Source organism: Dechloromonas sp. HYN0024 (assembly GCF_003441615.1).
In the GTDB taxonomy this organism is placed as follows: Bacteria; Pseudomonadota; Gammaproteobacteria; order Burkholderiales; family Rhodocyclaceae; genus Azonexus.
In genome coordinates this window covers 931,892-988,656 of sequence record NZ_CP031842.1, presented here as the reverse complement: position 1 = coordinate 988,656, position 56,765 = coordinate 931,892, and the positions used below count along the sequence as shown (strand labels likewise).

Annotated in this window: 60 protein-coding genes (2 of these 60 running past the window's edge); 34 read left to right on the top strand and 26 right to left on the bottom strand. The window is 58.0% G+C overall.

What is annotated here, in order from left to right; translation table 11 throughout:
• Positions 1-825 carry the 3' portion of a tRNA epoxyqueuosine(34) reductase QueG gene (gene queG, locus HYN24_RS04815; RefSeq protein ID WP_117610206.1) on the top strand. 222 nt of this gene lie to the left of the window's left edge, so the window shows 825 of its 1,047 coding nt (coding positions 223-1,047); the start codon falls outside the window, past its left edge; the stop codon is at positions 823-825.
• On the opposite strand, the gene HYN24_RS04810 is transcribed toward queG, so the two are convergent.
• The 5 genes from HYN24_RS04810 to HYN24_RS04790 form a co-directional block, all read right to left on the bottom strand.
• Positions 806-1,066: a hypothetical protein gene (locus HYN24_RS04810; protein WP_117608202.1), complete on the bottom strand. Its 261-nt coding sequence runs from the start codon at positions 1,064-1,066 to the stop codon at positions 806-808. The genes queG and HYN24_RS04810 overlap by 20 nt on opposite strands.
• 15 nt (positions 1,067-1,081) lie before the next feature.
• Positions 1,082-1,921 carry a sulfurtransferase gene (locus HYN24_RS04805; RefSeq protein ID WP_117608201.1) on the bottom strand — a complete coding sequence of 280 codons (840 nt, stop codon included), beginning with the start codon at positions 1,919-1,921 and terminating at the stop codon, positions 1,082-1,084.
• A 6-nt stretch (positions 1,922-1,927) separates the two neighbouring features.
• Positions 1,928-2,269, bottom strand: coding sequence for an STAS/SEC14 domain-containing protein (locus HYN24_RS04800; protein ID WP_117608200.1), 342 nt, complete (start codon positions 2,267-2,269; stop codon positions 1,928-1,930).
• 111 nt (positions 2,270-2,380) lie between these two features.
• Complete coding sequence (locus HYN24_RS04795; RefSeq protein ID WP_117608199.1) at positions 2,381-3,232, bottom strand: DMT family transporter; 852 nt, start codon at positions 3,230-3,232, stop codon at positions 2,381-2,383.
• A 103-nt stretch (positions 3,233-3,335) separates the two neighbouring features.
• Positions 3,336-4,469, bottom strand: a complete 1,134-nt coding sequence (locus HYN24_RS04790) for an aromatic ring-hydroxylating dioxygenase subunit alpha (RefSeq protein WP_117608198.1) — start codon at positions 4,467-4,469, stop codon at positions 3,336-3,338.
• A 107-nt stretch (positions 4,470-4,576) separates the two neighbouring features.
• Here HYN24_RS04790 and xseB point away from each other — a divergent pair, with 107 nt between their 5' ends.
• From xseB to folE2, 4 genes are read left to right on the top strand one after another with little or no spacing between them, the layout of a single operon-like run.
• On the top strand, positions 4,577-4,816 hold the full coding sequence (gene xseB / locus HYN24_RS04785; RefSeq protein WP_117608197.1) for an exodeoxyribonuclease VII small subunit: 240 nt from the start codon (positions 4,577-4,579) through the stop codon (positions 4,814-4,816).
• Entirely contained in the window at positions 4,813-5,706 is an 894-nt protein-coding gene (locus HYN24_RS04780) for a polyprenyl synthetase family protein (RefSeq protein WP_240327734.1), read from the top strand. Before xseB ends, HYN24_RS04780 begins: the two co-directional genes overlap by 4 nt.
• Positions 5,706-7,559, top strand: a complete 1,854-nt coding sequence (gene dxs, locus HYN24_RS04775; protein WP_117608196.1) for a 1-deoxy-D-xylulose-5-phosphate synthase — start codon at positions 5,706-5,708, stop codon at positions 7,557-7,559. Before HYN24_RS04780 ends, dxs begins: the two co-directional genes overlap by 1 nt.
• 21 nt (positions 7,560-7,580) lie before the next feature.
• Positions 7,581-8,393 (top strand): GTP cyclohydrolase FolE2, encoded by an 813-nt coding sequence (folE2, locus tag HYN24_RS04770; RefSeq protein WP_117608195.1) that lies wholly within the window; start codon positions 7,581-7,583, stop codon positions 8,391-8,393.
• A 64-nt stretch (positions 8,394-8,457) separates the two neighbouring features.
• Here the strand turns inward: folE2 and HYN24_RS16345 are convergent, their stop codons facing one another.
• From HYN24_RS16345 to rpsP, 7 genes are all read right to left on the bottom strand, one after another.
• Positions 8,458-8,703 (bottom strand): hypothetical protein, encoded by a 246-nt coding sequence (locus HYN24_RS16345; protein WP_371413243.1) that lies wholly within the window; start codon positions 8,701-8,703, stop codon positions 8,458-8,460.
• 30 nt (positions 8,704-8,733) lie between these two features.
• Positions 8,734-9,030 carry a hypothetical protein gene (locus HYN24_RS16090; RefSeq protein ID WP_240327733.1) on the bottom strand — a complete coding sequence of 99 codons (297 nt, stop codon included), beginning with the start codon at positions 9,028-9,030 and terminating at the stop codon, positions 8,734-8,736.
• Between the two features lie 107 nt (positions 9,031-9,137).
• A protein-coding gene (locus HYN24_RS04760; protein ID WP_371413228.1) for an IS3 family transposase occupies positions 9,138-10,372 on the bottom strand; the annotation gives its coding sequence in 2 pieces (ribosomal slippage) (positions 9,138-10,027 and positions 10,027-10,372; 1,236 coding nt in all).
• A gap of 107 nt (positions 10,373-10,479) precedes the next feature.
• On the bottom strand, positions 10,480-10,860 hold the full coding sequence (gene rplS / locus HYN24_RS04755) for a 50S ribosomal protein L19 (RefSeq protein ID WP_117608193.1): 381 nt from the start codon (positions 10,858-10,860) through the stop codon (positions 10,480-10,482).
• A 26-nt stretch (positions 10,861-10,886) separates the two neighbouring features.
• Positions 10,887-11,651, bottom strand: coding sequence for a tRNA (guanosine(37)-N1)-methyltransferase TrmD (trmD, locus tag HYN24_RS04750; RefSeq protein ID WP_205421439.1), 765 nt, complete (start codon positions 11,649-11,651; stop codon positions 10,887-10,889).
• Positions 11,648-12,160, bottom strand: coding sequence for a ribosome maturation factor RimM (gene rimM, locus HYN24_RS04745; RefSeq protein ID WP_117608192.1), 513 nt, complete (start codon positions 12,158-12,160; stop codon positions 11,648-11,650). Before rimM ends, trmD begins: the two co-directional genes overlap by 4 nt.
• Positions 12,161-12,169: 9 nt before the next feature.
• Positions 12,170-12,424, bottom strand: a complete 255-nt coding sequence (gene rpsP, locus HYN24_RS04740) for a 30S ribosomal protein S16 (RefSeq protein ID WP_117608191.1) — start codon at positions 12,422-12,424, stop codon at positions 12,170-12,172.
• Positions 12,425-12,586: 162 nt separating this feature from the next.
• On the opposite strand from rpsP, the gene HYN24_RS04735 reads away from it, so the two are divergent.
• On the top strand, positions 12,587-14,098 hold the full coding sequence (locus HYN24_RS04735) for a hypothetical protein (protein WP_117608190.1): 1,512 nt from the start codon (positions 12,587-12,589) through the stop codon (positions 14,096-14,098).
• Here the strand turns inward: HYN24_RS04735 and HYN24_RS04730 are convergent.
• Complete coding sequence (locus HYN24_RS04730) at positions 14,076-14,909, bottom strand: YhjD/YihY/BrkB family envelope integrity protein (RefSeq protein WP_117608189.1); 834 nt, start codon at positions 14,907-14,909, stop codon at positions 14,076-14,078. The genes HYN24_RS04735 and HYN24_RS04730 overlap by 23 nt on opposite strands.
• Before the next feature lie 21 nt (positions 14,910-14,930).
• On the opposite strand from HYN24_RS04730, the gene wrbA reads away from it, so the two are divergent.
• Together wrbA and HYN24_RS04720 are read left to right on the top strand one after the other, a co-directional pair.
• Positions 14,931-15,527: an NAD(P)H:quinone oxidoreductase gene (gene wrbA, locus HYN24_RS04725; protein ID WP_117608188.1), complete on the top strand. Its 597-nt coding sequence runs from the start codon at positions 14,931-14,933 to the stop codon at positions 15,525-15,527.
• A complete protein-coding gene (locus tag HYN24_RS04720; protein WP_117608187.1) occupies positions 15,524-15,889 on the top strand; it encodes a DUF2069 domain-containing protein in 366 nt (121 codons plus the stop codon). Before wrbA ends, HYN24_RS04720 begins: the two co-directional genes overlap by 4 nt.
• 38 nt (positions 15,890-15,927) lie before the next feature.
• Here the strand turns inward: HYN24_RS04720 and HYN24_RS04715 are convergent, their stop codons facing one another.
• The 5 genes from HYN24_RS04715 to ilvB all read right to left on the bottom strand — a co-directional run bounded on the left by HYN24_RS04715 (position 15,928) and on the right by ilvB (position 21,664).
• The gene (locus tag HYN24_RS04715) at positions 15,928-17,469 is read right to left on the bottom strand and encodes a 2-isopropylmalate synthase (protein ID WP_117608186.1); all 1,542 of its coding nucleotides are present in this window, start codon (positions 17,467-17,469) and stop codon (positions 15,928-15,930) included.
• 12 nt (positions 17,470-17,481) lie between these two features.
• Positions 17,482-18,234: a CDP-diacylglycerol--serine O-phosphatidyltransferase gene (gene pssA, locus HYN24_RS04710; protein ID WP_117608185.1), complete on the bottom strand. Its 753-nt coding sequence runs from the start codon at positions 18,232-18,234 to the stop codon at positions 17,482-17,484.
• A gap of 175 nt (positions 18,235-18,409) precedes the next feature.
• Positions 18,410-19,426, bottom strand: a complete 1,017-nt coding sequence (ilvC, locus tag HYN24_RS04705) for a ketol-acid reductoisomerase (protein WP_117608184.1) — start codon at positions 19,424-19,426, stop codon at positions 18,410-18,412.
• 24 nt (positions 19,427-19,450) lie between these two features.
• Positions 19,451-19,945 (bottom strand): acetolactate synthase small subunit, encoded by a 495-nt coding sequence (gene ilvN, locus HYN24_RS04700; RefSeq protein ID WP_117608183.1) that lies wholly within the window; start codon positions 19,943-19,945, stop codon positions 19,451-19,453.
• 18 nt (positions 19,946-19,963) lie between these two features.
• Complete coding sequence (ilvB, locus tag HYN24_RS04695; protein WP_117608182.1) at positions 19,964-21,664, bottom strand: biosynthetic-type acetolactate synthase large subunit; 1,701 nt, start codon at positions 21,662-21,664, stop codon at positions 19,964-19,966.
• A 54-nt stretch (positions 21,665-21,718) separates the two neighbouring features.
• On the opposite strand from ilvB, the gene HYN24_RS04690 reads away from it, so the two are divergent.
• From HYN24_RS04690 to HYN24_RS04675, 4 genes are read left to right on the top strand one after another with little or no spacing between them, the layout of a single operon-like run.
• The gene (locus HYN24_RS04690; protein ID WP_240327767.1) at positions 21,719-22,345 is read left to right on the top strand and encodes an RNA polymerase sigma factor; all 627 of its coding nucleotides are present in this window, start codon (positions 21,719-21,721) and stop codon (positions 22,343-22,345) included.
• Entirely contained in the window at positions 22,342-22,725 is a 384-nt protein-coding gene (locus tag HYN24_RS04685) for a DUF3619 family protein (protein ID WP_117608180.1), read from the top strand. Before HYN24_RS04690 ends, HYN24_RS04685 begins: the two co-directional genes overlap by 4 nt.
• Positions 22,695-23,240: a DUF3106 domain-containing protein gene (locus HYN24_RS04680; protein WP_117608179.1), complete on the top strand. Its 546-nt coding sequence runs from the start codon at positions 22,695-22,697 to the stop codon at positions 23,238-23,240. Before HYN24_RS04685 ends, HYN24_RS04680 begins: the two co-directional genes overlap by 31 nt.
• Positions 23,240-23,656, top strand: a complete 417-nt coding sequence (locus tag HYN24_RS04675; RefSeq protein ID WP_117608178.1) for an RDD family protein — start codon at positions 23,240-23,242, stop codon at positions 23,654-23,656. The genes HYN24_RS04680 and HYN24_RS04675 overlap by 1 nt, the downstream gene beginning before the upstream one ends.
• Here the strand turns inward: HYN24_RS04675 and lptG are convergent.
• Together lptG and lptF are read right to left on the bottom strand one after the other, a co-directional pair.
• On the bottom strand, positions 23,653-24,738 hold the full coding sequence (gene lptG / locus HYN24_RS04670; RefSeq protein WP_256372104.1) for an LPS export ABC transporter permease LptG: 1,086 nt from the start codon (positions 24,736-24,738) through the stop codon (positions 23,653-23,655). The two genes, HYN24_RS04675 and lptG, sit on opposite strands and share 4 nt — an antisense overlap.
• Positions 24,731-25,816, bottom strand: a complete 1,086-nt coding sequence (gene lptF / locus HYN24_RS04665) for an LPS export ABC transporter permease LptF (protein WP_117608177.1) — start codon at positions 25,814-25,816, stop codon at positions 24,731-24,733. The genes lptG and lptF overlap by 8 nt, the downstream gene beginning before the upstream one ends.
• A gap of 71 nt (positions 25,817-25,887) precedes the next feature.
• Here lptF and HYN24_RS04660 point away from each other — a divergent pair, with 71 nt between their 5' ends.
• The 6 genes from HYN24_RS04660 to HYN24_RS04635 all read left to right on the top strand — a co-directional run bounded on the left by HYN24_RS04660 (position 25,888) and on the right by HYN24_RS04635 (position 33,231).
• Positions 25,888-27,384: a leucyl aminopeptidase gene (locus tag HYN24_RS04660; protein ID WP_117608176.1), complete on the top strand. Its 1,497-nt coding sequence runs from the start codon at positions 25,888-25,890 to the stop codon at positions 27,382-27,384.
• Positions 27,381-27,803, top strand: a complete 423-nt coding sequence (locus tag HYN24_RS04655; protein WP_117608175.1) for a DNA polymerase III subunit chi — start codon at positions 27,381-27,383, stop codon at positions 27,801-27,803. Before HYN24_RS04660 ends, HYN24_RS04655 begins: the two co-directional genes overlap by 4 nt.
• Before the next feature lie 9 nt (positions 27,804-27,812).
• On the top strand, positions 27,813-28,259 hold the full coding sequence (locus tag HYN24_RS04650) for a hypothetical protein (RefSeq protein WP_117608174.1): 447 nt from the start codon (positions 27,813-27,815) through the stop codon (positions 28,257-28,259).
• Between the two features lie 43 nt (positions 28,260-28,302).
• Entirely contained in the window at positions 28,303-29,844 is a 1,542-nt protein-coding gene (locus HYN24_RS04645; protein ID WP_117608173.1) for a glycosyltransferase family 39 protein, read from the top strand.
• 63 nt (positions 29,845-29,907) lie between these two features.
• A complete protein-coding gene (locus HYN24_RS04640; protein ID WP_117608172.1) occupies positions 29,908-32,742 on the top strand; it encodes a valine--tRNA ligase in 2,835 nt (944 codons plus the stop codon).
• A gap of 9 nt (positions 32,743-32,751) precedes the next feature.
• A complete protein-coding gene (locus HYN24_RS04635) occupies positions 32,752-33,231 on the top strand; it encodes a hypothetical protein (protein ID WP_117608171.1) in 480 nt (159 codons plus the stop codon).
• 18 nt (positions 33,232-33,249) lie between these two features.
• On the opposite strand, the gene pabB is transcribed toward HYN24_RS04635, so the two are convergent.
• The 4 genes from pabB to HYN24_RS04620 form a co-directional block, all read right to left on the bottom strand.
• Complete coding sequence (pabB, locus tag HYN24_RS04630) at positions 33,250-34,878, bottom strand: aminodeoxychorismate synthase component I (protein ID WP_240327732.1); 1,629 nt, start codon at positions 34,876-34,878, stop codon at positions 33,250-33,252.
• Positions 34,879-35,000: 122 nt separating this feature from the next.
• Complete coding sequence (locus HYN24_RS04625) at positions 35,001-35,228, bottom strand: sulfurtransferase TusA family protein (protein WP_117608169.1); 228 nt, start codon at positions 35,226-35,228, stop codon at positions 35,001-35,003.
• Between the two features lie 38 nt (positions 35,229-35,266).
• Positions 35,267-35,650: a hypothetical protein gene (locus tag HYN24_RS15995; RefSeq protein ID WP_205421438.1), complete on the bottom strand. Its 384-nt coding sequence runs from the start codon at positions 35,648-35,650 to the stop codon at positions 35,267-35,269.
• On the bottom strand, positions 35,647-36,717 hold the full coding sequence (locus HYN24_RS04620; RefSeq protein WP_205421437.1) for a M48 family metalloprotease: 1,071 nt from the start codon (positions 36,715-36,717) through the stop codon (positions 35,647-35,649). Before HYN24_RS04620 ends, HYN24_RS15995 begins: the two co-directional genes overlap by 4 nt.
• A 64-nt stretch (positions 36,718-36,781) precedes the next feature.
• Between HYN24_RS04620 and moaC the strand changes: the two genes are divergently transcribed.
• From moaC to soxZ, 3 genes are read left to right on the top strand one after another with little or no spacing between them, the layout of a single operon-like run.
• Positions 36,782-37,264, top strand: coding sequence for a cyclic pyranopterin monophosphate synthase MoaC (moaC, locus tag HYN24_RS04615; protein WP_162888591.1), 483 nt, complete (start codon positions 36,782-36,784; stop codon positions 37,262-37,264).
• Between the two features lie 16 nt (positions 37,265-37,280).
• Positions 37,281-37,754 (top strand): thiosulfate oxidation carrier protein SoxY, encoded by a 474-nt coding sequence (gene soxY, locus HYN24_RS04610; RefSeq protein ID WP_117608168.1) that lies wholly within the window; start codon positions 37,281-37,283, stop codon positions 37,752-37,754.
• A gap of 2 nt (positions 37,755-37,756) precedes the next feature.
• A complete protein-coding gene (soxZ, locus tag HYN24_RS04605) occupies positions 37,757-38,068 on the top strand; it encodes a thiosulfate oxidation carrier complex protein SoxZ (RefSeq protein WP_117608167.1) in 312 nt (103 codons plus the stop codon).
• A gap of 69 nt (positions 38,069-38,137) precedes the next feature.
• On the opposite strand, the gene HYN24_RS04600 is transcribed toward soxZ, so the two are convergent.
• On the bottom strand, positions 38,138-38,341 hold the full coding sequence (locus HYN24_RS04600; RefSeq protein ID WP_117608166.1) for a cold-shock protein: 204 nt from the start codon (positions 38,339-38,341) through the stop codon (positions 38,138-38,140).
• A 272-nt stretch (positions 38,342-38,613) separates the two neighbouring features.
• On the opposite strand from HYN24_RS04600, the gene clpS reads away from it, so the two are divergent.
• From clpS to aceA, 4 genes are all read left to right on the top strand, one after another.
• A complete protein-coding gene (clpS, locus tag HYN24_RS04595) occupies positions 38,614-38,922 on the top strand; it encodes an ATP-dependent Clp protease adapter ClpS (protein WP_117608165.1) in 309 nt (102 codons plus the stop codon).
• Positions 38,922-41,183: an ATP-dependent Clp protease ATP-binding subunit ClpA gene (clpA, locus tag HYN24_RS04590; protein WP_117608164.1), complete on the top strand. Its 2,262-nt coding sequence runs from the start codon at positions 38,922-38,924 to the stop codon at positions 41,181-41,183. The genes clpS and clpA overlap by 1 nt, the downstream gene beginning before the upstream one ends.
• Positions 41,184-41,248: 65 nt before the next feature.
• Positions 41,249-41,740: a ribonuclease E activity regulator RraA gene (gene rraA / locus HYN24_RS04585; RefSeq protein ID WP_117608163.1), complete on the top strand. Its 492-nt coding sequence runs from the start codon at positions 41,249-41,251 to the stop codon at positions 41,738-41,740.
• A gap of 217 nt (positions 41,741-41,957) precedes the next feature.
• A complete protein-coding gene (aceA, locus tag HYN24_RS04580; RefSeq protein ID WP_117608162.1) occupies positions 41,958-43,256 on the top strand; it encodes an isocitrate lyase in 1,299 nt (432 codons plus the stop codon).
• Between the two features lie 286 nt (positions 43,257-43,542).
• Here aceA and HYN24_RS04575 read toward each other — a convergent pair whose 3' ends face one another.
• On the bottom strand, positions 43,543-46,491 hold the full coding sequence (locus HYN24_RS04575; protein ID WP_117608161.1) for a response regulator: 2,949 nt from the start codon (positions 46,489-46,491) through the stop codon (positions 43,543-43,545).
• 559 nt (positions 46,492-47,050) lie between these two features.
• Here HYN24_RS04575 and HYN24_RS04570 point away from each other — a divergent pair.
• The 9 genes from HYN24_RS04570 to HYN24_RS04530 form a co-directional block, all read left to right on the top strand.
• Positions 47,051-47,416 carry a response regulator gene (locus HYN24_RS04570; RefSeq protein WP_117608160.1) on the top strand — a complete coding sequence of 122 codons (366 nt, stop codon included), beginning with the start codon at positions 47,051-47,053 and terminating at the stop codon, positions 47,414-47,416.
• Between the two features lie 34 nt (positions 47,417-47,450).
• Positions 47,451-48,677 carry a methyl-accepting chemotaxis protein gene (locus HYN24_RS04565; protein ID WP_240327731.1) on the top strand — a complete coding sequence of 409 codons (1,227 nt, stop codon included), beginning with the start codon at positions 47,451-47,453 and terminating at the stop codon, positions 48,675-48,677.
• Positions 48,678-48,688: 11 nt separating this feature from the next.
• Positions 48,689-48,994 (top strand): lipid asymmetry maintenance protein MlaB, encoded by a 306-nt coding sequence (locus HYN24_RS04560; protein ID WP_117608158.1) that lies wholly within the window; start codon positions 48,689-48,691, stop codon positions 48,992-48,994.
• A gap of 17 nt (positions 48,995-49,011) precedes the next feature.
• Positions 49,012-51,213 carry a chemotaxis protein CheA gene (locus HYN24_RS04555; RefSeq protein ID WP_117608157.1) on the top strand — a complete coding sequence of 734 codons (2,202 nt, stop codon included), beginning with the start codon at positions 49,012-49,014 and terminating at the stop codon, positions 51,211-51,213.
• 65 nt (positions 51,214-51,278) lie between these two features.
• The gene (locus HYN24_RS04550; RefSeq protein ID WP_117610200.1) at positions 51,279-52,916 is read left to right on the top strand and encodes a methyl-accepting chemotaxis protein; all 1,638 of its coding nucleotides are present in this window, start codon (positions 51,279-51,281) and stop codon (positions 52,914-52,916) included.
• A 9-nt stretch (positions 52,917-52,925) separates the two neighbouring features.
• Entirely contained in the window at positions 52,926-53,462 is a 537-nt protein-coding gene (locus tag HYN24_RS04545) for a chemotaxis protein CheW (protein WP_117608156.1), read from the top strand.
• 38 nt (positions 53,463-53,500) lie between these two features.
• Entirely contained in the window at positions 53,501-55,126 is a 1,626-nt protein-coding gene (locus tag HYN24_RS04540; RefSeq protein ID WP_117608155.1) for a methyl-accepting chemotaxis protein, read from the top strand.
• Between the two features lie 9 nt (positions 55,127-55,135).
• Positions 55,136-55,687, top strand: a complete 552-nt coding sequence (locus tag HYN24_RS04535) for a chemotaxis protein CheW (RefSeq protein ID WP_117608154.1) — start codon at positions 55,136-55,138, stop codon at positions 55,685-55,687.
• A 28-nt stretch (positions 55,688-55,715) separates the two neighbouring features.
• Positions 55,716-56,765, top strand: partial view of a methyl-accepting chemotaxis protein gene (locus HYN24_RS04530; RefSeq protein ID WP_117608153.1) — the 5' portion only. The gene runs 477 nt beyond the window's last position; the window shows 1,050 of its 1,527 coding nt (coding positions 1-1,050); it begins with the start codon at positions 55,716-55,718; the stop codon falls past the right edge of the window.

Below are 56,765 nucleotides of genomic sequence, written 5' to 3'. Positions count from 1 at the left end.
ACGATCACGGTGATCAGTGCCGCCATCGACTATCTGCCCCACCTCGGAACGACGGATGAACCAGGACAAGCCGCGATTTCACGCTACGCCCAAGGGCGCGACTACCACAAGCTGATCCGCTCCCGCCTGCAAAAACTGGCCGATGCGATCAGCGAATTGACGGGGCCATTCGGCTACCGGGTCTTTTCCGACTCGGCCCCGGTCATGGAAGTCGAATTCGCCCGGCAAGCCGGCCTTGGCTGGCGGGGCAAGCACACGCTGCTGCTCTCGAAGCAAGGCTCCTGGCGCTTTCTCGGCGACATCTACACCGACCTGCCACTTCCCCCCGACGAGCCCATAGATGAACATTGCGGCAGTTGCACCGCCTGTCTCGATGCCTGCCCGACCCGGGCCATTGTCGCTCCGTACAAAGTCGATGCCCGACGCTGCATCAGTTACCTGACCATCGAACTCGCCGGTCCCATTCCCGAAGAATTCCGCCCCCTGATCGGCAACCGTATCTATGGCTGCGACGACTGCCAGCTGTGCTGCCCCTGGAACCGCTTTGCCCAGCTTGGAGACCCGGAATTTTCACCGCGCCACGGGCTCGATACAGCGAGTTTGATCAACCTGTTCGCCTGGACGGCGCCGGAATTCGATTACCGACTGGCCGGTAACCCGATTCGTCGCATTGGCCACGAGCGATGGCTCCGAAACATCGCCGTGGCGCTCGGCAATGGTCCCGCTTCGACCGAGGCGAGAAATGCGCTCACCGCAAAATTGGATAATCCATCGCCCCTGGTGCGCGAGCACGTTGCCTGGGCCCTTACTCGCCTTGCCCCTTGAGCCGCGCCGGCACTTTGTCCTGATCGGCCGACGTCGACGTTTCGACTGTCTTTTCGCTGGCTGTAGCGAGTGGAACTTGCGCACTGCCGTTGGCCTCAGCCGGCGTAGCCAGTCCGGGTCTTTCGGCGGGCAACTGTTGCGGCCGAAGTGTCCAGCCAAGAAACGCGCCGACTAGCGTGGTCAGGCCAACCAGCGCGAGCAGAAAAATACCGGCACGAGGACTTTCAGGGGTTGGTTTCACGACATCTGGAGAGGATTACCGGGTAACCGGACGCCCGGGATCGGCGCACCACTCGCTCCATGAGCCGGCGTACAGGCGTGACCCGGTCAGCCCGGCGATCTCCATCGCCACCATGTTGAGGCAGGCCGATACGCCAGAACCACATTGATGGACAACCACATCAGGCGGCGAACCGGCAAGGATGGCCAGCCATTCAGCACGCAACTCGGCAGCCGGCTTAAAACGGCCGTCCGGCAACAGGTTGTCCTTGAAGAAGCGGTTAACCGCACCAGGAATATGACCGCCGACCGGATCTATGGTCTCGTTTTCGCCACGGAAACGATCCGGCCCACGGGCATCGACCAGATGCATGTGGGACGTTTCGATGCGCTCGAGGACAAAAGCCGCATCGACCAGCATCTCGCGCGGCCGGGCCACAAAGACTTGCGCCGCCAAGGTCGGCAACACGTCGGTCAGCGCGCCACCCGCCGCCACCCAGACTTGCAGACCGCCATCGAGCAGCGCCACCCGATCATGGCCAAGCCAGCGCAGCAACCACCACAGACGACCGGCAATCATGCCCTGCGCATCATCGTAGACCACCACCTGCGTCGTCGCGCCGATGCCAATTTCACCCAGCCGCTGAGCCAAGTTTTGCTGATCGGGCAGCGGGTGACGGCCATTGCAGCCGGTCATTGCACCGGACAGGTCGCGATCGCAGTGCAGAAAAGCGGCACCGGGAACGTGGCCTTCGCCATACACCCGCTCACCGTAGGCCGTATCCGCCAACTGGTGGCGAACATCAATCACCAGCCAGTCAGGGTCATGAAGATGCGACCGCACAGTGGCCGCATCAACCAGCGTCGTATAGCTCATGCCGGTTCAGGCCAGCCAGGCCTTGGCTTCGTCGGCGTTGGCGAAGACTTCAACATCGGCATTGACGAATGTCTGCGACAACCACGCACTCCACGTTACCCACTGGCTGTCGGTGACCACCGCGACACGCTTGAAATCATTGGCATGGGCCCGCGAAAACTTGATTTCCTCCCAGGCCACATCCAGAGTCAGGCCAGCCATCTGGCTGAGATCGAAACAGAGGTCAACGGGGCCTTCGAACTTGACCTTGAAATTGACGACTTCTTCGAACTCCTTGTAATCGGCCAAAGTGAACTCCCCGAACACGGCAACGCTGACTCGGTTCGGTTGGTGGTCGATGACGATCATGGTTTGCTCCCGATAGTTAGTTATTGGTTGTTAGTCACCAGACACTGGCAATACGCTCAAAAGGTCCGCCCTGACTGGCTAACAGCTACCGACTAACAACTAGCGACTAGTCTAATCCTGTTCGACCGGGCTGGCGCGGGAAAAGTGCGTAGCCGCGATGCCGGATAGGATGATCAGGGCAATCGCTGCCCAGGCCGAGGCATCCAGAACCTCGCCCCAGAAGGCCATGCCGAAGAGGCTGGAAAAAATCACCGTACTGTAGGCCAGCGCCGCCGACATCAGGGTTTTGCCACGGGTATAGGCGCGCGTCATGGCCAGTTGGGCGACCGTGGCGAAGCAGGCAACGCCCAGTAAGAGCAGGCCGCTTTTGAGGTCGACCGTATGTACCTCACTGAACAGCAACCAGCTACCGGCGCCCATCGACGACACCAGCGAAAAATAGAAAACCGTGCGCATTTCGGGTTCACCACGCGCCCCCAGTTCGCGCACGCTGAAATAGGCCATACCGGCCATCACCCCGGAGCCGAGGCCGATCAGGCCCCCGACCAGTTGATCGGCATGCAGGGTGGGCTTGAGGAGCATGACGACACCGACCAGCCCTAGCACCAGCGCCCCCATCATGCCTTTGCGCAGTTGCATACCGGCAAAGCCAAGATAAAGAGCGAGAAAAATGGCCGAGGTGTAGTTGAGCGTCACCGCCGTCGCCAGCGGCAACAGGGTGATGGCGTAAAAATAGGCGAACAGCGCCATGAAGCCGACGGCACCCCGGGTGATCTGCCAGCGCAGATGCGGTGTCGCCAGCGGCACGCCGCGCAGGCGAACGAGGCCGTACATCAGGATCAAGGAGATGAAGCTGCGGTAGAAAGTGATCTCCACCGCCGAATGGGTCTGCGCGGCAAATTTGACGCAGACGCCCATGCAGGCGAAGAGAAAACTGGCGGCGATCATCCACAGGGATTGCATCTACAGCTTTACCAAAACGAGTTAAACGCGGAGACGGTTAATCGCAGAGACGAAGAGAAAATCAAATACTGCCGAACGCTACTTCTCTGCGTCAAAAAACGAATCACCGCGTTTCGATCGCCGACTGCATGATCCGCCGGTAGAACTCGTGGAAATGCTGCATGCCATCTTCCATCGGGCTCTGGTACGGCCCGACCTCGTTGCGCCCTTCCTTCATCAACGCGTAGCGGCCGCGGTCCATGCGTTCGCCGATGTCGTCGTCCTCGATGGCGGTTTCCATGTAGGCGGCGCGTTCGGCTTCGATGAAATCGCGCTCGAAATCGACGATGTCTTCCGGGTAGTAGAACTCGACAACGTTGAGCGTCTTGTTCACACCTTGCGGAATCAGGGTCGACACGACCAGCACATGCGGATACCACTCGACCATGATGTTGGGAAAGTAGGTCAGCCAGATGGCACCATGTTCCGGCGTCTTGCCTTCGGCCCCGTAGATGTCGCGGACCGCCTTCTGCCAGCGTTCATACGCCTTGGAGCCGGATTTCTGCAATGAAGTAATGCCGACGCGCTGCACCGAATACCAGTCACCGAACTGCCAGGTCAGGTCGTCGCAGGTGACAAAATTGCCGAGGCCGGGGTGGTAGGGTGCGACGTGGTAATCCTCAAGATAGACCTCAATGAAAGTCTTCCAGTTGTAGTTGCACTTGTGCATCTCGACGTGATCGAGCTTGTAGCCGGTGAAATCGAGTTCCGGCGCGACCTTCATGCCGGCCAGGTCGGCATTGGCCGAACGCGGACCCTTGAAGAGCAGACCGTTCCAGTTTTCCAGCTTGGCCTTGTTCAGGTTGAGGCAGGGATTCTGGGGAAAATGCGGGGCGCCGATCAACTCGCCACCGGTATCGTAGGTCCACCGATGGATGGGGCAGACAATCGGCCCGTTGAGCGTACCCGAGCCCTGCAACATGATGGCCTGACGGTGACGACAGACGTTCGACATCTGCCAGTTACCGGCATTCGGCCCCTCGCTGCCGCCATTGAGCAGCATCTGGCCGTGGTCTTTCCATTCGAGCGAACGATAATCTCCCGCTGCGGGCACCATCAACTGGTGGCCAACATAGCTCGGACCGGCATCGAAGATGAGCTTTTTCTCCAGCTCAAAAATATTTTCGTCGAAATACCAGTCCACCGGCAGTTGGGAAACTGCGGGGGCCAACCGGGACAGAGTCGCCATGTCGGACATTCCAAAGCTCCAGCGGGGGGTTAAAAAAGGGGTTGTATTTTACCCCGATATTTGACCTCGCGCCCCTTGATGGGGTATTTTCGCGTGTTTCCTTGATCGCCCCAGACATGGCTCAAACACCCATTGCCGACATGAAATTCGAGACGGCACTCGCCGAACTCGAAAACATCGTCTCCAGCATGGAAGGCGGCAAGCTCGAACTTGAAGCCTCGATCGCCGCGTACCGGCGCGGCATGGAACTCATGAAACACTGTCAGGCCCAGCTCACCGATGCCGAGGAACAGATCCGCGTGCTCGAAAACGGCGAGTTCCGGGATGTCGACCAAAAGACATTGGGTACCTTGTGAGCACCGCCCCCTTTTCTGCCTGGATGGCCGCAACCCAGGACCGCGCCGAAGCAGCCCTTGCCCGATTTCTACCGGGTAGTGACAGCATTCCCGCCCGCCTGCACGAAGCCATGCGCTATGCCACGCTCGGTGGCGGCAAGCGTGTCCGCCCCCTGCTCGCCCATGCCGCAGGCGAACTGACCGGCGCAGCTCCTGACCAGCTTGATATCGTTGCCAGTGCGGTGGAAATGATCCATGCCTACTCGCTGGTCCACGATGATCTGCCGTGCATGGACGACGACGTGCTGCGCCGTGGCCGGCCGACCTGTCACGTCGAATTTGACGAGCCGACCGCCCTGCTTGTTGGCGACAGCCTGCAAACACTGGCTTTTGAACTGCTGGCCAGCCAATCCATCGGTGAGCCGAAACAGCAACTCGAAATGATCGCCCTGCTTGCCCACGCTAGCGGTTCGCGCGGCATGGCTGGCGGCCAGGCCATTGATCTTGCTTCGGTTGGCAAACCATTGAACCAGCCCGAACTGGAACTGATGCACGCCCTCAAGACCGGGGCGCTGATCCGTGCCGCAGTCATGCTCGGCGCCCTCGCCGGCCGGCCACTGTCGGCTGAAGAACGCAGCCATCTCGACCGCTTCGCCAAGCGCGCCGGCCTCCTCTTTCAGGTCGTCGACGACATTCTCGACTGCACGGCGAGCACCGCCACGCTCGGCAAGACGGCCGGCAAGGACGAAGCGGCTGACAAGCCGACCTACGTCAGCCTGCTTGGCCTCGATGCCGCCCGCGCCTACGCCGACGAACTGCGCAGTGACGCGCTCGACGCCCTCTCAATTTTCGGCGAGCGGGCAGCCCGCCTGACCCAACTGGCCGATTTCATCTGCCATCGGCAATTCTAATGACCGCATCCCGTCTGCTTGAAAGCATCAACAGTCCGGCCGATTTGCGCCGACTGGACCGCAAGCAATTGCCGCAGCTGGCGACCGAACTGCGCGCCTTCCTCATCGACTCGGTGTCGAAAACGGGCGGCCATCTGTCGTCAAACCTCGGCACGGTCGAGCTGACCATTGCCCTGCATGCAGTCTTCAACACCCCGGACGACCGCCTGGTCTGGGACGTCGGCCACCAGTGCTACGCCCACAAGGTGCTCACTGGCCGCCGTGAGGGCATGGACCGACTGCGCATGCACGGCGGCGTTTCCGGCTTTCCGAAACGCAGTGAAAGCCCCTACGACACCTTCGGCGTCGGCCATTCGTCTACCTCGATCTCGGCTGCCCTCGGCATGGCACTGGCTGCCAAACACAAGGGCGAGGACCGCAAGGCCATCGCCATCATCGGCGACGGCGCGATGTCGGCCGGCATGGCCTTCGAGGCGATGAACAACGCCGGCGTCGCCGATGCAGACATGCTGGTCATCCTCAACGACAACGAAATGTCGATCTCGCCGCCGGTCGGCGCGCTCAACAACATCCTCACCCGCCTGACATCAAGCAAGACCTTCAACGTCGCCCGCGAAGCCGGCCGCCACATGCTCGGCTTTGCCCCGCCCCTGCTCGAACTGGCGCGCCGGGCCGAGGAACACGTCAAGGGCATGATTGCGCCGGGCACCCTGTTCGAAGAATTCGGCTTTCATTACTACGGCCCGATCGACGGCCATGACCTCGACGCCCTGATCCCGACGCTGGAAAACCTCAAGAAACTCAAGGGACCGAAGTTTCTCCACGTCATCACCAAGAAGGGGCAGGGCTACAAGCTGGCCGAGAACGATCCCATCCTCTATCACGGCGTTGGCAAGTTTGCCGCCTGCGATGGCATCCAGTCGGCCAAGGGCACGGCCAAACTGACGTATACGCAGGTCTTCGGCGACTGGCTGTGCGACATGGCCAAGGCTGACTCCCGCCTCGTCGGCATTACCCCGGCCATGCGTGAAGGTTCAGGCATGGTGCGCTTCTCGGCCGAGCATGCCGACCGTTATTTCGATGTCGGCATCGCCGAGCAGCACGCCGTGACGTTTGCCGCCGGCCTCGCCTGCGAAGGGCTGAAACCGGTTGTCGCCATCTATTCGACCTTCCTGCAACGCGGCTACGACCAGTTGGTGCACGACGTCGCCCTTCAGAACCTGCCGGTCATTTTCGCAGTCGACCGCGGCGGTCTGGTGGGTGCCGATGGCCCGACCCATCACGGCACCTTCGACCTGTCCTTCGTCACCTGCATCCCCAACATGGTGGTCATGGCACCGGCCGACGAAGCAGAATGTCGCCAGATGTTGTCCACCGCCTACGCCCTGGACTGCCCGAGCATGGTGCGCTACCCGCGCGGCAGCGGCACGGGCAAGGTACCCACGGCCGATCTCGAGACTCTGCCCGTCGGCAAGGGTGAAATTCGCCGGAGGGGCAAGGATGTCGCACTGCTCGCCTTCGGCAGTCTGGTCCCCGCTGCGCTGGCCGCTGGCGAGGAAATCGACGCCACTGTGGTCAATATGCGCTTCATCAAGCCGCTCGACATCGAACTGATTGTCGAACTAGCCGGGAACCATTCCTTGCTCGTCAGCGTCGAAGAAAACGCTGTGATCGGCGGTGCTGGCTCGGAAATCGAGCGCGTGCTGGCGGAACGGGGTTTGTCGGTGCCGGTTTTGCGCCTCGGCCTGCCCGACCGCTTCATCGACCACGGCGAACAAGGCCAGTTACTGGCCGAACTTGGCCTCGACAAGGACGGTATTGTGCGCAGCGTGCGTCGCCGGACCAACCCATAATAATTTACTGAAGAACAGCTCATGAACACCCCGAACAGCCCTATCGCCGACGTCCAGAACACCGTCGACACCCGCCACATCGCCATCAACAAGGTTGGTATCAAGTCGATCCGCCACCCGATCAAGGTTCAGGATAAATCGACCGGCGTCCAGCACACCATCGCCATGTTCAACATGTATGTCGGCCTGCCGCACAATTTCAAGGGCACCCACATGTCGCGCTTCGTGGAGATTCTCAACAGCCACGAACGCGAGATTTCGGTCGAAAATTTCCCGGTCATGCTGCGCGACATGGTCGCCAAGCTCGAAGCCGAAACCGGCCATATCGAGATGAATTTCCCCTACTTCATCAACAAGACGGCACCGATTTCGGGCGTCCAGAGCCTGATGGACTACGATGTCACCTTCATCGGCGACATCTGCCACGGCGAAATCGCCACCTCGGTCAAGGTCGTCGTACCGGTCACCAGCCTGTGCCCCTGCTCCAAGAAAATTTCCGAATACGGCGCGCACAATCAGCGCTCGCATGTCACCGTCACCGCGCGCACCAATGATTTCGTGTGGATCGAGGAAATCGTCCAGCTCGTCGAACAGGAAGCCTCCTGCGAACTGTTCGGCCTGTTGAAGCGCCCGGACGAGAAATATGTCACCGAGCGCGCCTACGACAATCCCAAGTTCGTCGAAGACATGGTCCGCGACGTCGCTGCCCGCCTCAACGCCGAAACCCGCATCGACGCCTATGTCGTCGAGTCGGAGAACTTCGAGTCGATCCACAATCACTCGGCCTACGCCCTGATCGAAAACGACAAGACGCGCCCGCCGGCTCACCCGTAAATCGAGGCCACTGGCAAATCAAGAATGGGGATTTGATCGCCCATTCTTGCTGTCGCCAACCGTATTAGTGACCTAAGTCGGCCAGTGAGATTGGCTTGATCGATTTCCGCCAAATTAAGAAATGTGCTTGTTTTTCAGACTCGACTGAAAGACGGAGACCCACTGTCTTTAACAGAGCTAGCAAGGTTTTCAGGGTTAGATTGCCCGTGGGCAATAGCGTTCGATAGAGGACTTCCCGGCTAATGCCTGCTGCGGCAGCTACGGCAGCTAGGCCGCCATAGGCTTCTGCAACTTTCCGTAACGCAAGCAGACCAGCGGAGCGGTTATCCGGATTGTCTAGCTACTCCATGGCTGCCTTGAGATATTCAACAGCTAGATGGCGATCAGCACGCAGTTCAGAAACCTCCCCCTCGCCCGAGACAAACGTCATAATTCGACCGTCAGCCAGATGAATAATGCCCAGCCCACCATCGCTGCTGACGACCGACTCACCTTCGTAGATGGCATCTCCAGCATTGAGGCTACCTAACATGCCATCAGCGTTACTGGCGTAGACTTTACCGAAAATATTAGAAACCGTTGCAACGACCTTATTGCTGGCAATTTTAATGCTAATGACATGAATAATAAAAACCAAATCATATCTTTGGCGAACACATATGCATATTGCACAAAGGTACAGTTTCCAAATTCAAGTGACCCGTCCTGATCCAGGTTGACACCTGTTTCGACGGATAGGCCAGCCTAATTACTGGCCTGCAAAGATGCCCGATGAACCTCATCGGGCGTTTTTAATTGTAGCGACAAATGCGGCCTCTCCTGGTTGTAGATGGCGATGGATTGACTGACCATGTGCCGTGCTTGATTTAGGTCGCTGGGCTGCTGAAGTAGGAACTCGTGCTTCAAAATGCCATTGACCCTTTCCGCGAGAGCATTCTGATAACAGTCGTAGCCGTCCGTCATTGAGCAAATCAGGCCGTTTTTGCGATGAATGGCCTGATACTCATTCGAGCAGTATTGAATACCCCTGTCCGAATGATGGATCAGCGCCTGATTTCCCCTGCGTCCTTTCAGTGCCATCTTCAAGGCCTGGCTTACCTCGGCTGTGTGCAGGCTGTCATGGACGTGGTAACCGACGATCTTGCGGGAATAGGCATCGGTGATCAGGCTCAAATAGGCGCAGCGTTCTCGGGTGGGCAGATAGGTAATGTCGGCGACCCAAACCTGCTCACTCGCTTCGGGACAAATTTGCTCCGGACCGGCTTTGAGCAAGTTGGGATGTCGCCGGAAACGATGGTGGCTGTCGGTCGTCTTGTGATATGCCCGCTTGGTTGGCACCAACAGGCGATTCCAACGCAACAGATCGAACAAGGCATCGCGCCCAAGGCCACGGCCTTCCGCCGCCAGCGTCGGGCCAAGTAAGTGATGCAGCTTGCGCGTTCCCAAACGGGGCTGACGCAAGCGCTTGGTCTTCACCTGTTCCAGAACTCGTTCGTACTTGACCTCATCTTGCGCCCGACGGTGCTGCCACTGGTAATGCGCCTGCCGACTGATTCCCATATAGCGGCAAGCCCTCGATACACTCAGCCCTTCAACGGACTTTTGCGTGAGGACTTGCCCACAGGCTTTTTTACGACGCGGACTCCGTAGTCTTTCTTCAAAACGTCGATAACCGCCTCGAAGAATTGGGATTTCTCCCGCGCTTCCTTGAGCTGGACTTCCAGTTCCTTGATCCGCTGTTCCGGAGTCAGGCTCGTCACTGATTGGGTTGGGTCACTCATGCGACCGTAGTGTGCCATCGCATCCCAGTTCTGGCGACCGTGTTTTCGCAACCAGGCCAAGACCGTCGATTTCCCTTGAATGCCATAGCGATCTTGCGCCTGTCTGCAGCTAAGTTCGCCTTTTTCTACCTGCTCAACTACCGCCCGTTTAAAAGTCAGCGTGTAGTCTCGCTGCGTCCGCTTAATCCCTGATTCCATCTGACTTCCCCTTTTCTACAAAAAAAGGTGTCAACTTCATTCAGGACGGGTCATGTAAAATAAAAAAGGCAGCCGAGGCTGCCTTTTTTTGGGTCCGGAAAAATCGCTTATGCAGCGGCGACCGGCTTTTCCTTGCGGACCAGCTTTTCCTTGATACGTGCCGACTTGCCAGAACGCTCGCGCAGGTAGTACAGCTTGGCGCGGCGGACATCACCACGACGCTTCACTTCGATGGAAGCGACCAGCGGCGAATAGGACTGGAAAGTACGCTCGACGCCTTCACCGGAAGAGATCTTGCGAACGGTGAAAGCAGAGTTCAGGCCGCGGTTACGCTTGGCGATAACGACGCCTTCGTAAGCCTGCAGACGCTCGCGGTTACCTTCCTTGACCTTGACCTGAACGACAACGGTGTCGCCCGGTGCGAAGTCGGGAATGGTCTTGCCCAGACGGGCGATTTCTTCTTGTTCCAGCTGTTGAATCAGGTTCATGTGAGATCCTTAAATTTTATAAACACTTACTCACCGCATTGCTCCTCTCCGACGATTTCCGTGAGGAGTTGCGCTTCTTCCGCAGTCAGACTGCGGTGCGCCAGTAAATCCGGCCGGCGCTTCCGGGTTCGGGCCAGCGACTGTTTGAGCCGCCAGCGACGAATTCTTTTGTGGTCGCCCGACATTAAAACTTCCGGCACTGCCGCGCCCTCGTAAACTTCCGGGCGGGTGTAGTGGGGACAATCGAGCAAACCACCGACAAACGAATCTTCCACCGCCGAAGCGGCATCTCCAAGTACCCCCGGCAACTGGCGGACAACGGCGTCAATCAACGCCATGGCCGGCAACTCGCCACCGGAAAGCACAAAATCTCCGATCGAAATTTCTTCATCAACACAGCGTTCGATCAGACGCTCGTCAATTCCTTCATAGCGGCCACAAAGAAGGATCAGCCCTTCATCGCCAGTCGCCAGTTGCATCACCCTTTCATGGGTGAGCGGTGCGCCCTGCGGCGAAAGGTAGATGACCCGGCTTTTGGCCAGCCCTGCCTCGCGCTGCTGCGCCTTGGCTGCAGCAATCGCCTTTTCGAGCGGCCCTGGCTGCATGAGCATGCCTGGCCCACCACCAAAAGGGCGATCATCGATCCGCCGCCAGGTGTTCTCGGCGAAATCACGAGGATTCCAGCCTTGCCACCCCCAGCGCTGTTCTTCCAGCGCCCGACGGGTAATGCCACTCTCCGTTACTGCCGCAAACATCTCCGGAAAGAGGGTGATGCAATCGAACCGGATCACCAGTCGCTGCCCCACTCCACTCGAATCTGCCCGGCTTCCTTCTCTACCGCCAGCACCACGGCCGAAACAAACGGCAGCAGACGCTCGACCTGGTCATCGCCGAGCACGCGCAACACGGCATTGGCACCGGTTTCGATCAAACCGACCACCTTGCCGAGCCGCTCATCAGCCGAATTGACAACCTCCAGACCTATCAGATCAGTCCAGTAAAACTCATTCTTGTCGGTCGTCGGCAACGCTTCACGCGGCGCCCCGACCAGAACACCCTTCATCGATTCGGCGGTGGAACGATCGGCGACACCATCCAACAGCACGACCAGACCGTTGCCGTGGGCTTTCAGGCTTTTCAGCCTGCATTCGCGCCACGGCTCGCCTTCTCGGGAAATCCACCAGACAGGCATTTCTGCCCAGGCCAGCGGATCGTCACCAAAGGGGTACAACCAAAGCCTGCCCTGAATCCCGTAGGGGTCGGCCAGCCGACCCAATACGACGATATCGTTGCCGGTCAAAACAATAACTTAGGCAGCTTGTTGAGCGGCGTGCTGCTTGACCAGACGGGCAACGGTCGGCGACAGCTGGGCGCCATTGCTCTGCCAGTAGGCCAGACGGTCGACGGCAACACGCAGGGATTCTGCATTGCCGGAAGCAACCGGGTTGTAGAAGCCGATACGCTCAACGAAACGGCCATCACGACGATTGCGGGAATCGGTAACAACCATGTTGTAGAACGGGCGCTTCTTGGCGCCACCACGGGCAAGACGGATAACAACCATTGGAATACTTTCGTTAGCTGGAAAAAAGACCCGGAATTATAGCGCTTTATCAAGGAAAAACAAGCCACTTAGGAATCGGGAAATCCACGTGCGGCACAAAACTACCCGAGATGCATGCGCTGGACCAATGGCGAAAGTGTAAATTTTTGTTATTCTGCGTGGATGACGATTAGCGCATCCGAGCACAACTCCCCTTCCGCTGCCGAAGCCAGCGTCAAGCGCATTCTTGAATGGCTAGCCTTGACGCATGGCCGAACCGGCTCCGGCGATGCCGATCAACTGCATCGTCAGCTTCTGCTGTTGCGCGACACGCCTATTCCCAATTTCCAGCGTCTCAAACTACTTGATCTGCTTTTTGGTCAGGCAGAACGTATCGCCAATGCCGAATTGCCGCGCCTGCAAGAAATTTCCTTACCGATTTCGCGCAAGCAGCGTCAGCATGTCCGCATCCTGCTCGACGTTCTGGAAACACTCACTCAGGATTATTTCAACACGCTGGCTGAGCTTTTCGACCCGGAAATCGAAGTATCGCCGCGCACCCCCCATACCTCTTTGCGTCGCGCCATGGACACCATCGCGTGGCAAGTACGCATCTCCCATTTAATCGCCGCGCCGCCGCCCTCTGGTCTCTGGCAACAGTTGCACTCGGCATTTTCAACAGCCCGCCGACTCGGCCTTGAAGACACACCCGGACCGCAAGACTCGGGGAGCATCCGACAAATCTACACGGCCATCCTGCTGGCTGCGACCGCGCAACCGGCCGCCTTCTCGGCCATGGAGCTGGAGTTTATCGGTAGCTTCATAGAGTGCACCACCCCCGACATTGCCTTTCTGGAAGCCCCGCCACTCAACCGCGACGGGATTTTCTGGATTGATCCGGACCGGGACTTTCCTGCCAATGCCTTGATCCGGCGCACGCCGCCCCCCGATGCCAAGGTGCTCTATTTTGCCTGCGACAGCATCGCCGAAGCCGCACTCAAGCTACGTACCGAGCTCCTCCAGGGGGTTCCGGCGGAAACACTCGGCCTGCCACCATTCGCCGACACGCCCATTGGTCCGAGTACTTTGCTGCGCCTCAATCGTCTCTGGGGCCACCCGAGCAAACGGCGTTTCTCGCGGCGCCGCCAGTCCTATCGCGCTAACCTCTGCTCCGGCCTGGGCAATCTCTGGCATCTGATGAAATCGCTGGAGACGCCAAAGGAACTCAGCGAATGGATGGTCATCAACGAAAGCCCTGACGGCTACTCGATGATGCATATGTCAGGCAACACCAGCCACCTCCGGGTGGGTGACATCGTTGCACTGCAAGCACTGGGGGACCACGCCGAAGCAACGCCGACCTGGCATGTCTGCATCATTCGCTGGGCCGTCTCGGAAAATCCTGAGCACATTGAACTGGGCTTGCAAATACTCGCCCCCAAGGCCATGGCCGTTGAGGTCGCGCATGCTTACGCCCTCGATTCAGGCAACGTCGCCGCCCTGATGCTGCCCTCGGCCCCCCCCCTTCGCCCAACCCAATCGCTGGTATTACCGGCCGGTCTGCTGCGGGAAAACACACGGCGCATCGTTGTCGTGATTGAGGCCGATAACCTGGAAATCCGAGAGGTTCAATCAACCAGTCTGGACGAACAAACCAGCGCCATCGAAATCTTCAACGTTTTGCCGGACGCTTGATACTGGCGGCAATCAGCCCGCCAAACAAGACTACCGCCCACGACAGGTGAAGCCAGACGAGAAATACCGGAAAGGCGGCAAAGGCACCATAGATGCTTTTGAGCATGGCCGAGCTAACCAGAAAACTCTCGAAAAACTTCTGCATGAGCGAAAATGCCAGCGTTGCGAAAACACCACCGGCCAGCGCTGCACGCCGCGTCACCTGGGCATTCGGTACGGCGTAATAGAGAAACGAGAAGAACAGACCTAGGATCAGCACGGCCACGGCTTTCAGGGCAAAGCGACGAAACCAGATCGGCTCGTCGAACCAGCCCAGCGAGGTCGTCACGGCAAAGGACATGGCACCGGCCACCGCCCCCAGCACAAATGGCCAGACAGCCATAACAAATGCATAGAGACGCAGGCGATCGAGCAAGGGACGCGGCTCGACATGCCAGAGGTGGTTAAAGGCCCGCTCGATGGTATGCATGAGCAAGAATGCCGTGACGCTGAGCACGGCGATACCGGCCAGCGTCAGGTTCTGCGCCTTATGAGAGAATTTTCCGATGTTGCCGGCAATAGCCCCGGCGGCACCTGGCGGCAGCAAGGCCTCGCGAATCAACAGATCGAGGCGGGCAACCAGCAGATCGAGATAGGGCACCGCACCCGCCACTGACAACACAACGGCGACCAGAGGCACCAGTGCCATCAGGGTCGTGAACGCCAGCGCAGCACTGGTCTGCATCATGTTCTCGCTGAGAAAGCGGCGAAAGATACCGACGGTCCGTGGCTGCGGCGCATGGCCGCGACGAGTTCGGGAGGGGTTTGGCATGGGGCAGTATAATAGCCGACCATGCAAGATATACTCGTCCTCTATTACAGCCACCGTGGCTCGGTTCGCGCCCTGGCCGAACGGATTGCCGCCGGCATCGAGTCAGTCCCCGGCATGCAGGCCCGCCTGCGCACCGTTCCCCGTGTCTCGACCACCTGCGAAGCCACCACCCCGGAAGTGCCGGAGTCTGGTGCGCCCTATGTCGAACTGGCCGACCTTGATGAATGCGTCGGTCTGGCCCTGGGCAGCCCGGTTCGCTTCGGTAACATGGCGGCACCGATGAAATATTTCTGGGATGGCACCATTGCCGACTGGCAGAACGGCACGCTGGTCGACAAGCCGGCCTGTGTCTTTACCTCCAGCGGTAGCCAGCACGGCGGCAATGAAAGCACCCTGCTGTCGATGATGCTTCCGCTCCTGCACCACGGCATGGTGATCACCGGCCTGCCCTTTACCGAAGCCGAACTTTCTTCGACCAGCGCTGGCGGCACGCCCTATGGGCCGAGCCATGTAGCCGGACCAACCGGAAGCCCGGCCTTGACCGAAGCAGAGAGTCGCCTGGCTTTTGTCCAGGGCCAGCGGCTAGCCAACCTCGCCAAAAAACTGAGCCAACCTTGACATCCGCCACCCGCTACCAGATTTCCGCCAGTGCCTGCCTGATCGCGCTGATTTTCCTCTGCCTGGCCTGGGAAGGCTGGCTGGCACCGCTCCGGCCGGGCGGCTCGTGGATGGTATTGAAAGGGGCGTTTCTGCTTGTCCCGCTGTTCGGCATCCTGCGCGGCAAGCGCTACACCTACAAGTGGCTGTCACTATTCATCCAGTTTTACCTGATGGAAGGTTTGCTCCGCGCCACCAGCGACCAAGGATTGAGCCAGCAACTGGCCATCGGTGAAACCATCCTCGCGACGCTCCTCTTCGTCCTGACCATCCTCTTCGTCCGCGCCACCCGCGGCAGCCCCCCCAAAGAAAAAGCCGCCTAGCAAAACTGAGGCGGCTTTTGGCGGGAGTGCCGACAGGATCAGACGTCGCCCTGTGCCTTCACCTTATCGAGGGCCGAATGCAGCTTGTTCAGGGCATTCAGATAGGAACGCGCGGAAGCGATGACGATATCCGTATCCGCTCCATTGCCGTTGACCACACGCTCGCCCTTGGTCAGACGGGTCGTCACCTCACCCTGAGCATCGGTGCCGGTAGTAATCGCGTTGACTGAATACAGCATCAGCTGCGCGCCACTATTGACGATGCTTTCGATGGCCTTGAAGGTAGCATCAACTGGCCCGCCGCCCCCCGCTTCACCCTTTTGTTCAACACCGCCGACACTCAGGATGACCTTGGCGTGGGGCATCTCCCCGGTTTCCGAACAGACATGCGAATAGAGGAGCTTGTAGTGCTCCTGGTCTGGCGTGACGACCTCATCGGAGACCAGCGCATGCAAGTCTTCATCAAAAATCTCGTGTTTGCGGTCAGCCAGTTCCTTGAAGCGGGCAAAGGCGGCATTGACGGCCTCGTCGCTTTCCAGCTCGATACCCAGTTCCTGCAGGCGACTCTTGAAGGCGTTGCGGCCGGAATGCTTGCCGAGCACCAGCTTGTTCTGCGACCAGCCGACATCCTGAGCGCGCATGATTTCGTAGGTTTCGCGATGCTTGAGCACGCCGTCCTGGTGGATGCCCGACTCGTGCGCGAAGGCATTGGCGCCGACCACGGCCTTGTTGGGCTGCACCGGGTAGCCGGTAATCTGCGAAATCAGCTTGGAAGCGGGAACGATCTGCGTTGTATCGATACGGGTTTCGAGCGAAAAAACATCGGGGCGGGTACGCACCGCCATGACGATTTCCTCGAGGGCAGCATTGCCAGCCCGTTCACCCAGCCCATTGATCGTGCATTCGACCTGCCGAGCGCCGGCCAGCACGGCGGCGAGCGAATTGGAGACAGCCAGCCCGAGATCGTTATGGCAATGCACCGACCACACCACCTTGTCCGCATTCGGCACACGCTCGATCAGCTGGCGGATGGTGTCGGCGTACTGGAAGGGAATGGCATAGCCCACGGTATCCGGCACATTGATGGTGGTCGCCCCGGCTTTGATCACAGCCTCGAAAATTCGGCAGAGGAAATCGATTTCCGAACGACCGGCATCCTCGGCCGAAAACTCGATATCGTCGGTGTACTGGCGAGCCCAGCCAATCGACTTGACGGCCTGCTCCACCACCTGGTCGGGCGACATGCGCAGCTTCTTCTCCATGTGAATCGGCGACGTGGCGATGAAGGTATGGATACGCCCCGACTTGGCCGGCTTGATGGCCTCGCCGGCGCGCAGGATGTCGTTTTCGTTGGCGCGGGCCAGCGAGCAGATGGTCGAATCCTTGATGGCATGGGCGATCGCCTGGATCGATTCAAAATCACCGGGGGATGCGGCGGCAAAACCGGCCTCGATGACATCGACGCGCATTTTTTCGAGCTGACGGGCAACGCGAATCTTCTCTTCCCGCGTCATCGAGGCGCCGGGACTTTGCTCGCCGTCACGCAGGGTGGTGTCGAAAATAACCAGATGCTGTTTCATAAATACTCCGAACTACGAGGCTTTGCGCTTGAGCAAGCCAATCGCGGCCTGAACATAACCCGACAGACCATAAATGACGAAGAAGCCGAACATGGCAATTTCCGGACTATAGGCGACCAGGGCAAAACCCAGGGCAATGGCGGCAATCACGAAGAAAGGCACGCTCTTTTTAAGATTGACGTCCTTGAAACTGTAAAAGCGAATATTCGAAACCATGGTCAGGCCGGCAAACAAGGTCAGCCCGCAGGCAAACCAGCGCACATCATTACCAGCCACGCCAGTCTCGATCATCACCCAGACCAGCCCGGCCACCAGCGCGGCTGCCGCCGGCGACGGCAGACCCTGAAAATAGCGCTTGTCCATGACTTCCAGGGTCGTGTTGAAGCGGGCCAGACGCAACGCTGCGCAGGCACAATAGATGAAGGCAGCGATCCAGCCCAGGCGCCCCATGTCGCGCAAGGCCCATTCATACATGACAAGCGCCGGTGCGGCACCGAAACTGACCATGTCCGACAGCGAATCGTATTCGGCCCCGAAAGCCGACTGGGTATTGGTCAGGCGGGCCACACGACCATCGAGTCCGTCAAGGACCATGGCCACGAAAATAGCCATCGCGGCCCGGGCAAAGTCACCCTGCATCGCCTGCACGATGGCGAAGAAGCCGGCAAACAGGGCTGCCGTGGTGAACAGGTTGGGCAGCACGTAAATACCGCGCCGCTTGATTTCCGGATTGAACAGCGATTTACGGGGTTTGAGTTCGGTCATTGGCTTATAGAGTCATCCAGAATGGTGCAAGGATACACCTATCCCTCAAACAACTTGGGCGGTGAGGGATAAACCCACACCGCCCAAAGCGAAGGTAGCGCTAGGCGCGCATGCGCAGACAGTACGTTAGTACGGAAAGCGTAAGCAACGACGCGCTACCGAGCCCGCGACAACCTTAGTTCTTGGTTTGGTCGACGAGCTTGTTCTTCTTGATCCACGGCATCATGTCGCGCAGCTTCGAACCGACGGTCTCGATCGGATGCTCGGCATTGAGGCGACGGCGAGCCGTCATGGCCGGGTAGTTGGTACGGCCTTCGAGGATGAACATCTTGGCGTAGTCACCGTTCTGGATGCGCTTCAGGGCATTGCGCATGGCAGCACGCGACTGCTCGTTGATGACTTCCGTACCGGTCACGTACTCGCCGAACTCCGCGTTGTTGGAGATCGAGTAGTTCATGTTGGCGATGCCGCCTTCGTACATCAGGTCGACGATCAGCTTGAGTTCGTGCAGGCACTCGAAGTAGGCCATTTCCGGCGCGTAGCCGGCTTCAGTCAGGGTTTCGAAGCCCATCTTGACGAGTTCGACGGCGCCGCCGCACAGAACAGCCTGTTCGCCGAAGAGGTCGGTCTCGGTTTCTTCGCGGAAGTTGGTTTCAATGACGCCACCCTTGGTGCCGCCGTTGGCAGCAGCGTAGGACAGGGCGATGTCCTTGGCCTTCTTGGTGACGTCCTGGTACACCGCGATCAGGGACGGCACGCCGCCACCCTTGAGGTACTCGGAACGCACGGTGTGGCCAGGGCCCTTGGGGGCGACCATGATGACGTCCACATCGGCGCGCGGCACGACCTGGTTGTAATGCACGTTGAAACCGTGTGCGAAGGCCAAGGCAGCGCCCTTCTTGAGGTTCGGGGCGACTTCTTCGTTGTACACCTGCGGAATGTTTTCGTCCGGCAGGAGGATCATGACCACGTCGGCGCCCTTGACGGCCTTGGCGATTTCTTCAACCTTGAGACCGGCCGCTTCGGCCTTCTTCCAGGAAGCGCCATCCTTGCGCAGGCCAACCGTGACCTTGACGCCGGAATCCTTGAGGTTCTGGGCGTGAGCATGGCCCTGCGAGCCGTAACCAACGATGGTGACCTTCTTGCCCTTGATGAGGGAGAGATCGGCGTCCTTGTCGTAATAAACTTTCATGAAATCCTCTTTATGTACAGATAGTTAAACTTTTAGAATACGATCGCCGCGACCGATGCCACAGACACCAGTACGGACGGTTTCGAGAATCAGGCCGGCATCAAGCGCGGCGATGAAGGAGTCGAGCTTGGAGCTTGCGCCGGTCAACTCGATGACATAGGTCGATTCCGTGACGTCGATGATACGACCACGGAAAATATCGGCCATCCGCTTCATCTCTTCACGGTCCTTGCCGGTGGCGCGAACCTTGATCAGCATCAGTTCACGCTCGACATGAGCAGCTTCGGAGAGATCGACCACCTTGACCACGTCGATCAGCTTGTTGAGCTGTTTCGTGATCTGTTCAAGCACCTCGTCGGAGCCGGAAGTCAGGATGGTCATCCGGGACAGCGAGGGATCTTCCGTCGGTGCCACGGTGAGCGATTCAATGTTGTAGCCACGCGCCGAGAAGAGCCCGGCCACGCGGGAAAGTGCACCCGATTCGTTTTCGATCAGGATGGAAATGATGTGTCGCTGCATAGTTTTTCCTCTCCCCGCTTACAGATCTTCAGCGAGGATCATTTCGGTCAATCCCTTGCCGGCCGCCACCATCGGGAAGACGTTGGCACCCGGATCAATGATGAAGTCCATGAACACCAGATCATCCTTGTGCTCGGTGAAGGCCTTGCGCAAGGCGGGTTCGACGTCTTCCGGCTTTTCGATCTTCATGCCGACGTGACCGTAGGCTTCGGCCAGCTTGACGAAATCGGGCAGCGAGGTCACGTAGGACTGCGAGTAGCGCTTGGAATAGAACATTTCCTGCCACTGGCGGACCATGCCGAGCATGCCGTTGTTGAGGTTGATGATCTTGATCGGGAAGCCGTACTGCTTGCAGGTCGACAGTTCCTGGATACACATCTGGATCGAGCCTTCGCCGGTGACGCAGGCAACCTGCGCATCCGGATTGGCCATGAGCACGCCCATGCCGTACGGCAGGCCGACACCCATGGTGCCCAGACCACCGGAATTGATCCAGCGACGGGGCTTGTCGAACTTGTAGTACTGGGCAGCGAACATCTGGTGCTGGCCGACGTCCGAAGTCACGAAGGCATTGCCGCCGGTGACTTCGTAGAGCTTTTCCATGACGAACTGCGGCATGATGTGTTCGGCCTGCTTGTAGCGCAGCGACTCGCGGCCGCGCCACTCGTCGATCTGCTTCCACCAGTTGGCGACATCCGGATCGGTCTTGAACCCGCCATCCATCAGCTTCATGATTTCTTCGAGCACGTCCGGCACATTGCCGACGATAGGCACATCGACTTTGACCCGCTTGGAAATCGACGACGGATCGATATCGATATGGATAACCCGGCGCTTCTCTTCGCCAAAATGCTCGGGGTTGCCGATGACGCGGTCGTCGAAGCGGGCACCGATGGCCAGAATCACATCGGCGTAGTGCATGGCGTTATTGGCTTCGAAGGTGCCGTGCATGCCGAGCATGCCGACGAACTGCTTGTCGGTCGCCGGATAGCCGCCCAGGCCCATCAGGGTATTGGTCACCGGGAAATTCAGCTTGTGGGCCAGACGGGTCAGTTGCTCGGCGGCATCGGAAAGAATAACCCCACCCCCGGTATAGATGATCGGGCGCTTGGCTTCCTGCAGAATCTGCACGGCCTTCTTGATCTGTCCAAGATGCCCCTTGACCACCGGGTTGTACGAACGCATCTGGATCGTCTTCGGGTAATCGAATTCGCACATCTGGGCCGTGATGTCCTTGGGGATATCAACGACCACCGGGCCGGGACGACCGGTCGAAGCGATGTGGAAGGCCTTCTTGATGGTGACGGCCAGATCCTTGACATCCTTGACCAGGAAGTTGTGCTTGACGCAGGGCCGGGTGATACCGACCGCATCACACTCCTGGAAAGCATCCTGGCCGATGTAGAACGACGGCACCTGGCCGGTCAGCACGACCATCGGAATGGAGTCCATGTAGGCCGTGGCAATACCGGTCACCGTGTTGGTCACGCCAGGACCGGAGGTCACGAGGGCGACGCCGACGCGCTGCGAAGAGCGCGAGTAGGCATCAGCCGCGTGCACAGCTGCCTGTTCATGGCGAACAAGAATGTGTTTGACCTGATCCTGCTTGAAAAGCGCGTCGTAAATGTGCAAAACGGAACCACCGGGGTAACCGAATACACAATCGACCTTTTCTTCTTGCAGGCACCTGATTACAATTTCTGCACCGCTGATCATCATTCTTGAGCCCAAAAAAGCTATTGCTTAAAAGGGCGTAACCTTAATCGACCGACCATTTTCGGTCAAGGTTTCCCGGTATTTCCCTATAATGCTCAAGAACTTTCGGAAGAGACGACCCTGTCATCCCCCCAACAACTTTCCAGTTTTCTTGAATCTGTCGAACGCCGCGCCTTCAAACAGGCGATGTTCGCCGTGCACGATGAAGACGCCGCCCTGGATATCGTTCAGGATGCCATGCTCAAGTTGGCGGAAAAGTACGGCGACCGCCCCGACGAAGAGTACCCGATGCTCTTCCAGCGCATCCTGCAGAACACCATCCGCGACTACTACCGGCGGAGCAAGGTTCGCTCGATGTGGACCACCCTGCTCTCGGCCTTCTCGCCGGATGACGACGATGATCACGACCCGCTGGAAACCCTCGCCGCGGACGAAGACGATGCCGGGCCACGAACACCGGAAAGCCAGCTGCAACAGGCGCAAACACTCAATCTGATCGAAGACGAAATAAAAAAGCTGCCAGCACGTCAACGGGAAGCCTTCCTCATGCGTTATTGGGAAGACATGGACGTCGCCGAAACCGCAGCGGCGATGGGCTGCTCAGAAGGCAGCGTAAAAACCCATTGCTCGCGCGCCACTCACGCGCTGGCAGCCGCCCTGTCGGCAAGAGGCATAAAACTATGAACGAAGAACGTTACGCATATCGTATTCGGCAAGCGCTGAATTATGGATTGAAAGATATCCAGCCTGCTGCCTCGCGGCGACTGGAGGCTGCCCGCCATCTGGCGCTGGCCAAGCAAAAGCAGGCCGTGCCGCAAATGGCGCTGGCTAGCGCAGGCACCCTATCTTTCCGGATGGGCCCCTACGTTCCCTATCTCAAGCAAGTTCTTGCCGTGGCAGCCCTGCTATTTGGCATGTGGATCTCCTTTTACTGGCATAGTGTCCAGTACGTGACCGAACTGCAAGATGTAGATAGCGCCCTGCTCACTGATGACCTTCCTCCCGATGCTTTCCTGGATAACGACTTCTTCGAATGGTTAAAAGACGACTCCTCGGAGGAGTAATCCTCTGTTTTGCCCTGACTGCCGCCATTGCCGCCGAACCTCCGACTACGGTAATAATTGGAACGCCGCCGCAACCCGGCTGGAGTCAGCTTAATCCGCAGCAGCAAGGCATCCTTTCCCCACTCGCCAGCGACTGGGACAAGATGGAGAACATCCGTCGAAAAAAATGGTTGGGCATTGCCGAACGTTATCCGACCATGAAGCAGGACGAGCAGCAACGCATGCAGGAACGCATGCGCGAATGGGCCAATCTGACGCCCGAGCAACGCGCCAAGGTGAGAAGTTCATACAAGGACTTCAACCAGTTGCCGGCCGATCAGAAGCAGGTTGTCAAACAAAAGTGGGATGCCTACACCAATCTGCCCCCGGAACAGCAGCAGCGGCTTCGTGAAGGCGGAAAATCCTCCAAACTGCTGACCCCATCTGTCGATTCAGCCCACCCCGGAGAGTCAGCCGCAACCGCGGAAGGCGTATCAAGCCCGATCTCTGCTTCCTCCGACACCAACAAGCGCTGATGGCGACCCCACTCACCGGCATCAGGCGTCGCCTGATCTGCCTGCTTTACGAAGGTCTGGTCGTTTTTTCGATCCTGTTGATCGGCTTTCTGCTACCGCAAATCGTCCTCTCGGGATTCCATTTCGAGCTAGCGCCACGGATGCTTTGGCTGCATGTAGTCCTGTTACTGCTGGCCTATTTTGTCTGGTGCTGGCTCAATGGTGGACAAACCCTGCCGATGAAAACCTGGAAACTTCGCCTGATCTCAGCCGAGGGCACTGCGCTGCGCCCTTTGCAGGCGGTTCTGCGCTATCTGGCCGCGTGGCCGAGCATCCTGCTCTTCGGGATCGGTATTTTCTGGGCGCTTTTCGACAAGGACGGCCAGTTCCTGCATGACCGCATCGCCGGGACCCGGATCATCAGCGTCAGCAATTAACGCCGCTCGACCCACCACAACATCGACATTGCCGCCAACAAAAACAGGGCCGCAGGTGCCGTTGCACTGGCGAATGGCGGCCACGAATTGATCACCCCAAGATTCGAGAAAAGGCCATTGAGGGCGTAGAAAAGTATGCCCATCATGACCCCGGCAAAAATCTTCAGGCTGACACCGCCCACCCGGTCGTGCGAATAGCCGAAAGGCAGCGCCAGGGCGACCATGACCAGCGCGGTCAGCGGATAGACCAGTTTCTTCCACAGGGCAATCTGATAGCGTTCGGCTTTCTGCCTGTTTTCCACCAGATGGCGGTTGTAGTTATACAGACCGTAAAGCGACATGCGCTCCGGCGCCACCGTCAAAATCGACAGAAGATCCGGGTTGACTGCCGACTGCCAGGCCATCTCATCACTCGATTCGACATGCGACCTATCGGCCGCCAGAACGGTTTTCTGGACGCCCTTGAGCAGCCACTGGTCGGGCAACTGAAAGCGCCCCGCTGCCGCCTCCGTTACCGACTCCAGGGCATTTTCTGCAGTAAAACGGTAAATTCTTACGCCCTCAAGCGAAGCATCCGGATTGACCTTGCGAATATTGATGAAGCTGCGCCCATCCTTGATCCACAAGCCACTTTCCAGCCCCCCGCGTGCCACCACCTTACTGAGTGCCTTGGCCTTGATATCCTGGGCAAGTCGCTCGCTAAAGGGGACCAGTACCTCGCCAAAGACAAAGGTCAGCAAGGCCAGCAGCGCTGCCGCCCGAAACAGGGTGATCAAAAGATCGGAAGTCGCCAGGCCAGAAGCCCGCAGAACTGTGAGTTCCGAATGGCGGGCCAGGGTCGACAGCGCGTACAGCGTACCGATCAGCGCGGCAATCGGAATCAGTTCATAGACTAACCCTGGCAGGCCGAGCGCCACGAACAGTGCCGCCCGCCCGGCCGTGTAGTCCGCCCGGCCAACGTTACGCAGTTCGTCGACAAAATTGAAGAAACTGAACAAGGCCAAAAAGGCCAGAAGGACAAGCAGCACTGCCGCGAGAACCTCCCGCATCAGATAGCGCTGATAGGTATTGAGCTTAAACACCGGACCTCCACTGCCACGGCATGCGCACGGCAATGCGGCGATAAAACAGCAACACCAGCGGCACCAGCATGATGGCGTGAATGGCCCAAACGCCAATCCAGAACGACAGCTTGCCCTGAGCGACCCAAGCCTGCGCCACCCATAACAGATTGCTGTAGATGGCGTAAATCAGGACGGCAATCAACATATTGGCCGAACGGCCAGCCCGTGGATTGACATAGGAAAGAGGAATGGCCAGCAGGGCCAGAATCAGGGCCGAGACCGGTATGCCGATACGCCAGAGCAGTTCGCCACGCGCCCTGTCGCTGTCCTCCTTGAGCAGATCAGACATCGACAGGCGATTGGGCAAGGCCTCGGCAGGCTTGGCCTCACCATCCTCGGTACGCACCCGGTAGCGCTCGAACTCCATCACCCTGTATTTTGCCGATCCGGGCTCGACCTCGTAACGACGGCCATTCTCGAGAACCACGAAGCGGTCGCCGTTGGCGGCAAACTCCTGATATCCCTGATCGGACACCACGACGCCCAGCTTGCCATCCTGAAAACTGGCAACGAAGATATTGCCGAGCGCAGCCTCCCCTTCGGCCATCGCTTCGACAAAGAAAACCCGCTTGCCCGCCTTGGATTCCTGGAAAACACCGGGCGAAACCTGGGAAACATCGCTACGCACCGACAGCAACTGTCGATACTCGGCCGTGTTCATATTGGCCCAGGGTGACAGGAAACCCGCCAGTGCAGCAATGACCAGAACAAACGGCAGGGCAAAAACAAGCACCGGCCGCAACCAGGCAGTGAGTGGCAAGCCGCAGGAGAACCAGACCACCATTTCGGAATCGCGGTAGGCTCGCGACAAAGTCAGCAGAATCGACACGAAGAGCATCAGGCTGAGAACAAGCGGCATCATGTTCAACAAGGCGAAACCCAGCAGCGAAGCAACTGCTTCGGGCACAATGCGTCCGCCGACTGCCTCTTTCAAGAGCCGGATCAACAGGATGGAAGCCAGGATGGCCAGCAGTGCAACACTAATGCCGGCGGCTGCCTGAGCAAATTCGCGCCGGGCGGCACGTTCGAATATCATGCTTTGACGAAACCGAAAAAATGCGAGGATAATCCCTCGGAAACTGATATTTCCCTGATCAGGAGCAGCTTGTGGAATTTAGCATAAAAAGTGGCAGCCCGGAAAAGCAACGCAGCGCCTGCGTCGTTGTCGGCATATTCGAATCGAGGAAACTCACCCTGTCGGCTGAACTTCTCGACAAGGCATCCGGAGGCTACATCACCGACCTCATCAGGCGTGGCGACATGGAAGGAAAATCGGCCACCACCCTGCTCCTGCACAACGTTCCCGGCACGCTCTGCGACCGCATCCTGCTCGTCGGTCTCGGCAAGGAAAAAGACTTCCGCGAGAAAGAATTCAACACGGCAATCAGCACGACGGTCAAAGTCCTCAATGAAACCGGCGCCTTTGATGCATCCATCTTTCTCACCGAACTTTCCGTCAAGAAACGCAGTATTGGCTGGCGAATCCGCCAGGCAACGCTGGCCGCACTGGATTCAACCTACAAATTCGAGCAGTTCAAGAGCAAGAAGGAAGACGTTCGGCGCCCCTTGCGCAAACTGACGTTCTGCGTCGAGCGGCGCAATGAGCTGACGCCCGCCGAGGAAGCACTGAATCAGGGCCTGGCCATTGGCGAAGGGGTCGCTATGACCAAGACCCTGGGCAACCTGCCACCCAATATCTGCCACCCGACCTACCTGGCCGAACAGGCGCAGGCGATGGCCAAGGAGTTCAAACTTGGCTGCGACATTCTCGACCGCGCCGACATGGAAAAGCTCGGCATGCACTCCCTGCTTGCCGTGGCGCATGGCTCGCACCAGCCACCCAAACTCATCGTGCTCAGCCACAAGGGCGGCAAGGCATCCGAAAAGCCTGTGGTTCTAGTCGGCAAGGGTGTCACTTTCGACACCGGCGGCATTTCGCTCAAGCCGGGCGCCGAAATGGATGAAATGAAATACGACATGTGCGGTGCCGCCAGCGTTCTTGGCACCATGCAGGCGGTGGCCCGGATGGCCTTGCCAATCAATCTGACCGTAATCATTCCAGCTACCGAAAACATGCCCGATGGCAAGGCAACCCGGCCGGGCGACATCGTCACTTCAATGTCGGGCCAGACCATCGAAATCCTCAATACCGATGCTGAAGGCCGTCTCATCCTGTGCGACGCGCTGACTTATGCCGAACGTTTTGATCCGGATACGGTGATCGATGTCGCCACCCTGACCGGGGCCTGTGTCGTCGCCCTCGGCAACGTCGCCAGCGGCCTCTTTTCCAACAAGGATGGCCTGGCCCGCGAACTCCTCGATGCCGGTGACGAGTCGCATGACCGGGCTTGGCACATGCCCCTCTGGGATGACTACCAGGAACTCCTGAAAAGTCCGTTTGCCGACATGGCGAACATCGGGGGGCGCTGGGGCGGTGCCATTTCTGCCGCCTGCTTCCTATCCCGGTTCACCAAGAAATACGACTGGGCACATCTCGACATCGCCGGCACCGCCTGGAAATCCGGTGCCAGCAAAGGTGCTACCGGCCGGCCTGTTCCCCTGCTGATGCATTACCTGCTGCAACGGGCAGGCAAGCTCAATTGACCCAGGTTTTCTTCTACCATGGCGCGGCAGACAAGATCGCCGCCGCCTGCGCCTTGCTCAGCGGGGCCTATGCCAAGAAAAAGCCAATGCTGGTCTACGCGCTCGATAACGCCGTCGCCAGCGGTGTCGACCGCACGCTATGGACGCATTCTGCACTGAGTTTTGTACCGCACTGCCGGGCCGATTCACCACTCGCTGCCGAAACGCCAATCTTGATCACCGACAATCTCGAGTCAATCCCACAAGACGAGCGACTGATGAACCTGAGCCAGGAAATCCCGCCCGGCTTTTCACGCTTCGAGAGCCTGATCGAAGTCGTCGGTCAGGAAGAAAATGACCGCGCCGCCGCCAGGGACCGCGTCAAGTTCTACAAGGATCGCGGTTACGAAGTCCGCTACTTCGATCTCAGCGACCGCTAAGGAACCCCAGTGCCCAGCACCATCATTGCCCGCGCCGACGCCCTGATGCACCGTCGTCGCCAGAGCGACCAGGATGTCGACGATATTCCGGTACTCACTGACAGCATCGATGATTTCGACGACATTCCGGTACTCACCGAGGTCGAAATTGCGCTAGAAAACGCGCTATCCCAGTTAGAAGACACCGCAACAGCGGTTGAGGCGGTTGAGGCGGTTGAGGCGGTTGAGGCGGTTGAAGCCGTTGAAGCCGTTGAAGCCGTTGAAGCCGTCGAAGCCGTTCTCCCTCTGCCGCAGGCTCTGTTCGAGCCAAGCCTGATCGACCCAGCCAATCGCGAACATCTGATCCATGAATTGACCTGCCGTATCGAGGAGCGCATCAAGGCGGCCCTGCCCGAGATTATCAGTTCGACGGTCCGCGACTTTCTCGCCGACCAGGACATGATCGCGAACAATTAGCCGGCAAGGCGTCGCGGCCTGAAGGCCATCACCCAGAATCCCCATGAATCCGAGCAACGCATCCACCTCCGCCTTGACGGCGTCTCCCCGCTTTCCATTCACGCTGCCCGGCATCACCCTCCTCGTCGCCATTTACGCGACGATTCACGCCCTGACCCGTCTGTTTTCTTCGGGCAATCTTGGCGAGGACGATCCACTCGACAACCTGCTTGTCCAGACCCTGGCCCCCGGTTACAGCGTTGAACAAGGTCCCCTCTACGACTGGGCCTTGTGGTTGGTGCAACAGGTGCTGGGGAGCGGTCTGGCTGGCTTTCTCCTGCTCAAGTACGCCCTCCTCGTCGGCATGGCGGGCTGCATCTTTCAAATCACCCTGAAAATTACGCAAAGCGCCCTGTGGTCATTCATTGCCGTCGAATCAATGGCGACGGTGTATCAGATTTTCTGGCGCTTCCACGAAGGCTTCACCCATCGTGTCGGCGCCATGGCCCTGGCCGTGGCCACCACCTGGGCGCTTTTTCGCCTGATTGATCGACCGAGTCGCGGCAACTACCTGTTGTTTGCCACTCTTGTTGGACTCGGTCTACTGACCGAGCACATCTATGTCTTCGTCCTGGTTGCGACGCTATTCGCCGCCTGGTTGCAGCCCTCGATCCGGCGCATCGTGTTCTCGTCATCCATGCTGGCGGCACTCCCGCTCACCCTGCTCATCATCTGGCCCTACGCCAACTGGCTGCTGACCGATACCCAGCGGCTATCGGCCCTGAGCACGAGCCTCTTGCCGGCCCTACCTACTTATTCGCTGCCCGGCATTATCGGTGGGCTGCGCGAAGCACTGACCTTCCCATTTTTGGTGTTGTCACCCTACGTCGTGGTCCTGCCTATGGTTTTTCCGGCCATATTCGGGCGCATTTTCGGGTCATCCCTCCGGGTGACAAACAGCGGCACATTTGACCCTGAGTTGTTCCTGCTACATCTGCTGCTCGTTGAAATGACCGGATTAATGCTCTTCAACGGACTGCTCTACGCACGCTCCAGCTATGCCGTACACAGCATCCTGCCGATGCTCGTTGTGGCCATCCCCTGGCTAACCGAGAAAGCCCGACAAACCAAACCAACGCCCCGCCGGGTCCGTGCTTTCATGGCCGTTCTTCTCGGCTTCACGATTACCGCCTACGCCGTGCGCAGCGGCAACCTCTTTCTCTATGAACCATTCTGCTCGCGCTGCCGCTGGGGTGTTCCCTACGCCGAGCTTGCCGAGAAATTACGCGACCAGGGATTTCGCCAGGGGACCATCGTCGTCAATGACGTTCATCTTGGTGGCAATCTCCGGCGTTTTTTCCCCGACTCCTCCATCGTCATGTCGGATACCGCCGTCACCTTTGACGGCATCACCGGTAAAACTGCCATCGTCTGGCCGGTTGCCGGCGACAGCACCGAGATGCCACATAATCTGCGTAACGCGGTGGCCAGTAACCCGCCTTCCCTGCCGCCCGCCATCATCACCTTGCCTTGGCAGAACCGGTGGAAGCCAGCCGGATACCGGACATCCTCGTGGGGTGCCACGATCATCGACAGGACACCTTAGCAAGTCAAGGAACGCTACCAATCGCGGGTATAATTGCCGGTTTTCCCCTTTTCCGACAAGCTCATGGAACTCGCCAAAGCCTTTGAACCCGCCGATATCGAACGCCGCTGGTACCCCGAATGGGAATCGCGCAATTACTTCGCTGCCGGCGTAGACAGTAACAAGGCGGCCGACGAGAACTTCTGCATCCTGCTGCCGCCGCCCAACGTCACCGGCACGCTGCACATGGGACACGGCTTCAACCAGACCCTGATGGACGCGCTCACCCGCTATTACCGGATGCGCGGGCACAATACCCTGTGGCAGCCGGGCACCGACCATGCCGGTATTGCGACGCAGATTGTCGTTGAACGCCAGCTTGATGGCCAGGGCATTTCCCGCCACGACCTCGGCCGCGAGAAGTTCCTCGAAAAAGTCTGGGAATGGAAGGAATACTCGGGCGGTACGATCACGCGCCAGATGCGCCGCATGGGCACCAGCCCGGACTGGACGCGCGAACGTTTCACGATGGATGCAGGCCTCAACAAAGTCGTCACCGAAACCTTCGTCCGCCTCTTCAAGGAAGGCCTGATCTACCGCGGCAAGCGCCTGGTGAACTGGGACCCGAAACTACACACCGCCGTCTCCGACCTCGAAGTCGTGCAGGAAGAAGAAGACGGCTTCATGTGGCATATCCGCTACCCGCTGGCCGATGGCAGCGATAGTCTGGTGGTCGCCACGACGCGGCCGGAAACCATGCTCGGCGATACGGCCGTGATGGTTCATCCGGAAGACGAGCGCTACAAGCACATGATCGGCAAGATGGTGAAGCTGCCGCTGACCGATCGTGAAATCCCGATCATCGCCGACAGCTACGTTGATCTCGACTTTGGCACCGGTTGCGTCAAGGTTACCCCGGCGCACGACTTCAACGACTATGCAGTCGGCCAGCGCCATAGCCTGCCGATGATTTCCATCCTGACCCTGGATGCGAAGATCAACGAGAACGCCCCGGAAAAATATCGCGGCCTCGACCGCTTCGACGCCCGAAAAGCTGTCGTCGCCGACCTCGAAGCCCTCGGCATCCTGGAAAAGACCGACAAGCACAAGCTCAAGGTGCCGCGCGGCGACCGGACCAATGTCGTCATCGAGCCAATGCTTACCGACCAGTGGTTCGTCGCCATGAGCAAGCCGGGCGAAGACGGCAAGTCGATCACCGAAAAGGCGCTCGACGTCGTCCATTCCGGCGAAATCAAGTTTTACCCGGAAAATTGGGTCAATACCTACAACCAGTGGCTCAACAACATCCAGGACTGGTGTATTTCCCGCCAGTTGTGGTGGGGCCATCAGATTCCGGCCTGGTACGGCGACAACGGCGAGGTCTTTGTTGCCCACAACCTCGACGAAGCCAAGACCGAAGCCGCGAAACAAGGTTATACCGGCTCCCTGAACCGTGACGAGGACGTCCTCGATACCTGGTTCTCCTCCGCCTTGTGGCCGTTCTCGACGCTGGACTGGACCGGCGACGAGGCCCTCGACGCAGCCAACCCGCTGCTCAAGCAATACCTGCCCTCCTCGGTGCTGGTCACTGGTTTCGACATCATCTTCTTCTGGGTCGCCCGCATGGTCATGATGACCAAGCAGATCACCGGCCAGATCCCCTTCAAGCACGTCTATGTGCACGGCCTGATCCGCGACGGCGAAGGCCAGAAGATGTCCAAATCGAAGGGCAATGTGCTCGACCCGATCGACCTCATCGACGGCATCGGCCTTGAAGCGCTGATCGAAAAACGCACGACCGGCCTGATGAACCCGAAACAGGCCGAGAGCATCACCAAGAAGACGAAGAAGGAATTCCCGGAAGGTATCGCCTCTTTTGGCACCGACGCCCTGCGCTTCACCTTTGCCAGCCTGGCTTCGCCCGGTCGCGACATCAAGTTTGACCTCAACCGCTGCGATGGCTACCGCAATTTCTGCAACAAGCTGTGGAATGCCACCCGTTTCGTCCTGATGAACCTCGAAGGCCACGACCTAGCCCTCGAACACCAGCAGAACGGCCCGGCCTGCGGCGGCTCCGCACCGCTCGAATTCAGCTTCGCTGACCGCTGGATCGTCAGCCAGTTGCAGCGTGTCGAACAGGAAGTCGAACAGCACTTTACCGACTACCGCTTCGACCTGATTGCCCAGACCATCTACAAGTTCATCTGGGACGAGTTCTGCGACTGGTATCTGGAAATTGCCAAGGTCGAGATCCAGACCGGCAACGATGCCCAGCAACGCGGCGCACGCCGGACCCTGGTGCGCACGCTGGAAGCCATCCTCCGCCTCGCCCATCCGCTCATCCCCTTCATCACCGAAGAACTGTGGCAGACGGTGGCGCCGATTGCCGGGCGCAAGACGCACGACTCGATCATGCTCGCCGCCTACCCGCGTGCCGAGGCGTACAAGATCGACCCGGCCAGCGAAGCCAAGGTCGAACGCCTCAAAGCCCTGGCTTACGCCTGTCGCAACCTGCGCGGCGAGATGAACGTTTCCCCGGCCCTGCGCATGCCTTTGCTGGTCGCCGGTGGCGGCGCTGAAATTTCCGAGTTCGCGGCGATCCTGCAAGCTCTGGGTAAGCTCTCCGAGGTACAAATCGTCGACGACATGCCGGCCGATGCGATGGCACCTGTGGCAGTGGTCGGTGAAACCCGTCTGATGCTCAAGGTCGAAATCGATGTAGCCGCTGAGCGCGTGCGCCTGGCCAAGGAAATCGAAAAACTGGAAAAGCAGATTTCGATTGCCCAGGGCAAGCTCGCCAACGAGGGATTTGTCGCCCGCGCCCCGGCCGCCGTGATCGATCAGGAAAAGCAGCGGGTGGCCGACTTCACGGCGACGCTGGAACAACTCAAACCCCAGCTTGCCAAGCTGGGTAACTAAAGGAATCACATGGTTCAGGACAAACGTGGCTTTCTCGCCCAGATATTCATTGCACTGATGATCTTTTCCGCCCTGGTCGGGGCCTGGAGCATCGCCTTCATGATCGCCTGGCCGAAGGACAAGACCGACGTCTGGAAACCCGAATTTCGCGTCATCGCCCTCTGCGCCAACAAAGAGCCTTGTGGTCTCGCCCACAAGGACCTGGCCGAAGCCAAGGAAAAAGGAATCTACACCTCACTGACGCCGAGCGAGCCGGCCGGTGACATCCAGGAAGAAAACAACTGGCTGAAGTGGAAGATCGAAAAAGGAATTTTCGAGGTTAAATCGTCGTCGTGGTACTTCCAGACGACTATCCGCTACACCGTCGAAAATGATGTACCGATCCTGCTCGACTACCAGGATGTCGATGTCCCCCGGGCCTTCTATTACGGCATTGCCGCCGGCCTGTTCTCGCTAATGGGTATCTACCTGCGCCGCCTGCGCGGCTGATCGCCAGGGGTTCGGCTTTTAGCCGACTACGTAACGGCCTGGCCGCAATTCAACGCGAACCAGGCCGCGCAGGGCATTGCCCAGCCAAAAACCGCCGGCCAGATCATCCGGCGACAAAACAGCCTCACGCGCACGCCCAGCCGCCAGCAATTCAGCGCGCAAAACCCCAGGCAAAGCCCCGCTGGCCAGCGGCGGCGTCAACAGCATTCCATCACGCTCAACAAAGACGTTGCTCCGCGCCCCTTCGGCCACTTCACCCCGTTCATTCAGAAATACCAGGTCAAAGAGCAACGGATCATCGCTGAGCACCTTGAGAGCACCGTCGTAGAAGACGCGGTCGGTAGTCTTGTGACGACGCAGCGGATACGTTGAATCAATCGGCTGGCTGGCCAAGGCAGCGTAGCGGGGCCCAACCGGCTCTCCACCCAGGGAAAAGGCCCCGACATCAAGACTGCCATCCTTGGCCAGGGTCAGGCGTACCCGCCAAGCGCCGATCGCTGGCTGAGCATCCAGCAGTTTGGTGACCCGCCCTTCATCGAAGGCAAATCCGAGCCACTCGGCAGAACGTTGCAGGCGCTGAAGATGCCCAGCCAGACGCGGATACCGCCCATCTTCACGGCGCAGCGTTTCGATCAATAACAGGCCGGGATCGCAGTCCCTGAGAAAGCGTGACTTGAGCAGGCACTCCTGCCATTCAGCCGCCGCCAGGGAATCAGCGACAATGCCGCTGCCGACGCCAAGCTTGCCATGCCCATCGGCACCCAGTTCGAGGGTGCGAATCGCCACATTCAGGCGAAAATCGCCATCCGGTGCCAACCAGCCAAGTGCCCCCGTATATAAGCCGCGTGGGGCAATCTCCAGTTCGGCGGCAATCTGCATGGCGCGTATCTTCGGTGCCCCGGTAATCGAACCGCACGGAAACAGCGCCTGCAAAATATCGCCGAAGCTTCGTCCCCGGACATCGGCGGAAACCTCGGAGACCATCTGCCAGAGCGTCGGATAGGCTTCAATATCGAACAGTCGGTCGACCCGGACGCTACCATTTTCGGCGATGCGACCGAGATCATTGCGCAGGAGGTCGACAATCATCAGGTTCTCGGCGCAGTCCTTGGCCGAATTGCGTAGTTCATCGGGTGCCACACTACGTGGTGCCGTTCCCTTCATGGGCCGGGTAAGCAACCGGTCGCCAGTGCGCTCGACAAACAGCTCAGGCGACAGCGAAACAAAACCCTGCCGGGAATCACCGACAAAGCCCCCGTAGCGGACAGGCTGTTGCTCGCGCAGGCGGGCATAGAGGGCAAGCGGCGAGCCGAACCAGTCGAACGCGATGGGAAAGGTGAAATTGACCTGGTAGCAGTCGCCATCACAAATAAACTGTTTGATCGCATTGACCGCCCCCGCGTAGGCCACTTGATCAATCGCCGCCTGCCAGCCGCCGACCCCGGCCACACCCTGGTCGCGTTGTGCCAGCCAGGCCTGCGCCGCATCTGCCGTCAGCGAAATACGCCGGGCAAACCGCCAGAAACAGGCCACCGGGCGCTCGCCCGGGTGCCAGCCGGGCGGTGCCGACCGGGGCTCAAGCAGATATCCCAGTTCATAGTCGAGACGGACGACTGTCCATTGCGGATCATCCTGCAAAAGCTGCAAGGCAGCACCCAGTGATACAGCGTCGTTGACCTCAAGACAATCGATCAGCCCGGCAAAAAGCCAAGCGGCGGGCTCGCCTAGCGGCGCCCGCCGGTCTTCGAAAAAAGCGGTGAACTCGGAGCTTATTTGCGCTTCAGGTAATACTCGAAAACGCGATTTTCTTCCTTTTGCGCCAGCAGTTCATTACCGGTCTGCTTGGCAAAAGCAGGAAAATCCTTAAGGGAGCCGGGATCGGTCGCCAGCACACGCAGAACCTTTCCGGACTCCATTTCGGCCAGCGTCTTCTTGGTACGCAGGATGGGCAGTGGGCAATTCAGCCCCTTGACGTCGAGATCGCGATCAAATTCCATGATTTTCGGCTTAATGGATTGGAAGCCCTATTTTACCTCTACCAACTGCGCTTTTCCTTGAGTTCATCAGCCAGGCGTTGTTTCATTTCGCGCAGACGTGCTTCGATCGACGATGCCTCGAAGAAATTGGCATCACCGGCCTTCTGCGCCAACTGAAGTTGTTCGACCGCCCCGGCCGTTTGCCCCTGGAGGATGAACACCTCGGCCAGCGCCCGATGTTGCATCGCCTTGTTGCCCAGTCCGGCGTAGCTTTCAGCACGTAATTTGTGGAAACGCACGTCGTCCGGAGCCTTGCCCAATTGCACCTCGGCAAAGCGGAGCGACTCGTCGTAGCGACGTGCCGCCGTCAAGGCACTGCCATAACCGTAGAGCAGGCCCTGATTGAGCGGGTAGCGAACCATCCCATCACGATAGACCTTCAAGCCCCCGCCACATCGCCCTGGGCAATGCGAAGGTCGGCCCGCAGATGCTCGAGCATTGGGGCGGAAACCTTGAGGCGCCGAATCGTGTCGATTTCCCGCTCGGCTGCAGCCCAATCGCGATTGCGATAGAGGGCGAATGCAAGGCCATAGCGAATAGCTGGCTCGGAGGCGAACTTCCGTTCCTGCAAGAGCTTGTCCAGATCCTTGACCGCCTCACCAGGCGTCCCCTGCATGGCCCGAACCTTGGCCCGGACCAACTGGAAATCGACACTATCTGCCACCTGACGATAAGGCACGGCCGACTCGCGGTTTTGCATGTCGGTGAGGCGCTCGCCGGTCAGCGGGTGGGTCCGCAGGTAAGCCGTGGCGTTGTTTTCGTAGAGGCGAACAGCTTTTTGCAGACGCTCGAAGAACACCGCCATGCCGCGCACATCGAATCCCGACCGACGCAGGATGTCGAAGCCCTGACGATCGGCCTCGCGTTCGAAATCGCGGGAAAACGCCAACTGGGCCGAAATCGCCCCGGCCTGGGTCGTCGCAATTGCGGCCCCGGCCATCTGCCCGCTCGAGCGTGCAGCGAGCAGGGCCAACCCCATGGCCACCATCGAGGCCATTCCGATCTGCTTCGACTGGAAGACCTGACGTGCGATATGGCGCTGGGTCACATGCGAAATTTCGTGACCAAGCACACCGGCCAGCTCCGACTCGGTCTGGGCCGAAACGATGAGCCCGGTATGTACCCCGATGTAGCCGCCAGGCATGGCAAAGGCGTTGATATTGGGATCATTGATGGTGAAAAAGTAAAAACCGAATCCCGGGTCGCTGCTGACCGCCGCCAGACGATTACCCAACTGGTTGAGATAGGCCTCGACATCGGCATCATCGAGATAAGAGGGCTCGCGCCAGCGGATTTCATGCATGATCTGCAGGCCGATTTTCTTCTCGGTCGCCAGCGACAGGTCATTGCTGGCGACATCGCCCAGTTCCGGCAACTCTTCGGCGACGACGGGCGGCAAGGCCAGCGAAAAAGCAAGCAGGATGGCGATGAAGCGTTGGCTCAGATGCATGGTGCTATGATACCGCAGCCATGAAAACCGCTCCTCCGGCAGAGCGTAACCAATCGTAAATTCCGTGACCCAGCAAACTCTGACTCATTTCGACAGTGCCGGCCAGGCCCATATGGTCGATGTCGGCAGCAAGACCGAAACCGCCCGTGTAGCCCGCGCCGCCGGCAGCATTTTCATGAAGCCAGAAACCCTGGCGCTGATTCGCTCCGGCTCGGCCAAGAAGGGTGATGTACTGGGCATTGCGCGGATCGCTGCGATTCAGGCGGCGAAGCGCACCGGCGACCTGATTCCGCTCTGTCATCCGATTGCCCTGACCGGTGTGACGGCTGATTTTTCCATCGACGAAAACGAAAATGCCGTGCACTGCGAAGTCGTCGCCGAATGTTTTGGCCGCACCGGTGTCGAAATGGAAGCACTGACCGCCACCTCGACCGGCCTGTTGACCATCTACGACATGTGCAAGGCCGTGGATCGCGGCATGCGGATCGACAACATCCGCCTGCTCGAAAAAGCCGGGGGCAAATCCGGTCATTGGGTCGCCGTATAAATCTCTCACCAAAAATATGTCCGAACTTCGCAGAAAATTTCTCAAGGGGGGCGTCTCAGCCGCCCTCCTATCGCCTCTCCTCGGCACCGGCCTGCTCATGCCCGGCCGCGTACTTGCTGCGGAGTGGAACAAGAACGCGTTCACCGCCCGCACCATCAATGAGGCCCTGAAAGCCCATGGCAGCGCCACCGCCAGCGAATCGCGGGACATCGTCATCATCGCCCCCGAGATCGCCGAAAACGGTGCCAAAGTGGACGTCGAGATCACCTCCAATGTAGCCGGAACACGCAGCCTGGCGATCTTTGCCGACAAGAATCCGATGCCGCTGTGTTCGGCCATCGAGTTCTCCGGCCCCGTTCTGCCTTATCTCAAAGCCCAGCTCAAGATGGCAGAAACCATGCGCATCCGGGCTGTGGCCAAGACAGCTGATGGAAAATCCTACGTCGCCTTTCGTGAGATCAAGGTGACACTCGGCGGCTGCGGAGGTTAAGCATGGCTGAGCAGATCAAGATGCGCACGCAGACCCAGGGCGATGTCACCGACATTCGGATTCTCATGCAACACCCCATGGAAACCGGTCAGCGCAAGGATGACAAAGGTCAATCACTGCCCATGCAATTCATTCAGACCTTCACGGTTAGCCTGAACGGGAAGGTGATCATCGATGGGCAGCTCAACACGTCGATATCGAAAAACCCGCTGTTCACCTTTAGGGCGCGCGGCATCAAGGCGGGCGACAAATTATTGGTGGCCTGGACGGACAATCTCGGCGACCGGCGTCAGGATGAAATAGTCGTCGCCTGAGAATTTCGCACCACCAAAGAAAAAGCCCGTCTGAAACCAGACGGGCTTTTTTGTTCTGTTATCCGAAGCTTAGGTGCCCTGGATATTGGAAGCCTGCTTGCCCTTGGGGCCTTGCACGACATCGAAGGAAACTTTTTGACCTTCCTTGAGAGTCTTGAAACCATTCATGTTGATGGCGGAGAAGTGAGCGAAGAGATCTTCGCTGCCATCATCAGGAGTGATAAAACCAAAACCCTTGGAATCATTGAACCACTTGACAGTACCGAGTGCCATGTTTGCAACTTTCTTACAAAAAACGAACAAATTTACGGGTCTCCCCGACTCCCTGTTTGAACTCAGTGACCCGGTGCATTGCAGCAACCTCGATACATCTAGAAGCCAAACACGATTGCTTTCTACGCCACTTGAAATATGTCGTCAACAAGTTTCGATGCCGCAGCGCAGCAAATATTTACCCGGCCAATCCCGCGCCTGATCTGGAAATCAGAAAATCTATCCCCATGTTTTATATTGCGGATTAAGACGGACTGTATAAAATCGAACGCATGGCGACAAAGGCTCAAGAAGGCGGACAACTGGCGACACAGCGCAGCAGGCTGGGGCCGCCAAAGATGTTCAAGGTGCTGCTGCTGAACGACGATTACACCCCGATGGATTTCGTCATCACCGTTCTGCAGCGGTTTTTTTCTCTGGATACTGAACAAGCAACGCAAATCATGCTCAAAGTTCATAACGAGGGTCGTGGCGTCTGCGGGATTTTCCCCAAGGATATCGCTGCGACCAAAGTTGAACAGGTCATTGCCTACGCACGCCAGCATCAGCACCCGCTTGCCTGCATCATGGAGGAAAACTGATGATTGCCCAGGAACTCGAAGTCAGCCTGCACATGGCCTTCGTCGAGGCGCGTCAAAAACGCCACGAGTTCATCACTGTCGAACATCTGCTGCTGGCGCTGATCGACAATCCCTCCGCTGCCGAAGCCCTGCGCTCCTGTGGCGCCAAGACCGACGCATTGCGCAAGGACCTGACCAATTTCATCGATGAGCACACGCCGACCGTTTCCGGCGAGGACGACATCGACACCCAGCCGACACTCGGTTTTCAGCGCGTCATCCAGCGCGCCATCCTGCATGTCCAGTCGTCGGGCAAGAAGGAAGTGAATGGGGCCAACGTACTGGTCGCCATTTATGGCGAGAAGGACTCGCACGCCGTCTATTTCCTGCAGAAGCAGGGCGTCACCCGCCTTGACGTGGTCAATTACATTTCGCACGGCATCAGCAAGGTGCCACAGCAAGCCAAGGCGACGCCCGAGGGCGAGGTTGAAACCGACGGTGAAAAAGGCGAAGCCGGACCGCTTGAGCAATACACCATCAACCTCAACGCACTGGCGCTGCAGGGCAAGATCGACCCGCTGATCGGTCGCGACAAGGAACTTGAGCGCGTCATTCAGACCCTCTGCCGGCGGCGCAAGAACAACCCCCTGCTGGTCGGCGAGGCCGGCGTTGGCAAGACGGCAATTGCCGAAGGCCTGGCGCGCAAGGTGGTCGAGGGCGACGTGCCGGAAATCCTGGCCAAGGCCAATGTCTATTCACTTGACATGGGGTCGCTGCTGGCCGGCACCAAGTACCGCGGCGATTTCGAGCAGCGCCTGAAGGGCGTCCTCAAGGCTTTGCAGGACAACCCGCATGCCATCCTGTTCATCGACGAAATCCACACCCTGATCGGCGCCGGCTCGGCGTCCGGCGGTACGCTGGATGCGTCCAACCTGCTCAAACCGGCGCTCTCCTCGGGCCAGTTGAAGTGCATCGGGGCAACCACCTATACCGAGTTCCGTGGCATTTTCGAGAAGGACAGCGCCCTCTCCCGCCGTTTCCAGAAAATCGATGTCAATGAGCCGTCGGTCGCCGAAACGGTGGAAATCCTCAAGGGCCTCAAAGCCCGGTTCGAGGCTCACCACGGCATCAAATATTCAGCCACGGCGATCAGTTCAGCCGCTGAATTGTCGGCCCGCTACATCACCGATCGTCACCTCCCGGACAAGGCCATCGACGTCATCGACGAGGCTGGTGCAGCGCAGCGTATTCTGCCCAAATCAAAGCAGAAAAAAGTCATCAACAAAACCGACATCGAGGAGATTGTCGCCAAGATCGCCCGCATTCCGTCGCAGCATGTCACGCTCGATGATCGCGGCGCGCTCAAGAATCTCGACCGCGACCTCAAGGCCGTCGTCTTCGGTCAGGACAAGGCCATCGACGCACTGGCCAAGGCGATCAAGATGGCGCGCTCGGGCCTGGGCAATCCGGGCAAGCCGATTGGCTCCTTCCTGTTCAGCGGCCCGACCGGGGTCGGCAAGACCGAAGTCGCCAAGCAACTGGCCTATTGCCTCGGGGTCGAGTTGCTCCGCTTCGACATGAGCGAGTACATGGAACGCCATGCCGTCTCCCGCCTGATCGGCGCGCCGCCGGGCTATGTCGGCTTCGAGCAGGGCGGCCTGCTGACCGAGAGCGTCACCAAGAAGCCGTACTGCGTTCTGCTCCTCGACGAAATCGAAAAGGCCCACCCGGACATCTTCAACATCCTGCTCCAGGTCATGGATCACGGCACGCTGACTGACAACAACGGGCGCAAGTCCGATTTCCGCAACGTCGTCATCATCATGACGACCAACGCCGGCGCCGCCGACCTGCAGAAGTCGAGCATGGGTTTCACCAGTTCGAAGCAGACCGGCGACGAAATGATCGAGATCAAGCGGCTGTTCACGCCCGAGTTCCGCAATCGCCTGGATGCCACCATCTCCTTCGGCCCGCTCGACCACGAGGTCATCCTGCGCGTCGTCGACAAGTTCCTCATGCAGCTTGAGGAGCAATTGCACGAGAAGAAGGTGGAAGCCCATTTCACCGATGCCGTGAAGGAACTGCTGGCCGAGAAGGGCTTCGATCCGCTCATGGGCGCCCGCCCGATGGCCCGCCTGATCCAGGACACCATCCGCTCGGCGCTGGCCGACGAATTGCTGTTCGGCAAGCTGGCCAACGGCGGCCGGGTCACCGTCGATCTCGACAAGGATGGCAAGATCAAGCTCAACTTCGAGGAAGAAAAAGCCGAAGCCACCGTCTGAACGATTGCCATCCACCCCAAAAGCCGTGCAACATTGCACGGCTTTTTTATTGAGAGGATTCCAGCATGACCTTCAAGACCCCCGACTTTTGCGATCAATTCGAAGCCGAACTGGGCAAGACCGTCCGCGTTGTCGCCCCGATGTTCCAGCGCTACGGCGCCCGCACCAGCTTTTCCGGCGAAATCGTCACGCTCAAGATCTTCGAGGACAACTCGCTGGTCCGCGAAGCCTTTGCCGAAGACGGCAGGGGCAAGGTTCTCGTCATCGACGGCGGCGGTTCGCTGCGTTGCGCTCTGGTTGGCGACCAGTTGGCCATCCTGGCCCAGAAAAATGGCTGGGCCGGCGCGGTGGTCTATGGCTGCATCCGCGACTCGGGTGACATCAATGGCATCGATATCGGCGTTCGCGCCCTCAACACCCATCCCCAGAAGACCCTCAAGAAGGGCGTAGGGGACAAAAATATTGCCGTCACCTTCGGCGGCGTCACCTTCAACCCCGGCGAAATGCTCTATGCCGATGAAGATGGCGTTCTGGTTAGCAGCAAATCATTGTGCTGACGCAGCGCAATTTCATTTCATAAAAACAAACAGCGTTTTGCATCGTGAAATATTGATTGCAACACGCTGTTTTTATTTAACAATATTTTGTCTTATGTCTTATATAAGACTGTTGCTGCCCCGCAAAAAAATCACTATACTTTCTTCCATCGGCACTGCACCATAGGCACTCGGTTCTTCGCCGAAACCCCCAAACCAAATTATCTGAGGAATTCACATGAGCACTCGCGAACAGCAAATCGCCGCCCTCGAAAAAGACTGGGCTGAAAACCCCCGCTGGAAGGGCATCAAGCGCGGTTACTCCGCTGCTGACGTCGTCCGCCTGCGCGGTTCTTTCCAGGTCGAGCACACCCTGGCCCGCCGCGGCGCCGAGAAGCTCTGGGATCTGGTCAACAACACCCCCTACGTCAACTGTCTGGGCGCCCTGACCGGCGGCCAAGCCGTTCAGCAAGCCAAGGCTGGCATCAAGGCCATCTACCTGTCTGGCTGGCAAGTTGCTGCTGACAACAACGAATACGCCGCCATGTACCCGGACCAGTCCCTGTACCCGGTTGACTCCGTGCCGAAGGTTGTTGAGCGCATCAACAACGCCTTCAACCGCGCCGACGAAATCCAGTGGTCGAAAAACATCAACGCCGGCGATGCTGGTCACGTTGAATACCACCTGCCGATCGTGGCTGACGCTGAAGCCGGTTTCGGCGGCGTGCTGAACGCCTACGAACTGATGAAGGCCATGATCCGCGCTGGCGCAGCTGGCGTGCATTGGGAAGACCAGCTGGCCTCCGTCAAGAAGTGCGGCCACATGGGCGGCAAGGTTCTGGTTCCGACCACCGAAGCCATCCAGAAGCTGATCGCTGCCCGTATGGCTGCCGACGTCTATGGCGTGCCGACCCTGGTTATCGCCCGTACCGATGCCGAAGCCGCTGACCTGCTGACCTCTGACTACGACGAAAACGACAAGCCCTTCCTGACCGGCGAGCGTACCGCCGAAGGCTTCTACAAGACCAAGAAGGGTCTTGACCAGGCCATCTCCCGCGCCATCGCTTACGCTGACTACGCCGACCTGGTGTGGTGCGAAACCGGCACGCCGGATCTGGAATTCGCCCGCAAGTTCGCCGAAGCCGTTCATAAGGTCCACCCGGGCAAGATGCTGGCCTACAACTGCTCGCCTTCCTTCAACTGGAAGAAGAACCTCGACGATGCCACCATTGCCAAATTCCAGAAGGAACTCGGCGCCATGGGCTACAAGTACCAGTTCATCACCCTGGCTGGCATTCACAACATGTGGTACCACATGTTCGACCTGGCCCAGGACTACGCCAAGCGCGGCATGTCGGCCTACGTCGAGAAGGTTCAGGAGCCGGAATTCGCCGCTCGCGACCGTGGCTACACGTTCGTTTCGCACCAGCAGGAAGTCGGTACCGGTTACTTCGACGACGTCACCACCGTGATCCAGGGTGGCAAGTCCAGCGTTACCGCGCTGACCGGCTCGACCGAAGAAGAACAGTTCCACTAAGAAGCACACCGCTTTGAATTGCCGCCCGACCGGGCGGCAAACGAAGGCCGACACTCACGAGGTGTCGGCCTTTTTCGTTTAATGCAGGCAAAGCCACTGCTGGGCAACGACCCTCGATGCAATTCAAATCACCAATGGTCACGGGCTGGCAGCTGGCTTTAACAATCCCGCGAACCGAAGCTTCCGACTTCCGGCAACAAGTACTCGGCCAATGGTGTTTAGCAACTCATCGCAAGCCGCGCAGTCTCTCTCGACGGTCGAATTCAAACGGTTTGGCAGCGCTGCCTTAAGCGGCTTTTACCCACACCCGCAACGTATCGAACAATATGTCAGGCATCACTGGCTTGATCAGGAAATCATTCATGCCAGCATCGAAACATGCTTCTCTATCCTCAACGAATGCATTCGCCGTCATGGCCAGAATCGGTATGTCTTTGCAGTCGGGCAACTGACGGATCAGGCGGGTCGCCTCCAAGCCACTCATGATGGGCATTTGCATATCCATCAGGATAAGATCGTAGCGATGCTGACTGACAAGTTCTACGGCTTCACGACCATTGTTGGCAACGTCTATCTTCCAGCCGAGTTCTGCGAGAATTTCTCGGGCGACTTCCTGATTGATAGGCTCATCTTCAACGAGCAACAGGCGCATATCCGGGAAGCTTCGTTTAAGGAATTCAAATGATATTTCGGCATGATCTGTTAGCAAGGGCATCACTTTTTCAGATTGATGAAGCAACGTATGTAGATGCTTCATCAATGCCTGATGGAGGATGCTTATTGAAAGTGGTTTGAGGAGCGTCTCCGAAAAACCGGCCAGAGGCGCATCGTCGAGGATTGCAGTGTCCCCGGAAGCAGTCACCAGCCAAGCCATGGGTATCTGAGTTTGCTGGCGGTGCAGCATTGACAGCATTTCAAAGCCATCGACGCCGGGCATCAGCATGTCGATTAGCAATAGATCGAACGGTGTGCCATCTTGATTGGCCCGGATGACCATATTGACCGCCTCTTCGCCGGAGGAAGCCACTTCCGCATCGATGCCGACCATACGTAATAACTGTGCATGAACCACACAGGTCATCGGCGTGTCATCAACGACCAGTGCGCGCATCCCTTTCAATTCGGGAATCTGGTGCCTTCCAGCATCGACACTGACGAGACCAAACCGAGCAGTCATCCAGAAGGTGCTGCCAACGTTGATCGTGCTTTCAACACCAGCGTCTCCGCCCATGAGATTGGCCAAACGCCTGGTAATAGACAAGCCGAGTCCGGTGCCGCCATACTTACGCGTCGTCGAACTGTCAGCCTGCTCAAACGATTGAAACAGCCTGCCTAAAGCTTCTGGCGCTATGCCGATACCAGTATCCTGAACCTCAAAGCACAACAATATGTCGGTTTCAGATTTTTCTACGGCACGTGCCCGTAGGGTAATAGTTCCACACTCGGTGAACTTTATGGCGTTGACCAGATAATTGAGCAAGGCCTGGCTGAGGCGACTGGCGTCGCCATTCAGAATACGAACAACCGGTTCAATATCAACAATCAGTTCTAGCTGTTTTGCGTGGGCACGGTCAATAACGATCCTGCAGGTGCGCGTCAGCACCGATTCAAGATCAAAGTTCATCTTCTCTAGAACAATCTTGTCGGCCTCGATTTTTGAGAGGTCGAGGATATCGTTGATGATGCCTAGCAGGTGCTCGGCAGCCGCGGCAATTTTTCCCAGTTTGTCCAACTGGTCTGGCGTCGTTATGCTCCGACGCAGGATATGGGTCATGCCGATGATGGCATTCATCGGGGTTCTTATTTCGTGACTCATGTTAGCCAGAAACCGACTCTTTGCCAGACTCGCAGCTTCCGAGGCTTCCTTGGCGGAAATCAGCGCCTGCGCCTGGGCTATGCGCTGAGAGATGTCAGTGAGAAACGTAATAAATCGGCGTGGGTGACCTTCCTGCTCTGGAAATACATAGCCGACCAGTTCTACCGGCACCAGCGAGCCATCCTTGTGCATCAAGGTGCTCTCAAAGCGCGCGGTTCCATTGGCAAACATGGTTCCGGTAATCTGCTTGAAGTCCCCGGCAGGAAAGTTTGGGTCAAGATCCGGGATTTTTAGCGCCAGCATCTCTTCAACTGTATATCCGAGCATCTCGGCTGCACTTTGGTTCACGTAGAGAAGTTGCCCTGTCTCGGCACTAACCCAGTGAATTGCAATACCCGCCCGATCCAGAGCAAACTGGGTTTCGGACAAATCTTTCAGATTCTGCCGCTGGAGCGCCCATGCCGCGCTGCTGGAGCGCGCCAACCAAAAGTAGCCGGCGACAAATAATGAAAGCAGGACGATGATCGTAGCCGCCTGCCTATTCCATTCCTCCATTGCGACAGCCTTGGGAATGCCGACAAGAACGGTAAAGCCATACTTCGGGTTGCGATGATATGAATAGATGCGCCGCACCCCATCCGCTGCACCATTGCCACTGTCATATGTGCCTTCGGCCATATTTTTTTCGAAGGCTGCACGAAACGCTGGCGATATATTTTTGTCGCCGATAGGCAAAGGCTTGGATGCGTCAAATGTTGTACGCGCAACGACAGACAGGCTCTGATCACGGAGTGACACGGCACTCCCAGGAGGAAGACTCAAGGCGTCAAACATCTTGACGATATCGTCAATAAAGATTGAGCCATAGACGACCCCGGCAAAACTGCCATCGGGATTTTGCAGGCGTCTGGCCATCAGCCAGATCCATTTCTGAGAAATTTTGCCAATAATCGGCTCTGAGATCACCAATCCCAAGCTGGGATCATCATGCAGCCGTTTGAAATAATCACGTTCGGCCAGACTGGCCTTTTTCGCCGGATCAACGCCATTGCCATAGATCGCTTCGCCCGCTGAATTGGTGGCGCGCAGCAAGTCTATATGGGCTACCCGTTCTTGATGGCGGGCAAGAAACTGATTGACTTGTTCTGCATCAGGGGCACCGCTGGACAACTGGTGATTGATTTCGTCGGATGAGCTTTGCAGCGCGTAATCAACGGCGTCAATTGCGCCCTCGATGGTCTGCTCGACCGATTTTGCAAGATTCTGTGTAGTTATTTCAGCCTGAGCCAATGCCAGTTTTTGCAGATGCCACAGGACCAACAAGGCGAAAACAACGACGCCAAAGACCAAAAATACCGAGCCATTGTTCTGAGCGACACTCTTGCCACGAAAATGATTGGACGATCGGAGAGCTAGCATGAGGCACCTTACAAGCACCACAACAACAAAGAAGTGACAACTGTATCAAACACCACCAAACAACAAGCCAGCGAGGGGCCAATCAACCTGAATCGCCCCGGAATATCTAGGCACTCCCTAAGCTTTCAGTTAGGTAAAAGTAGAGATTATGAGCCGAAAACCGAAAAATTCACCCGAAAATATATTTTTTATGTTTTTCATATTTCAATATTTTTTGCATTTCTTCCGACCTCTTGCTCACTCGCACTCGTACTATCACAAATGATTTTGTCAGAGCATCTTCGAAAAAATCCTGAGCGCAGGACGCCAAAGAATCTATTAGACAAGGTCAAAAATACACCAAATTGCCGATCTCCCACTAAGAATCATACAGATACCAGTAGAGAAAACAGTGGCAGCGTGAAAAATCAATAGCCACCACTGTCGCTCCTGTCGATGCCTCGGCCAACTTAAATTTCTAGTGACTGGCACTTCATTGACCTATATCAACCCATCCACGGCATGAAATTGTATAAACAACATATTCGATTTTAAATATCATTAGTGACATCTCTGCACCATGAAAACAATATTCTTGGTCGATGACTCGGCCACAATCCTCCTCAGCATCTCTAATATCCTGACCAAAGCCGGCTATGCCGCAGAGAAGGCGTCAAATGCCGAAGAGGCTCTGCGAAAGCTGCAGTCGGGTCTCAAGATTGATCTGCTGATAACAGATCTCAACATGCCAGGCATGAACGGCATTGAGCTAATCAAGGAAGTCCGCAAGCTACCCGCCTACAAGTTTGTCCCGATCCTCTTTCTGACCACAGAATCCCAGCAATCAAGAAAGCTGGAAGCCAAGGCTGCCGGCGCGTCCGGATGGATCGTCAAGCCGGCAACGGCAGACGAGCTGCTCAATACCATCAAATTGGTCGTTCGCTAATTCCATGGACTTTTCAAAGCTTTTGCAGCGAGCATTGATCGTAGCCAGTCTGGTTGCTATCGGCGCGGCGAGCGCCGTGTATTTTCTTCACGACTGGTTCCACGAGACATTTACGCCAGCACCTTTTGCTGATGCGATTGGCACAATCGTTATTGTCTTTGTGGCCTTTCTGGCACAGCGACTGGTTTCAAAAGCCTTCTTCAAGGACTACATGCTGGGCCTGAGCCAGATTGCCGAGAAAGGCGAAGACAAACAGAGCACCTTCCAATCGGTGGCCAACGAAGTATCCGGCGAGCTGACCCAGGTTCACGATTTCAACGAAGTCGTGCGCGGACAGTTGAAGCGGGTGATTGATGACACCGAGGCGGCAGCCTTCGACATCGTCGGACGACTGCAAACCATCGATGATGTGGTGACCAAGCTGGACCGCTTTGTGAACGCCACATCGGATGAAACAGCGCTGCTCGTCCGCGACTCGGAAAAACGCATTGCCCAGAACCAGGCCGTGGTTACTCAGATGGAAGGCTATGTTCAACAGCGCCTGCAAGAAGCCGATCAGGATCAGCTAAGGGTCACGCAGGTAGTCCAGGAAGCACGCTCTCTGGAGTCACTGGTCCAACTGATCAAGCATGTCGCAGGGCAGACCAATCTGCTCGCCCTCAATGCTGCCATCGAGGCCGCACGGGCTGGAGAAGCAGGACGGGGATTTGCCGTTGTCGCCGACGAGGTGCGCAAGCTATCCGGCGAAACGGAAGTTGCCGTGGTCAAGATTAGCCAGGGTATCTGTGGCGTCGCCGAGCATATTGAAGCCCAGTTCCGCGACAAGCTGTCGAACGTCAATCTAGCCAAAGAACGGGAAATGCTCGAGTTCTTCTCCGGTCAGCTTAACGAACTTGGCAGTAGTTACGAAGAGCTGATGCGCCATGAAGCCGGTGTCGTTGCACAAGTCATGGAAAGCAGCAGCCAGCTCGCAAACATGTTCATGGAGGCGCAGGCCAGCGTTCAATTCCAGGATGTAAGCCGGCAGCAAATTGAACAGGTGATACAGGCCCTGTCGCAACTTGACGAGCATGCAGGCCTGCTGTCTGAACGGTTGCGTGCTTATGAAGACGCCAATTTTGTATTTACACCGATCGCCCAGCATCTCGAAACGCTGTACGGGCGCTACGTCATGGAAAGTCAGCGCACAGCGCACCAGAGTTCCCTCAAACGGGAATCTGCATCCTCTGCCCCTGCCCAATCACGCATTGAACTGTTTTAAGGACATGCATCATGCCGTCCAGCACGCCACTTGTTATCACCGAAGATCTGACCATCTACCACGCACTTGAGCAGAAGCAGCTGCTGCTCGACACGCTCACTTCAAGCAGTGAACTTGAACTGAATCTCGCCCAAGTCTCTGAAATGGACACCGCCGGCCTCCAGTTACTGGTGCTTCTGAAAATGGAAGCCCAACGGGCCGGAAAATGTGTGCGCATCGTAGCGCATAGCCAGGCGGTCAGTTCGGTCATCGATTTTTGCAACATGGCGGCTGAATTTGGCGACCCACTGGTCATCCCGGCCCACGAAGCCTCCTGAACGAGTAGAGAAAAACCATGGACGAAATCACCAGCGTCTTCATTCAGGAAAGTCGCGAGCAGCTTGCCGAGATGGAATCCGGGCTCTTGCAACTGGAACAGAATCCGGACGATCACGACAACATCAACAGCATCTTCCGCGCCGCGCACACCATCAAGGGCGGGTCCGGCGTCATTGAATGTCACTTCATCGAAGCCTTCACGCACCGCGTGGAAAATCTGCTCGATGCACTGCGCAACAATGAATTGGCGGTTAGCCCGCCGCTCGCCACGCTGTTGCTCGAATGCTGCGACCACATGGTCAGCCTGATCGACGTGCTGGCAGCCGAAGGTGAAAACCCGGATGCCGGTCTACAGGCCAGCGGCGACGTTTTGACCCAACGCCTCAAGGAATTCCTCGACAGTATCGGCACCCCCGACATCGCAACGACCAATATCACCCTGCAGGACAACACGGTTGAAGTCGAAACCTCCGGCGGCGGCATTGTAGTGAACGATAGCTGGCACATTTCTGTGCGATTTGGTGAAAACGTGCTGCGTGGCGGCATGGATCCGCTCTCCTTCATCCGCTACCTGGCCACCCTGGGCGAAATACTGGGCATCGAAACGATTACCGATGCCATGCCTGCCGCAGCCGAGATGGACCCAGAATCCTGCTACATCGGGTTCGAGATTCAGCTCCAGACCCGCAGTTCCAAGGCCGATATCGAACGCGTCTTCGACTTCGTCCGCGAGGATTGCGACCTGCGTATCCTGGCGCCGAACAGCAAGTTGTCGGAATACATCAAACACATCCAGGAACTGCCCGAAGACACCATGCGCCTCGGGGAAATACTGGTCCGCTGCGGCGCCCTGACCCAGGCTGAAGTGGAGCAAGGCCTGAGCGCCCAGAAAGTGTCGACCGACGGTGTCGATGGCGACGAGGAAAAACCCCAGCCGCAACTCGGCGAAATCCTGGTCGACAACAAGGTGGTGCACAAGGAAATCGTCGACGCCGCCGTCAGCAAGCAAGCCCAGGTCAGCGACAAGAAGGCCAAGGAAGCCCGCCTCGTGCGCGTCCAGGCTGACAAGCTGGACCAGTTGATCGACCTCGTCGGCGAACTGGTCATTGCCGGTGCCTCAGCCAACCTGCTGGCCCAGAAGAGCAAGCAGGGGGATCTCGTCGAAGCCACCTCGGTGCTCTCCCGTCTCGTTGAAAATATCCGCGACTCGGCCCTGCAACTGCGCATGGTCCAGATCGGCGAGACCTTTACCCGCTTCAACCGCGTTGTTCGCGATGTCTCGAAAGAACTGGGCAAGGAAATCGAGCTGGTGATCAGCGGCGCGGAAACCGAACTCGACAAGACCGTAGTTGAAAAGATTGGCGACCCGTTGATGCATCTGGTCAGAAACTCGCTGGACCACGGCATCGAACCCACCGCCGTCCGGCTCGAACGCGGCAAACCAGCCTGCGGTACGGTGACACTGAACGCCTATCACGACTCGGGGAGTATCGTGATTCAAATATCGGATGACGGCGGCGGCCTGAACAAGGAGAAGATCACCGCCAAGGCACTCGAGCGGAGCATTATCCAGCCAGGCGAGACACTCAGCGACAGCGAAATCGTCAATCTCATCTTCGAACCCGGATTCTCGACGGTAGACAAGGTCTCCAACCTCTCGGGTCGTGGTGTCGGCATGGATGTCGTGCGCCGCAACATCCAGTCCCTGCGCGGCACCGTAGATGTCGCATCAAGTGAGGGCGAAGGCGCCACCTTCACCATTCGCTTGCCGCTGACCCTGGCGATCATCGACGGTTTCCTGGTGGGTGTCGGCAAGGCTGCCTACGTGATCCCGCTCGATACGGTGGTCGAATGCATCGAACTCAAGAACCAGCTCACCGAGCGCAATTTCCTCAATCTGCGCGGCGAAGCCCTGCCCTTCATCCGGCTACGCGAACTGTTCGATGTGCCGGGCGAGCCACCGCTGCGCGAAAGCATCGTCGTTGTCCAATTCGGTGGACAACGGGCCGGCATCGTCGTCGATCAGTTGATGGGCGAGTTCCAGACCGTTATCAAGCCACTGGGCGTGCTGTTCCCCCATCTGCGCGGTATCGGCGGCTCAACCATTCTGGGCAGCGGCGAGGTAGCGCTCATTCTCGATGTCGCCGCGCTGGTCCATAACGTCAGCCAGACGGAGGAGCGCACCCTGCGCCCGATGTTGACGCATCAGTCCGAATAGGCGCCGGCAACCACGTCACGAACAAAATTCAAGAGACTGCTTCACTTTCATAGATGGGAATCAACATGTTCAAGAATCTGAAAATCGGTGTCCGACTGGGCATAGGCTTTGGCATAGCGCTGACTTTCCTGATCGCTGTCGCATCCGTCTCGCTGATGCGCATGGCCGACATCACCGCAGCCACCACCAACATCGTCGACGACCGGATGCCCAAGATCGAGATGTCCACCGAACTCCAGATCAATACGCTGATTATGGCCCGCTCGGTACGCAATCTGATCATGGCCGAAGACAAGGCGTTTGAGAAAGCCCAGATTGAGATCGTGATGAAGGCACGCAAGCGGAACGCGGAAATACTGGAAAAGCTGACCCCGATGATCAACACGCCCAAGGGCAAGGATATGCTGAGTGCCATGGTGAATGCGCGTACCAAATATGGTGCCGCAGTCGACGAAATGCTGCCGATTGCTGACTCCAGCTCACCCAAGTACAACCAGAAGAAGGCGATTGAATACCTGTTTGGCGAATACACCCGTGTCGCGAACGATTACATTGAAGCCACCAAGGTTTTCTCGGATTTCCAGAAGGAAATGGCCGCCAAGTCCGGCAAGAATGCCGAGGAGACATCCGCTTCAGCTAAGACTACGGTTCTAATACTCGCTGTCATTGCTACCGTGCTGGCGATTGTCTTTGCCTGGTGGGTGACAATCAGCATCACCCGCCCGATCAACGAAGCGGTGAAGGCGGCGACGGCTCTTTCCGAAGGCGATCTGACCGTCAAGCTCGAGTCTGACAGCAAGGACGAAGTCGGCCATCTGATGAACGCCATGCAGAACATGATCGGCAAGCTCACCCAGATCATCGGCGAAGTCCGTACCGCCGCCGATAATCTGACCAATGCCGCCGGACAGGTCTCAGCCACCGCCCAGTCCCTGTCGCAGTCTTCCAGCGAACAGGCCGCTTCGGTCGAGGAAACCACCTCGTCCATGGAGCAGATGACCGCTTCCATTTCGCAGAACACCGAGAATGCCAAGGTTACTGACAGCATGGCTTCCAAGGCCGCCGCCGAGGCTGCCGATGGCGGTCAGGCCGTAATGCAGACGGTCGATGCCATGAAGAGCATCGCCGACAAGATCGGCATCATCGATGACATCGCTTACCAGACCAATCTGCTGGCGCTCAATGCCGCCATTGAAGCCGCTCGTGCCGGCGATCACGGCAAGGGTTTCGCCGTCGTTGCCGCCGAAGTGCGCAAGCTGGCCGAACGCTCCCAGGTAGCCGCCCAGGAAATTGGCGGCCTGGCATCGTCCTCCGTCAAGCAGGCCGAGCGGGCTGGCAACCTGTTGAATGAAATGGTCCCGTCCATCCGCAAGACGTCCGATCTGGTGCAGGAAATCGCCGCTGCCTCCAGCGAACAATCCTCCGGTGTCGCCCAGATCAACGGTGCCATGGGGCAGCTCAACCAGGCTACCCAGCAGAATGCTTCCGCCTCCGAGGAGCTCGCTGCCACCGCCGAAGAACTCGGCTCGCAGGCCGAACAACTGCAACAGACCATGACCTTCTTCCATCTCGAGGATGGCGCACGCCGCAGCACCCAGAGCTTTACCCCGCCCAGCCGCAGTTCAGCCGGGACCAGCAAGCCACGCGTCGCAGCTCGGACAGCCGCGGTTCAGATCAACGAGGGTGACTTCGAACGCTACTGAGGAGTCATCATGGGACAAGTCGTAAAAGCCAACCCAAAAGCAAACGCCGTGGCGGTTGCCGAGGCGCCGGCGCAGTACCTGACCTTCTCTTTGAGCGGCGAGATGTTTGGTCTCGGCATCCTCAACGTCAAGGAAATCATCGAATACGGCAATCTGACGGAAATCCCGATGATGCCGAACTTCATTCGTGGTGTGATCAACCTGCGCGGCAGTGTCGTGCCAGTGATCGACCTGGCCGCCCGCTTCGGTGGCCAGCCGACCGCAGTCGGCCGGCGCACCTGCATCGTGATTGTCGAAGTGCCGGATGAGGACAACCGTCACGATATCGGCATCATTGTCGATGCCGTTTCCGAAGTACTGGAAATTCCGGGCAGCGAAATCGAGCCACCCCCTTCCTTCGGCGCCAGGATCCGGGCCGACTTCATCTTCGGCATGGGCAAGGTGGCCGGCAAGTTCGTCATCCTCCTCAACATCGACAAGGTCCTCTCCGTCGAGGAAATCGCCATGCTGACCGGCACTCAAATGTCGGCCGACGCTCAATCCTGAATCCAATAACCAGAGACGCTCCGGGGGGTGAGACAACCATGTTCAAAAACTTGAAAATCGGTATCCGGCTGAGCATCGGTTTCTGTGTGGTGATCATTCTCTCGATCACCATGTCGGTCATTGCCTACCGCTCACTCAACCAGATCACGCACAGTCTCGACGTCGTGGTCAATGACCGGCTTGAAAAGGCCATCCTTTCCCAGCAGACGGTCGACCAGATCAACATCAATGCGCGTGCCATGCGCAATGCCCTGCTGGTCAAGACCCCCGAGGAAGCGCAGAAGGAAATGGCACGCATTGCCGAAGCGCGCAAGACCATTGGCGAAAAGTTCGAGTTGCTCGACAAACTGAACCGATCCGAAGCCGGACGAAAAGTTCTGGCTGAGGCACAGGAAGCCCGGAAATTGTTCATCGTCGACCTTGATAAGTTCACTGAGCTTCAGAAAGCTGGAAAGAAGGAAGAAGCCACCGAGTTGTTGGTCAGCAAGATCCGGAAGTCACAGGGTGACTACATCAAGGCTGTTGGCCAGATGGTCGACTACCAGACCACGAACATGAAAAAGGCCGGCAAGGAAGCCGAACAGTTTGCCCAAAATGCCGAAAACCTGATCATTTTTCTAGCCCTCGGATCGACCCTGATCGCGATTGCTTTTTCCTGGTGGGTGACAATCAGCATCACCCGCCCGATCAACGAAGCGGTGAAGGCGGCGACGGCTCTTTCCGAAGGCGATCTGACCGTCAAGCTCGAGTCTGACAGCAAGGACGAAGTCGGCCATCTGATGAACGCCATGCAGAACATGATCGGCAAGCTCACCCAGATCATCGGCGAAGTCCGTACCGCCGCCGATAATCTGACCAATGCCGCCGGACAGGTCTCAGCCACCGCCCAGTCCCTGTCGCAGTCTTCCAGCGAACAGGCCGCTTCGGTCGAGGAAACCACCTCGTCCATGGAGCAGATGACCGCTTCCATTTCGCAGAACACCGAGAATGCCAAGGTTACTGACAGCATGGCTTCCAAGGCCGCCGCCGAGGCTGCCGATGGCGGTCAGGCCGTAATGCAGACGGTCGATGCCATGAAGAGCATCGCCGACAAGATCGGCATCATCGATGACATCGCTTACCAGACCAATCTGCTGGCGCTCAATGCCGCCATTGAAGCCGCTCGTGCCGGCGATCACGGCAAGGGTTTCGCCGTCGTTGCCGCCGAAGTGCGCAAGCTGGCCGAACGCTCCCAGGTAGCCGCCCAGGAAATTGGCGGCCTGGCATCGTCCTCCGTCAAGCAGGCCGAGCGGGCTGGCAACCTGTTGAATGAAATGGTCCCGTCCATCCGCAAGACGTCCGATCTGGTGCAGGAAATCGCCGCTGCCTCCAGCGAACAATCCTCCGGTGTCGCCCAGATCAACGGTGCCATGGGGCAGCTCAACCAGGCTACCCAGCAGAATGCTTCCGCCTCCGAGGAGCTCGCTGCCACCGCCGAAGAACTCGGCTCGCAGGCCGAACAACTGCAACAGACCATGACCTTCTTCCATCTCGAGGATGGCGCACGCCGCAGCACCCAGAGCTTTACCCCGCCCAGCCGCAGTTCAGCCGGGACCAGCAAGCCACGCGTCGCAGCTCGGACAGCCGCGGTTCAGATCAACGAGGGTGACTTCGAACGCTACTGAGGAGTCATCATGGGACAAGTCGTAAAAGCCAACCCAAAAGCAAACGCCGTGGCGGTTGCCGAGGCGCCGGCGCAGTACCTGACCTTCTCTTTGAGCGGCGAGATGTTTGGTCTCGGCATCCTCAACGTCAAGGAAATCATCGAATACGGCAATCTGACGGAAATCCCGATGATGCCGAACTTCATTCGTGGTGTGATCAACCTGCGCGGCAGTGTCGTGCCAGTGATCGACCTGGCCGCCCGCTTCGGTGGCCAGCCGACCGCAGTCGGCCGGCGCACCTGCATCGTGATTGTCGAAGTGCCGGATGAGGACAACCGTCACGATATCGGCATCATTGTCGATGCCGTTTCCGAAGTACTGGAAATTCCGGGCAGCGAAATCGAGCCACCCCCTTCCTTCGGCGCCAGGATCCGGGCCGACTTCATCTTCGGCATGGGCAAGGTGGCCGGCAAGTTCGTCATCCTCCTCAACATCGACAAGGTCCTCTCCGTCGAGGAAATCGCCATGCTGACCGGCAAGGACCCTGCCGGGACAACCGACCCGAACTCGCTCACCCACTAACGCCTCAGCATTCAATAGAGAGAACCCCATGTTTAAAAATCTCAAAATCGGCGTTCGACTGGCCATCGGCTTTGGCTTCGTACTCGCCCTGCTGACAGCAATCGCGACCATTTCCTACACCCGCCTTGGGGCGCTGAACGAATCCGTTAATGACATGGTCTCCGACAAGTTCCCGAAGACGGTGATTGCCAACGACATCATTGGCCATATCAATACGGTTGCCCGTGCCCTGCGCAATGCCGCACTGCTCAAGAATCCAGACGACATTGCCAAGGAGCTCGAGCGTATTGCTGACTCCCGCAAGAAGGTCGGCGAAGGTTTTGCCAAGCTGGACAAGAGCATCACCAGTGATGATGGAAAAAAGGCGCTCGCCAAAGCCATCGAGGCCCGCCAAGCCTATCTGGTCGACCAAACCCGATTCCTCGAATTGCTGAATGGTGGAAAAAGGGACGACGCGGTGGAAATACTGGTCACCAAGTTGCGGAAGTCACAAGGGGCCTATATCGCTGCCGTTAGTGACCTGATCACATTTCAGTCGGCCCTGATGGAAAAGGGTGGTAAAGCGGCTGAAGACATGGCGACATCGGCCAAGCAATTGATGCTGGCCATGGCGGCCAGCGCAATTATTATCGCCTTGCTCTTTGCCTGGTGGGTGACAATCAGCATCACCCGCCCGATCAACGAAGCGGTGAAGGCGGCGACGGCTCTTTCCGAAGGCGATCTGACCGTCAAGCTCGAGTCTGACAGCAAGGACGAAGTCGGCCATCTGATGAACGCCATGCAGAACATGATCGGCAAGCTCACCCAGATCATCGGCGAAGTCCGTACCGCCGCCGATAATCTGACCAATGCCGCCGGACAGGTCTCAGCCACCGCCCAGTCCCTGTCGCAGTCTTCCAGCGAACAGGCCGCTTCGGTCGAGGAAACCACCTCGTCCATGGAGCAGATGACCGCTTCCATTTCGCAGAACACCGAGAATGCCAAGGTAACCGACGGCATGGCCTCGAAGGCAGCCAAGGAAGCTGCCGAAGGTGGTGACGCGGTTGGAAAAACCGTTGAAGACATGAAGAGCATTGCC

Bases quoted from the DNA above. Each gene is read 5' to 3' on its own strand.
- clpS (WP_117608165.1), top strand. From the start codon at position 38,614: ATGGCGACAAAGGCTCAAGAAGGCGGACAACTGGCGACACAGCGCAGC.
- rpsP (WP_117608191.1), bottom strand. From the start codon at position 12,424: ATGGTTGTTATCCGTCTTGCCCGTGGTGGCGCCAAGAAGCGCCCGTTC.
- HYN24_RS04625 (WP_117608169.1), bottom strand. From the start codon at position 35,228: ATGGAATTTGATCGCGATCTCGACGTCAAGGGGCTGAATTGCCCACTG.
- ilvC (WP_117608184.1), bottom strand. From the start codon at position 19,426: ATGAAAGTTTATTACGACAAGGACGCCGATCTCTCCCTCATCAAGGGC.
- dxs (WP_117608196.1), top strand. From the start codon at position 5,706: ATGACCGCATCCCGTCTGCTTGAAAGCATCAACAGTCCGGCCGATTTG.
- HYN24_RS04555 (WP_117608157.1), top strand. From the start codon at position 49,012: ATGGACGAAATCACCAGCGTCTTCATTCAGGAAAGTCGCGAGCAGCTT.
- HYN24_RS04795 (WP_117608199.1), bottom strand. From the start codon at position 3,232: ATGCAATCCCTGTGGATGATCGCCGCCAGTTTTCTCTTCGCCTGCATG.
- HYN24_RS04685 (WP_117608180.1), top strand. From the start codon at position 22,342: ATGAACGAAGAACGTTACGCATATCGTATTCGGCAAGCGCTGAATTAT.
- HYN24_RS04645 (WP_117608173.1), top strand. From the start codon at position 28,303: ATGAATCCGAGCAACGCATCCACCTCCGCCTTGACGGCGTCTCCCCGC.
- soxY (WP_117608168.1), top strand. From the start codon at position 37,281: ATGTCCGAACTTCGCAGAAAATTTCTCAAGGGGGGCGTCTCAGCCGCC.
- HYN24_RS04715 (WP_117608186.1), bottom strand. From the start codon at position 17,469: ATGAAACAGCATCTGGTTATTTTCGACACCACCCTGCGTGACGGCGAG.
- HYN24_RS04635 (WP_117608171.1), top strand. From the start codon at position 32,752: ATGGTTCAGGACAAACGTGGCTTTCTCGCCCAGATATTCATTGCACTG.
- HYN24_RS04560 (WP_117608158.1), top strand. From the start codon at position 48,689: ATGCCGTCCAGCACGCCACTTGTTATCACCGAAGATCTGACCATCTAC.
- HYN24_RS04790 (WP_117608198.1), bottom strand. From the start codon at position 4,469: ATGTCCGACATGGCGACTCTGTCCCGGTTGGCCCCCGCAGTTTCCCAA.
- HYN24_RS04535 (WP_117608154.1), top strand. From the start codon at position 55,136: ATGGGACAAGTCGTAAAAGCCAACCCAAAAGCAAACGCCGTGGCGGTT.
- HYN24_RS04545 (WP_117608156.1), top strand. From the start codon at position 52,926: ATGGGACAAGTCGTAAAAGCCAACCCAAAAGCAAACGCCGTGGCGGTT.
- aceA (WP_117608162.1), top strand. From the start codon at position 41,958: ATGAGCACTCGCGAACAGCAAATCGCCGCCCTCGAAAAAGACTGGGCT.
- HYN24_RS04675 (WP_117608178.1), top strand. From the start codon at position 23,240: ATGGCGACCCCACTCACCGGCATCAGGCGTCGCCTGATCTGCCTGCTT.
- pssA (WP_117608185.1), bottom strand. From the start codon at position 18,234: ATGACCGAACTCAAACCCCGTAAATCGCTGTTCAATCCGGAAATCAAG.
- HYN24_RS04620 (WP_205421437.1), bottom strand. From the start codon at position 36,717: ATGCATCTGAGCCAACGCTTCATCGCCATCCTGCTTGCTTTTTCGCTG.
- HYN24_RS04550 (WP_117610200.1), top strand. From the start codon at position 51,279: ATGTTCAAGAATCTGAAAATCGGTGTCCGACTGGGCATAGGCTTTGGC.
- xseB (WP_117608197.1), top strand. From the start codon at position 4,577: ATGGCTCAAACACCCATTGCCGACATGAAATTCGAGACGGCACTCGCC.
- folE2 (WP_117608195.1), top strand. From the start codon at position 7,581: ATGAACACCCCGAACAGCCCTATCGCCGACGTCCAGAACACCGTCGAC.
- HYN24_RS04800 (WP_117608200.1), bottom strand. From the start codon at position 2,269: ATGATCGTCATCGACCACCAACCGAACCGAGTCAGCGTTGCCGTGTTC.
- rplS (WP_117608193.1), bottom strand. From the start codon at position 10,860: ATGAACCTGATTCAACAGCTGGAACAAGAAGAAATCGCCCGTCTGGGC.
- ilvN (WP_117608183.1), bottom strand. From the start codon at position 19,945: ATGCAGCGACACATCATTTCCATCCTGATCGAAAACGAATCGGGTGCA.
- HYN24_RS04640 (WP_117608172.1), top strand. From the start codon at position 29,908: ATGGAACTCGCCAAAGCCTTTGAACCCGCCGATATCGAACGCCGCTGG.
- HYN24_RS04575 (WP_117608161.1), bottom strand. From the start codon at position 46,491: ATGCTAGCTCTCCGATCGTCCAATCATTTTCGTGGCAAGAGTGTCGCT.
- HYN24_RS04570 (WP_117608160.1), top strand. From the start codon at position 47,051: ATGAAAACAATATTCTTGGTCGATGACTCGGCCACAATCCTCCTCAGC.
- HYN24_RS04680 (WP_117608179.1), top strand. From the start codon at position 22,695: ATGGTTAAAAGACGACTCCTCGGAGGAGTAATCCTCTGTTTTGCCCTG.
- clpA (WP_117608164.1), top strand. From the start codon at position 38,922: ATGATTGCCCAGGAACTCGAAGTCAGCCTGCACATGGCCTTCGTCGAG.
- lptF (WP_117608177.1), bottom strand. From the start codon at position 25,816: ATGATATTCGAACGTGCCGCCCGGCGCGAATTTGCTCAGGCAGCCGCC.
- soxZ (WP_117608167.1), top strand. From the start codon at position 37,757: ATGGCTGAGCAGATCAAGATGCGCACGCAGACCCAGGGCGATGTCACC.
- HYN24_RS04735 (WP_117608190.1), top strand. From the start codon at position 12,587: ATGACGATTAGCGCATCCGAGCACAACTCCCCTTCCGCTGCCGAAGCC.
- HYN24_RS04600 (WP_117608166.1), bottom strand. From the start codon at position 38,341: ATGGCACTCGGTACTGTCAAGTGGTTCAATGATTCCAAGGGTTTTGGT.
- HYN24_RS04805 (WP_117608201.1), bottom strand. From the start codon at position 1,921: ATGAGCTATACGACGCTGGTTGATGCGGCCACTGTGCGGTCGCATCTT.
- HYN24_RS04730 (WP_117608189.1), bottom strand. From the start codon at position 14,909: ATGCCAAACCCCTCCCGAACTCGTCGCGGCCATGCGCCGCAGCCACGG.
- HYN24_RS04540 (WP_117608155.1), top strand. From the start codon at position 53,501: ATGTTCAAAAACTTGAAAATCGGTATCCGGCTGAGCATCGGTTTCTGT.
- rraA (WP_117608163.1), top strand. From the start codon at position 41,249: ATGACCTTCAAGACCCCCGACTTTTGCGATCAATTCGAAGCCGAACTG.
- ilvB (WP_117608182.1), bottom strand. From the start codon at position 21,664: ATGATGATCAGCGGTGCAGAAATTGTAATCAGGTGCCTGCAAGAAGAA.
- wrbA (WP_117608188.1), top strand. From the start codon at position 14,931: ATGCAAGATATACTCGTCCTCTATTACAGCCACCGTGGCTCGGTTCGC.